This window comes from Brevundimonas intermedia, assembly GCF_004614235.1.
Lineage (GTDB): Bacteria > Pseudomonadota > Alphaproteobacteria > Caulobacterales > Caulobacteraceae > Brevundimonas > Brevundimonas intermedia_A.
In genome coordinates this window covers 395,411-450,139 of sequence record NZ_SPVH01000007.1, presented here as the reverse complement: position 1 = coordinate 450,139, position 54,729 = coordinate 395,411, and the positions used below count along the sequence as shown (strand labels likewise).

Here is a 54,729-nt window from a genome sequence, read left to right as displayed (position 1 = left end):
TGCAGGTGCTGATTGGCCAAGTATGTGGAAGCGCAACCGCCGGGGGCTGCTTAATACTCCTGCAGTGCGCGCTGTCGGTCAAGGTAGTTCATAAAATCTGTAGAGCGGCCAATCCGAGCTGAAGTTATGCTGAGGGCTGTGCGGTCTCGGTTGTTGGGCTACGAGGCGATCTCAGTATCTGACATCGACAGGCTCAGCTGAATGTCCGGAGTCCGGCGGCATGCCAATGTCCGCTCATGGCGCAAGTCGGACCTCGATCAGTAGCCAGGCCGCGGTTGGTCTTGCCGTTTTAGCGATGCACACAGGCGATGCACATGGTCCCACAGGAACCAGAGGGGCATTGGTTTTGTTGGGCGTTTTTACGAAGCCGGGGCTCCTAGTTCCCCAGCCATCTGCCGACAAAGGTCGGCGCAGCCGAACCACTTTACAGCTTCAGCATTATGATCTGCATCAGGGCTTCCGTTCGGATGCCCGTCTGCCTAGCTTGACCGCAGACTGCTGCTGAGGAGAACGATGATGGTCACCGCCCGTGAAAAACGCCTTGCGCCGCTGAGAACGCCGACTGGCCTGTCGGAGGAGGCGACGCGGGATATTTCGGCCGCGCTGACCACGCTGCTGGCCGATACGTTCGCCCTCTACATCAAGACCAAGAACTTCCACTGGCACGTGTCGGGGCCGCATTTCCGCGACTATCACCTGCTGCTGGACGAGCAGTCGGCGGAAATCCTGGCCATGACCGATCCGATGGCCGAGCGCGCGCGCAAGATCGGCGGCACGACGCTGCGCTCCATCGGTCAGATCGCCAAGGAATCGCGCGTGGCGGACAATGACGCCGACTATGTCGATCCGCTGGACATGCTGGCCGAGCTTCGCGACGACAACGGCGAGCTGATCGCTCGGATGCGCGAGGTTCACGACCTCTGCGACGAACATAACGACATCGCCACCGCCAGCCTGCTGGAGAACTGGATCGACGAAAGCGAGAAGCGCGTCTGGTTCCTGTTCGAATCGGGTCGCCGCGGAAACGTCTGATTGAGGAACCGCATCGCTTGCGCCGTCTTATGTATCGTCGATAGTCGATGCAGAGACGGCGCAGGAGAGGCGTGTGAGGCGGGGTTTAGTAGTCTGCGGACTGGCGATGGCGAGCGCCCTGGCGGCCTCGCCAGCGTTTGCTGACATGTCCAAGGCGTTCGGCAATACAATCGTTTCGCATTATCCGAACGGGCAGTGGGTGAAGCATTTCTTCGAGCCGGACGGGCGCTACACGTCACAGTTTTCGGACGGGCGGCGGCTGACTGCGCGCTGGTCGGCCGAGGGGGACAAAATCTGCCTGAGCGGCTTCAGCCCGCGTCAAATCCTGCCACGCTTCTGTAGTCGTGTGGTCGAGGCCGATATCGGCGACACTTGGCAGGCGCGCGATCCGCTGGGGCGGTCCATTCGCAACGAACTGGTCGCCGGGCGCAGCTGAGGCCTTGCCCTGACCGTCGTCACCCTCTAGAGGCGACGGCCTGCCCATGCGGATGTGGCGGAACTGGTAGACGCACTAGATTTAGGTTCTAGCGCCGAGAGGCGTGGAGGTTCGAGTCCTCTCATCCGCACCAAAGCAAAAAAGGCCCCGGATCGCTCCGGGGCCTATCGCACCTGCGCAATAGGCCCCGGAACTTTCGCTTAGCGGATCGGCGGGACGGGTGGCGGCGGCAGGTCGCTGTCGGTCTCGTGGACCTCGATCAGGCCGCGACCCAGGTGGCTCTTGCGATAGCCATACAGGAAGTAGATCACCAGGCCGATGCCGCCCCAGATCGGCAGCACCATCTTGGCGTCGTGCGGCAGGTTCCAGAACAGGAAGGCGCAGCCGAAGGCCGACAGGGGCGCGAAGACCCAGATGAACGGCGTGCGGAACGGACGCTTGCGGTTCGGCTCCTTGACCCGAAGGATCAGCACGGCCAGCGACACCATGAAGAAGGCGAACAGGGTGCCCGAGTTCGAGATGTCCGCCAGTTGGCCGACCGGGAACAGGGCGCCGCCGATGGCCACCGCGATGCCGGTTGCGGCCGTCACGATGTAGGGCGTCTTCCACTTGGGGTGGATCTTGGTCAGGCCTTCCGGCAGCAGGCCGTCGCGCGCCATCACGAAGAAGATGCGGGTCTGGCCGTAGATCATCATCAGGATGACCGAGGGCAGGGCCAACAGGGCGGCGGTGCCCAGGGCGTTGCCGATCTGCGGATGACCGATCACGCGCAGCACGTGGGCCAGGGCCTCGTTGGAGCAGACCAGGGCCTCGGCGTTGGCCGGCAGGGCGCAGGCGGCGATGAAGGCCGGAGAGCCGGGCTGGACCGCCTGGCCTGCGGCGCCGAGCACCGGCTGTGCGCCGATGGCGCCGGCTGCCCCCAGAGCGACCAGCAGATAGAAGACGGTGCAGATGGCCAGGGAGCCGATCAGACCGATCGGCACGTTGCGTTGCGGGTTCTTGGTCTCCTCGGCCGCCGTCGAAACGGCATCGAAGCCGACATAGGCGAAGAAGATCGAGGCGGCGGCGCCGACGATGCCCATGCCCGAGAACTCGCCGAACAGGCCGTTTGGCGCGAAGGGCGACAGGTTCGCCGTCTTGATCGCCGGCAGAGTGATGACGATGAAGACCGCCAGGGCGGCCACCTTGATCAGAACCAGCACTGCGTTGACGCGCGCCGATTCGGTCGTTCCCAGCATCAGCAGGCCGGTGACCAGCAGGGCCACGATGATGGCCGGGATGTTGACGATGCCGACCGAGAAGTCGGGCGTGGGAATGAAGCCGTTCATGGCCCAGGCGGGGCCGGCGGATAGGAGGTCAGGGAAGTCGAACCCTAGCCCCTGTTCTATCAACCCCAGGACATAGCCTGACCAGCCGACCGACACGGCGGACGCTGCGACCGCATATTCCAGGATCAGCGCCCAGCCGACCGTCCAGGCCAGCAGTTCGCCCATCACGGCATAGGTATAGGTGTAGGCTGAGCCCGAGACCGGCGCCATGGCCGCCAGTTCGGAGTAGCAGAGCGCCGCGACGGCGCAGACGGCGCCGGCGATGACGAAGCTGACCATCATGCCCGGCCCGGCTTTTTGCGAAGCCGCAGCCGTCAGGACGAAGATCCCGGTGCCGATAATGGCCCCGATCCCCAGAAGCGTCAGTTGAATAGGACCAAGCGACCGATGAAGAGATTTCTTCTCGGCCGTGGCAAGGATCGCGTCGAGCGACTTAACGCGCCACATAAAATACCCCCACGGTTTTGATACAGCCCCTCGGCTGCTTGAGGCGGACGCTAGCGACGGATGAGGCGGCGCGCAACGCGCATGACGAGGGGGTTAAGGCGTGACGACGCTTTCGTGATCAGGGCGCATCGGGCTAGAGGCGGGGCATGCTGCCCATCCACGCCGTTCTGGAACCGCTGAAAGCCGCCCTTGCGAGCGGCAATACTGCGGTGCTGGCCGCGCCGCCTGGGGCCGGCAAGACGACGGTCGTGCCCCTGGCGCTGCTGGATCAGCCTTGGCTGGAGGGCAAGGTGCTGGTGCTGGAGCCGCGACGCCTGGCCGCACGGGCGGCGGCCGACCGGATGGCCATGACGCTGGGCGAACAGGCGGGCGGGACCGTGGGGTATCGCACCCGGTTGCAAAGCCGCATCGGGCCGAAGACGCGGATCGAGGTGATCACCGAGGGCGTCTTCACGCGGATGATTCTAGACGATCCGGGTCTGGAGGGCGTGGGCGCGGTTCTGTTCGACGAGTTTCACGAACGCAGCCTGGACGCGGATCTGGGACTGGCCCTGGCGCGCGAGACGCAAGGCCTACTGCGCGAGGATCTGCGGCTGCTCGTCATGTCGGCGACGCTGGACGTCGTGGGGGTGTCGCGACTGCTGGACGGTGCGCCGGTGATCGAGGCCGAGGGGCGGGTTTGGCCGGTCGAGACCCGGTATCTGGGCCGCAATCCTTCCGAACGGTTCGAGGAGGCCGTGGCGCGGGCCTGTCTGAACGCTCTGGGCGAAGAGACGGGGTCGGTGCTGGTCTTCCTGCCGGGGCAGGGCGAGATCCACCGGGTCGCACGGCTGGTGAACGACCGGCTGCGACTGCCGAACGTCGATGTCGTGCCGCTTTATGGCGGTCTGGATAGGAGCGAGCAGGATCGGGCGATCGAGCCGGCGGAGCCGGGGCGTCGCAAGCTGGTGCTGGCGACCTCGGTGGCGGAGACCAGCCTGACGATCGAAGGTGTTCGTGTGGTGATCGACGGCGGCCTGTCGCGCGTGCCGCGCTTTGAGCCGTCCAGTGGCCTGACCCGACTGGCGACGGTCAAGGTCAGTCGGTCCTCGGCCGAACAACGACGCGGCCGGGCCGGGCGCACCGAGCCGGGCGTCTGCTATCGCCTGTGGGACGAGGAACAGACGCGCGGTCTGGTCCCGCATCAACGGCCGGAAATCCAGGAGGCGGACCTGACGGGTCTGGCGCTGGACCTAGCGCGATGGGGCGCGCGGTCGGTCGAGGGGCTGGCCCTGCTGGACCCGCCGCCGGCCGGGGCCATGGCCGAGGCGCGCAAGGTGCTGACGCGGCTGGGCGCGCTGGATGCGGACGGGGGGCTTTCGAAACATGGGCTCAGACTGACGCGAATCCCGTTGTCGCCGCGTCTGGCGCATATGGTCGCCGTCGCCTCTGACGCGGGCGACGCGATGACGGGGGCGCGGATCGCGGCGGTGCTGAGCGAGCCGGGGCTGGGCGGATCGGGCGTCGATCTAGCGGATCGCCTGGTCGGGCTGGAGCGCGATCGGTCGTCGCGAGCGCGTGACGCGATGAAGCTGGCGGATCGCTGGGCGCGAGCGGCGGGCGGCGGGGCGGGTCGCATGATCGATCCGGGCCTGCTGCTGGCGGAAGCCTTCCCGGAGCGGATCGCCAAGGCGCGGGGCAAGGCGGGCGAACTGCTGCTGGCCAGCGGGCGCGGGGCGGTACTGGAGGCGACGGATCATCTGGCGCGAGAGCCTTGGCTGGCAGTGGCGGAACTGGGCGGGGGCGATGCACGCGATCGTGTGAGGCTGGCGGCGGTGCTGGATGCGGACCGGATCGAGACCGATCTGGCGCGGCTGATCTCGGTCGAGGACCGGCTGGTGCGCGAGCCGTCGGGACGGTCGGTGATCCGCCGGTCGCGGCGCATCGGGGCCATCGTGCTGGATGAAAAGATCGTCGGCGCGCCGGATGCGAAGACCCTGGCCGCCGCGCTGAGGGCCGAGGTCGAGGCGGACGGACTTGGCGCGCTGAAATGGGGTGAGCAGGCGGCGGGCCTGCGCGCACGCCTGGCCTTCCTGCACGACCGCGACCCGACCTGGCCCAACGTATCGGATGCCGCCCTCCTGGCGGCGCGTGAGGACTGGCTGTGGCCCTTGCTGGAAGGGGCCAAGTCGCTGGAGGGGATAGCTGACGCCCGTCTGGCCGAGGCCCTGCGCGGATCAATCCCTTGGGATCTGCAGAGGCGGCTGGACGACCTCGCGCCCACGCGGTTGGTCACCCCGCTGGGGTCTGCGGCCATCGATTACGGCGCCGAGGGCGGCCCGCGCGTCGACATTCGCGTGCAGGAACTGTTCGGCGTGACGACGCATCCGACCGTCAGCGGCGTGCCGTTGACCCTGGCTCTGCTTTCGCCCGCGCGACGGCCGGTGCAGGTGACCAAGGATCTGCCGCGCTTCTGGGCCGGTTCATGGGCGGCGGTGCGGGCCGAAATGCGCGGGCGGTATCCCCGCCACCCCTGGCCCGAGAACCCGGCCGAGGCGCAACCGACGAACCGGGTAAAGCCGCGCGGAACCTGATCGCCTTGACGCCAAGGCAGGGAAACGGGCATCGCTGAGGGCAACTGGGAGCCCATGATGTCTGATGCCGTCCTGCCGAAGAACTCCACTGGTCGCGTGCTGTTCGCCAGCCTGATCGGCACGACGATCGAGTTCTTCGACTTCTACATCTACGCCACGGCCGCCGTGCTGGTGTTTCCGACGTTGTTCTTCCCCGGCGAGGATCCGGGCACGGCACTGCTGTCGTCGTTCGCCACCTTCTCCATCGCCTTCTTCGCGCGGCCCATCGGCGCCTTGGCCTTCGGGCATTTCGGGGACAGGGTGGGCCGCAAGGCGACGCTGGTCGCGGCCCTGATGACCATGGGACTGTCGACCGTGGCCATCGGCCTGTTGCCGACGCACCAGCAGGTCGGCCTGCTGGCACCCCTGTTGCTGGCCCTGTGCCGGTTCGGCCAAGGGCTGGGCCTTGGCGGCGAATGGGGCGGGGCGGTGCTGTTGGCGACCGAGAATGCGCCGCCCGGAAAGAAGGCCTGGTTCGGCATGTTCCCGCAGCTGGGCGCGCCCATCGGCTTCATCCTGTCGACGACATCCTTCATCATCCTGACCTCGACCATGAGCGAGAGCGCGTTCGAGAGCTGGGGCTGGCGCATCCCCTTCCTGGCCAGCGCCATCCTTGTGTTCGTGGGCCTGTGGGTGCGGTTGAAGATCAGCGAAACGCCCGAGTTCCAGAAGGCCGTGGATCGCGACGAGCGGGTCAAGGCGCCGGCCGTGACCCTGTTCGCCCATCACAAGGCGGCGCTGGTGCTGGGCACGTTCAGCGGGGTGACGACCTTCACCCTGTTCTATCTGATGACGGTTTTCGCCCTGGGTTGGGCGACGACGGGGATGGGATTGGCGCGGGCCGATGTTCTGCCGATCCAGTTGATCGGCGTGCTGTTCTTCGCCGCCTGTATTCCGGTGACGGCGCTGCTGGCGGACCGATACGGGCAGGTGAAGGTGCTGATCTGGTCCTCGGTGGGGATCGGCCTGTTCGGCTTCCTGTTCGCGCCGCTGTTCGGGGGCGGCCTGACGGGCCTGCTGATCTTCTTTGCGCTGGGGTTCGCCCTGATGGGCTGCACCTATGGCCCCATCGGCGCGGCCATGGCGCGGCCGTTCCCGACGGCGGTGCGCTATACCGGCGCGTCGATGGCGTTCAACCTGGCGGGCATTCTGGGGGCGTCGCTGGCGCCCTATATCGCGCTGAAGCTGGCGGAGCGATTCGGACCGGGGGCCGTGGGCGGCTATCTGGTGATTTCGGCCCTGGTCAGCATCATCGCCCTGTGGGGCATGGGGCGTGTAGCGCCGGAAGAGAGGCGTTAGGCCTCGTCGGTCGCGGCATAGACCATGATGCCGGTGGCGATGGCCAGGTTCAGGCTGTCGGCGCGGCCTCGCATCGGGATCTTGACGTTGACGTCGCAGGCGGCGGCGAGATCGTCTGTCAGCCCGGCCTGTTCATTGCCCATCAGGATCAGAGATGGTTTCTGCATCACCGCCGACCGGTGGCTGACCTTGGCGTCCAGGCGGGTGCCGACGACGCTGCCGGGCCAGGTCTTGCGCCAAGCCAGGAAGGCCTCGGGCGTGGTTCTGGTGATCGAGACGGCGAAGACTGAGCCCATGGTCGCGCGCACGGCCTCGACCGAATAGGGGTCGACGCAGTCGCCGATCAGGATCATGCCGCCGCACCCGGCCGCGTCGGCGGTGCGGATGATAGTGCCCAGATTGCCAGGATCGCGCACCTGCTCCAAGGCGACCCAGCAGGGCGCTGACGATGGGGCCAGGCTGTCCAGCGGCGCATAGGCCTGGTCGAACACGCCCAGCACGGTCTGCGGATTGTCGCGACGGCTGATCTTTTCCAGGATGGCGTGGGTGACAATGATGATGTCGCCGCCGGCCTTGGTCGTTTCGGACTTGGCGCGGTCAAGCAGTGGGTGGGGTCGGGCGTCCTCGCCGACCAGCAGCATCTTGGGCGCACGGTCCTGATCCAGCGCCTCGCCGATAAATTTCAGACCCTCGGCCAGGAAGGTCCCGGTCTGATCGCGTTCCTTGCGCATGTGCAGGGCGCGGACGGCCTTGACCGTATCGTTGGTCAGGGAGGTGATGACGCGTTCGGTCATTTGCTCCACCGCGCGAAGAAGGACAGGCCGATGGCGCGGGCGTCCGGGCCGTCTTCAGACAGGGCCAGTTCGCCCCAGTCGATCCGACCGCCGCGATCTTGCGTGGCCTCGACCATCAGGTGCGCCAGCGACAGACCCGAGACCCGGGCGGCATAGGCGTTCAGCAGCAGGAAGTCGGCGTCGTCGGCCAGCAGGGCGGCGCAATCCTTCAACAGGGCCGGCATGTCCTCGAACAGGCGCCAGACCTCGCCGGTGGGGCCGCGACCATATTTGGGCGGGTCGAGAATTATGCCGTCGTATTTCGAGCCGCGTCGGACCTCGCGGGCGACATATTTGCGGGCGTCCTCGACGATCCACCGGATCGGATGCTGGGCCAGGCCCGACTGTTCGGCGTTCTCGCGGGCGTAGGCGACCGACTTCTTGGAGGCGTCGACATGGGTGACCTCGGCGCCGCCGGCGGCGGCGGCCAGACTGGCCACGCCGGTATAGCCGAACAGGTTCAGGATTTTCGGCGCCCGGCCGGCTGTGCCCGCGAAGTCGTGCACGCGATTGTCCAGCCATTCCCAGTTCGCGGCCTGTTCAGGAAAGAAGGCGAGGTGGCGGAAAGGCGTGAATCGGCCGGTGAACTTCACATCGCGCCATTTCAGGGGGAAGGCGTCGATGGTGCCGTGGCGGTCGAACTTCCAGCGGCCGGAATCTTCCTCTTCCTGCTGGGGGTCGAAGGTGGCGGTGGCGTTGTCGAAGGCCGCCGGATCGCGTGGCGACCAGAAACATTGCGGCTCGGGCCGGACGACGGTGTAGCGGCCGTAGCGTTCCAGCTTCTTGCCGTCGCCTGAATCGAGCAGGGCGTAGTCGGACCAGCCGCGGGTCACGAGCGTTTCGGGAGTTTTTGAAAGGACAGGCGCCATCGTCGGGCTGATAGGCGCTCAGGCGGCCTCGCGTCCAGACTCCTGCGCTACGACGGTCAATTCCGGCGCTTGGGCGTCGCCATCGTGCGGGGTCTTGTCCCAGACGTGCGGCTCGACGACCAGACGCCAGGTCGCATGGACGAAGGCGAGGCTGAGCAGCGCCCAATAGGCGGGCGCGGCCAGCATGTCGCCCAACCGATAATCCAGCCCGGCGCGCTTCGCGCCGACGGCGCAGCCCATCCAGGCGGCGATGACGCCCAAGGCCAGCACGCCCAGCGAACCCACAGGCGTCGCCGGCGCGATCCCGGCGTGAAGCCCGACCATCAGCGCCGACGCCAGCCAGGCCAGGGTCGGGGCGTGGGCTGCGGCCGACAGGATGCCGGCGCCCAGCGTCATGACCAGGGACAGCAGTCCCCGCCGCCCCAGGCCGAGCGGTCGTCGGGTGTGAACGCCCCAGGTCTGCATATAGCCCTTCAGCCACCGTGTGCGCTGAGGCAGCCACCGGTCCAGGGCGCCTGGCGGGGTCTCCCAGGTCGGGCAGTCGATGACGTCCAGCTTCCAGCCCAGCGACCACAGTCGAAAGCCGAGGTCGGCGTCCTCGGTCACATTGTGCGCGTCCCATCCGCCGGCGGCGCGCAGGGCGGTCATTCGGATGTGGTTGCTGGTCCCGCCCAGCGGGAAGGGCAGACCCAGCCGCGCCATGCCCGGCAGCGTCACCTCGAACAGGGCGGCATACTCGAAGGCGAACTGGCGATCCAGGAAGGCGGAACCGGCGCGACCCGAGGGGCAGATGCGCAGCGGCGCCTGGAGGCATCCTAGCCGAGGTTGGGCGACGAAGCGCGCCGCCGCCTGACGCAGCTGTTGCGGATGCGGCCGGTCTTCCGCGTCGTAGATTGTGACCAGATCGCCGGTGGCCTGTCTCAGCGCGTGGTTCAGCGCGCGCGGCTTGGTCAGGGGCGATCCAGGCGGAACGACAAAAATCTTGATCCATGAAGGGTGCGGCGTGGCCTGGGCGGCGGCGAGGGTGGCGTGGTCGTGGGTTTCGAGGACGATGAAGGCTTCGAGCCGATCGGGCGGATAGTCGATGTGGGCCAGGTTGGCGATCAGTTGCGGCGTCACCGCCGCCTCGTCGTGCAGCGCCGCCAGTATGGTGTAGCGCGGCCAAACGATGGGACGTGCGCAGGGCCTAGGGCGGCGCAGGCTGGCGATGGCGACGACGGTCTTCCAGATCGCCGAGACGACGAAGGCGGCCTGGAACAGAATGAGCAGCGTCAGGAAGGCGGCCTGAGGCCAACGGACCAGGGCGGCGGCAGCGCCCAGGGCCAGCAAGATCATCGCCGTGATCTGGAAGCCGCTGGGCATGCGTCGCGCGGCGCCGTTCCTGCGAGGCGTGATCCCCGGATGTGTCCAGACCTCCATGTCGCCGCCCTCGCACCTCCACAACCTCTAATCGCTATTTGAAACAACTGCGTTCGGCAAGCTGGTTGGCGTCTGGGACGGATTGTCGCTATTCAGGGCGCCTTACCCGGAGCAGCCGCTTGTCTGACGTTTCGAACTCTTCGCGCACGACCCGAAAGCCCAAGGGCGAAGGCCATTCGCGACGCGGCGAAATCTTGACGGCGGCCGAGCGGATCTTCGTCGAGCACGGCTATGAAGGCGCGACGATTCGCAAGATCGCGGACGAGGTCGGCCTGTCGTCCACGGCGCTCTACATGCATTTCCCCGACAAGGGCGCGATCCTGCAGGAGATCTGCCGCGACGCCTTTTCGCGCCTAATTGCCGCCAATGCGGCGGTGGCGGACGAGGACGCGCCGCCGGTGCGACGGCTGCGGCGGATGATCGACGGCTATGTCGATTTCGGCTTCGCCCATCCCAATGCGTATCGGCTGATTTATCTGACGCGGCCGGTCGAGGCGCGCGAGGGCGCCCAGGACATGGCGCGCGAACTGGGCGGCGGCCTGTTCACGACGCTGGAGGCGACGGTGGCCGATGCGGTGACAGCGGGCGACCTGAAAGGCGATCCCAGCGTGCTGGCCCAGGCCATATGGGCGACGGCGCATGGGGTGGTGTCGTTGATGATCACCAAGCCGTATTTTCCGTGGGCGGATCGTCAGACGCTGGTCGATACGATGTTGGACGCCATGTTCGCGGGCTTGCCCCGACCATGAAGCGGAGCTTGGCGGCGTTCGCGGCCCTGGTTTTGGTTTCTGGCGCAGGCGTGGCCCAGGCCAAGCCGTTGCGGGTCATGGCGCTTGATCAGTGTGCGGATCAATATGTCCTGGCGCTTGCGCGGGATGCGGAGCTGGCGCTGTCGCCCCGCGCCGACGATCCCGACGCATGGTTGCGGCACGAGGCTGCCGGACACAGGCGGTTGCGGCCGACGCTGGAGGCGACGGTCGGTTTCAGGCCGGATGTGGTGGTGCGCTACTGGGGCGGCGAGCCTCGATTGCTGACGGCGCTTGAAGAACGCGGAGTCAAGGTGATCACGATCAATGACGCCGTCGATCTGGAGGGCGTTCGCCAGAACATCCGTACGGCGGCGCGCGATCTGGGCCAGGTCGAGCGAGGGCGCAGGCTGGAGCAGCGGATGGACGCCAAGCTGGCGCGGGCGGCGCCGGTCAGCCAGAGGACGAAGGCGCCGGGGGCGGTCTATCTGACCTCGGGGGGCTTCACCTCCGGGCCGGGCACGCTGATGGATGCGATGATGCGCGCGGCGGGATTTCGCAACCTGACCACGGCCCCCGGTTTCGGCGCTGTCAGCGTGGAGCATATCGCCCTGAACCCGCCGGCGCGGTTCATCCTGGGCTTTTTCGATCAGTTGCGGGCCGACCTGCGCGGACCTGGACGGCATTCGGTCGTTCGCCGGGCGGCCGAGGGACGGACGGCGGCGCGGCTCCCGGCGGCCAGCCTGACCTGTCCCGCTTGGTTCGCGGCCGATGCGGTGGCGATGATGGCTGAGGGCCGGCCATGACCGGGACGGTGCGACTGTGCCTGATCCTGGGACTGTTTATCGTGACGGCCTTGGCGCTGGCGATCCTGGCGGGCGAGACGGCGTTCAGCGGCGCGCAATATGCCGCCGCGTTCGGAGATCCGGCATCTGGGCCCGCGGAGGTGCTGTGGCAGGTGCGGGCGCCGCGCGCGGTCTGCGCCCTGGTCGTCGGCGCGGCTTTGGGTCTCGCTGGCGCTGTCATGCAGGGACTGTTGCGCAATCCGCTGGCCGATCCCGGCGTGCTGGGGGTATCGGCGACGGCGGCCCTGGGCGCAGCCCTGGCCATCGTGCTGGGTGCGGCGGCCGTGCCGGGATTGGTCGAGCTTTCCGCACTGGCGGGCGCGGCGCTGGCTGGTGGGCTGTTGATCGCGGCGTCCAGGGCCATGCGGGCGCCCGAGGCGCTGATCCTGTTCGGCGTGGCGCTATCCAGTTTTGCAGGCGCGGCGACCGCATTGATCTTCAACCTGTCGCCGTCGCCGATCGCCTCGGCAGAGGTGATGTCGTGGCTCTTGGGATCGGTGCAGAACAGAAGCTGGATCGACGTGGCCTGGGTGACGCCCGCAGTGATCGTCGCGGCGGTGTTCGCCGGTCTGTCTGGATCGGGCTTGCGGATGCTGACCCTGGGCGACGAGGGGGCGGCGACGTCAGGATTGAACATGGGGCGAATTCGATTGTTCGCTCTGATCGCGGCGGCGGTGGCGACCGGGGCGGCGGTCGCGGTGGCGGGTGTCATCGGTTTCGTGGGTCTGGCCGCGCCGCATCTGGTGCGAGCGGCGGTTAGGGGCGATGCGAAACGGATATTGGCGCCGTCGGCGCTGGCTGGCGGGCTGATGCTGATCGTCGCGGACCTGCTGGCGCGGCTGACGCCGACGGATCAGGAGTTGAAGCTGGGCGTGTTCACCGCCCTGATCGGCGCGCCGCTGTTCGCCTTGATCGCCTGGCGCGCGGCGCGGGAGTGGCGGCTGTGATCGCGCCTCTGACGATGTGGGACGCCTATGCGAGCCTGGGCGGCCGCAAGGTGCTGGACGGCGCGGATGTACAGGTCGAGTATTGCCAGCTTGTCGCCTTGGTCGGTCCCAATGGCGCGGGAAAATCTTGTCTGATCAAGGCGTTCGCAGGTGTGCTTGACCTGGATGGTGGTGTCGCTCGCCTGAACGGCGACGATGTCAGAACGCTCTCGTCGCGAGAACGCGCCAGACGCGTCGCCTATCTGCCGCAGGAGCGGCGGATCGCCTGGAACCTGCCGGCGGTCGAGGTGGCAGCCTTGGGCGCGCCTTTCCTTTCGGGAGCCGACGCCCTTACGCGGGCCCATGCGGCCCTTGCCGAGGTCGGCATCGCTCATCTGGCGGGCCGTGGCGTGGCCGAGATGTCGGGGGGAGAGAGGGCGCGCGTCCTGCTGGCCAGAGCCCTGGTGGTCGATGCGCCGCTGCTGCTGGCCGACGAACCGATTGCGGGGCTGGACCCGGACGCGCAGCGGTTGGTGCTGGAGCGGCTCAGGGCGCGGGCTGATGGAGGGGCGGGGGTGCTGGTCAGCCTGCACGATCTGACGCTGGCCGCGACGATGGCGGACCGTGTCGTGGTGCTGGATCAGGGCAGGGTGGTCGCCGACGCCGCACCGATCCAGGCCCTGTCGCCCGCCGTCCTGCGCGAAGTGTTCGGGCTGGACGGCGGCTGGATCGAAGGGCCGAACGGGCCGCTGTTGGCGGCCCGCCGAGCTCAGTAGGCGGCGTAGGGGCGAGGACCGGCCGCCGAACCGCGTGAAATGTCGGCCGACGGCGTCAGCGGCGCTGTGCCACCGTTCAGCCGTGCCTTGTAGACGGCCATGTTTTCCATCACCCGCATCATGTAGTTGCGCGTCTCGGTGAAGGGCGCGCATTCGATGAAGTCGATGGCGGCCGTGGCGTCGCCGCGCGGATCGCCGCATCGCGATACCCACTGGCCAGACCGCGCCGGGCCGGCGTTATAGCCGACGGTCGCCAACAGCATGGAGCCGCTGTTCGACGCCATCAGCTCGCCCAGGTGATAGCTGCCCAGGGTCATGTTGTAGTCGGGATCCCACAACTGTTCGGCCGAATAGCCCATGCCCAGACGCCGCGCGACGCCCGAGGCGGTGGACGGCAGGAATTGCATCATGCCGCGTGCATCGGCGCCCGAACGGGCGCGGGGGTCGAAGCTGGATTCCTGGCGGGTGATGGCCTGGGTGAACTCCAGCGGCGCGGCGCCGCCGACCTGGGGCGGGATGCGGATGGGGTACATCCGCTCGGGCATGACGAAGCCGCGCTGGCTGGCGGCGCGACCGACCATCATGGCGGTGAAGCCTTCGCCATAGCCGCGCGACAGGTCCATCAACAGGGCCAGGTCGTTGATCGTCGGCAGGTCGTTGTCGAGCTGATAGGCGAAGACGCGCAACAGGCTGGTCTCGCCGGTTTCGCCCAGGATGCGAGTGGCGCGGACGATCTCGTTGCCCTCGAAGCGGGCGATGTCCGATTGCGACGGGACGGGTTCGCCCGGAAGCTGAAGCGTCGTCATGCCGGCCTTCTCGGCCGCCAGCTGGCCGTAGAAGGTCTGCCAGTGCTGGGCGCCGTTGCGGTAATAGGCGAGGGCGGCGTCGCGCTCGCCGCGCGCCTCTGCGGCCCGGCCCAGCCAGTAGAAGGCGCGGCCTTGCGTGATCGGGGTGGATGAGGCGGTGCGCAGGGCCTCGAAGTGCCGGGCGGCGACCTCGGGCTGGTTAAGCTTGGTCAGGGCGACCCAGCCGGCGAAGAACTCGGCATCCACCATTCGGTCGCCCGAGGTGAAGCCGTGCCCGTTCATGGCGTCATAGGCGGCGCGCCAGTTGCCCTGTTGCAGGGCGTCGAGGAAATAGTTGCGACGCTCGCTCCACAGGGTGTTGTCGCCGGCCGTGTGGGCCGGTGCGGGCGGCAGATTGGCCAGCAGGGCGAAACCCTCGGACTGGCGGTTCTGCGACCGCAGGAGGCGCACGCGTTCAAGAACGACGGCCGGATCGGCGGCTTGGGCGGGCGTCAGATTGGCGATGACGGCGTCGGGGCTGTAGGCCGAGCGCAGGGTCATGACCGTGTTGGCGATGGCGGCGCGGTCGGGCGAAACCAGATTGACCATGCTGCGCGTCGCCGGACCGTGCGGGCCGAGCAACAGCATGTTCAGCCGCGCCTCGTGATCGGAGGGCGTCAGCCAGGATCCCCACTGGCCGAGGATGCGCGACTGGGGCGCATCGTCGAACGAGCGGGTGCGCCACCAGTCGCGGACCAGGGCGCGGGCCTCGTCCTGGCGACCGCGTTGCTCCAGGGCCGAGGCATAGGCGATGGCGCCTTCCACCGTCGTGGGCTTGCCGTCAGACATCAGAGCCAGGGCCGCATCGGCGCCCATGCCGGAACGATCCAGAACCTTCTCGGCGGCGGCGCGGCGTGATTCGTTGCGGGGCCAGCCGGCGAGATCGCTCTGGCCGCGCGCGAGGTCCGCATAGGACAGTTGCTCACCCGAGGTGTCGATCAGCGCCCATTCGACCAGTTTGCGCGCCGAGGCGTCGCGGATCTGGGACATGGAGGACTGGGCGCCGAAGACATCGCGTGCGCGGGCGGCGGCGAGGCCCTGGCGAAACAGCGCCGTGTCCTGATCGTTCAGCACGCGGCCCTGATAGGTGGCGGAATAGCCGGGCACGGACGATGACGCCGACGCGTAGGGAACAGGCTGGGTCGGCAGGACGTCCTGCGGGTTCGGCGCAAGGACGGCGAGGGCCGCCGCCAGACTGGTCGCTATCATGATCTGTCCTGTTCTCATTCAATCCGGTTGCGGCGGAGCCGCTGGCGACCTAACGTCCCGCGCTCATTGCAAAGGCGATGAACATCCGTCCATCGTCCCTCCCCACGCAGGCCAAGTTTAGTCCCATGACCGCCCCCTTGTTCAAGGGCGTGATCACCGCCCTGATCACACCACTTCGTGACGGAAACGTGGACGAAGCCGCATTCGCCAGATTGCTGGAGCGCCAGATCGCCGCAGGGGTCCACGGCGTCGTGCCGATGGGCACGACGGGCGAGGGCGCCAGCATGGATCTGGACGAGCACAAGCATGTGATCGAGCTGTGCGTGCGGCTGGCGGCCGGGCGCGTCAGCGTCATCGCCGGCACGGGCTCGCCCTATACCAAGGAAGCCATCGACCTGACCCGCCACGCCAAGACGGTGGGCGCGGACGGGGCGCTGATCGTGACGCCCTATTACATCCGCCCGTCGCAGGCGGGCATGGCGGCGCATTTCGAGGCCGTGGCCGACGCCGTTCAGTTGCCGATCCTGCTCTACAACGTGCCGGGGCGCACCGGGGCCGATCTGGCCAATGAGACAGTGGCGCGGCTGGCGGGCCATCCGAACATCGTCGGCATCAAGGACGCCACCGGCGACATGAGCCGGGTCAGCTGGATGCGGACCAACATCGGCGGCCAGTTCGACCTGATCTCGGGCGATGATCCCAGCTATCTGGGCTATCACGCCCATGGCGGGGTCGGGCTGATCTCGGTGGCGTCGAACGTCGCGCCGGAAGCCATGGTCGCGCTGCACAATGCGATGACGGCCGGCGACTACGCCACCGCTCGCGACTGGCAGGACCGGCTGATCGGCCTGTGCAAGGCGCTGTTCCTCGACAACTCGCCGGCCCCGACCAAATACGCCCTCGCCAGGCTGGGCCTGTGCAGCGAAGAGGCGCGACTGCCGCTGTCGCCGACGTCGGATGCGGTCAAGCCGATCATCGACCGCGCCATGGCGGATGCGGGCGTCGGCTGATGGCGCCGCAACCCCAGTCCAAATCCAAGGTCATCGCCGAGAACCGCCGCGCAAGGTTCGACTATTTCCTGGAAGAGAATATCGAGGCCGGAATCCAGTTGCTGGGCACCGAGATCAAGGCGCTGCGCGACGGCCGGGCCAATATCGCCGAAAGCTATGCGGCGGTGGAGGGGCGCGAGATCGTGCTGATCAATGCCGACATCCCGCCTTATAAACAGGCCAACCGCTTCAACCACGAACCGCGCCGGCCCCGTAAGCTGCTGCTGCACAGAAAGCAGATCGACCGCCTGATCGGGGCTGTCCAGCGCGACGGCCAGACGATCATTCCGCTCAAGCTTTATCTGAACGATGCGGGCAAGGCGAAGCTGGAGATCGCCTTGGCCAAGGGCAAGAAGCTGCACGACAAGCGCGAAGCCTCGGCCGACCGGGACTGGCAGCGCGACAAGGCCCGGCTGATGCGGGACAAGGGCTGAAGCTCAGGCGTCGATCAGGGTGCGGACGCGGTCGAAGATGTCCTCGAACATCTGGGGCGTCAGACGGCCGGTGTTCGTGTTCAACCGTGAGCAGTGATAGCTGTTCAGGATGACATAGCCGCCGGCCTCGCCTTGGGCGCCGTGGCCTGCGGGCATGGCGGACGCGGGACGGCCGAACGCCTTGAGGATATTGCGGCGTGACACGTCGCCCAGGGTCACGATCACCTTCAGATTGGGCAGCAGCGCCAGCCGGTCGATTAGGAACGGCCGGCAAGTGGTTTCCTCGATCGGCAACGGCTTGTTGCCGGGCGGAGCGCAACGGACGGCGTTGGTGATCATGCAGTCCGTCAGCGTCAGGTCGTCGTCGCCGTTCGGATCATAGTGACCGTGCGCGAAGCCCGTTTTCTTCAGGGTGTCGTAGAGCAGCCAGCCGGCATGGTCGCCGGTGAAGGGGCGGCCGGTGCGGTTCGCGCCTGTGCGGCCGGGGGCCAGGCCGGCGATCAGCAGGCGCGCATTCGGATCGCCGAACGAGGCGGCCGGACCGTTCCACCAATCGGGATTCTGGCGGGCGTTCTCCTGGCGATAGGCGACCAGGCGCGGGCACAGCGGACAGTCGCGGGGTGGTTCGGGCGTCAACATCACTGGGCGCCCTTGGGACGGCCGAACTCGGCCATCATGTCGTTCAGATCGATGAAGGCATCGGCTTGGCGACGCAGTTCGTCGGCGATGTGCGGCGGCTGGGTCTTCTGGGTCGAGACGACGGTGACGCGCACGCCGCGCGCCTGAACCGCCTGAACCGCCCGCCGAAAATCTCCGTCCCCGGAAAACAGCACGGCGTGGTCGATGTGTGGAGCCAACTCCAGCATGTCCACCGCGATCTCGATGTCCATATTGCCCTTGATCCGGCTGTGGCCCTGGCCGTCGGTGAAACGCTTCACCGGCTTGGTCACGACCGAAAAGCCATTGTAGTCCAGCCAGTCCACCAGCGGTTTCACAGGCGAGAATTCTTCGCCCTCGACCACGGCCGTATAGTAATAGGCGCGGGTCAGGATGGATTTCTCGCGGAACCAGTCCAGCATCCGCCGGAAGTCCATGTCGTGCTGCAAGGCGCGCGCGGCGGAATAAAGGTTCGAGCCGTCGATGAAGATCGCCAGCCGGTCGGTGGGATGAAACATGGTCGATGCCGTCGAAAGAGATGAAAAATCGGACTGCGCGGCCGCGCTAGCCGTCGATGTCGGAATCGACGACGGGTTCGACCTGAATGATGCAGTCATCGTGGCGCTGGGCTGCAATGACAAGGGGGTATGGTCCTCGTGCCGAGAAGCGCTGGAGGCGGCGCTGGCGCGATTTCGATGCGAGGGAATCGATGTCGTGGCGCGGTCGTCGTGGTGGTCGTCCCTGGCGTGGCCGGATCCACAGGACCCGCCCTTCCTGAATGGCGTCGTGATGGTGCGCACCGCCCATGACCCGCACAAACTGATGGCTGCGCTGGGCCGGATCGAGGACGCGTTCGGTCGCGAGCGGTCGGTTCGGAATGCGCCGCGAACGCTGGACTTGGACCTGATCGCCTACGGGCGACTGAGCGGCGATCTGGACGGGCTGATCCTGCCCCATCCCCGCGCGGCCGAGCGACGGTTCGTCATGGGGCCGATCGTCGAGATCGCGCCGCTCTGGCTGCATCCCACGCAGGGCGGAACGGCGAGCGAACTGGTCGAGACCGCGTCGGTCGGTCGCGACGCCCATCCCTTGAAGTAGATGGCGGTTCGTGAGCTGATCTCGGCCCTGACACCGGGAGACATTTCATGCTCGTCCTTTCTCTGGCCGTCCTGCTCGCTGCCGGAGCGGTGCAGGAATCGCATCCTGCGCCTGTCTCGCCGCCGGCGGGCGTCGGTCTGGTGATTCATGAGGCGGATACGATGGTCCGCCAGCCGCCGCCCCATAACGGAACGGGGATGAGCACCGCCTATCGAATCTCGGGCGTGGCGCCGAACCGATCGATGGAGTTCAGGAAGCGCATCATGCATCCGGGATCGTCCATCGGCCTGCACGTCATCGCCCACGACGAGGTCTATCATGTCATAAGCGGGGAGGGTGACGTGACCACGGACGGCGTCACCACCCGGATGAAGGCCGGTGACACGGCCTATCTGTATGACGGCGGCAATGTCGGCATCCAGCAGGTCGGCGCAGACGATCTGGTGCTGATCATCGCCTATCCTCTGGCGCGTCGAACCGACTGACGCCGCACTTTCGCCCCTGTGGCGTTGCAAAAGGCAGTCCCCATCTGTATTTGACGCGGTTCTCCCCCGCGTTCGAGGAATTTCATGGCCCGCGTCACCGTCGAAGACTGCATCGAGAAGGTTCCGAACCGCTTTGGTCTGGTGCTGATTGCCGGCCACCGCGCCCGCAGCATCGCCAACGGCTCCGCCCTGACGATCGACCGCGACAACGACAAGAACCCGGTCGTCGCCCTGCGTGAGATCGCCGACGACACCGTCGTTCCGGACGAACTGCTTGAGACCATCATCACCACGCTGCAACGCGTCGATGAGCGTACGGAAGCCGAAGACGAGGCGGAGACGGTCGCCCTGCTGGCCGCGCCGCAACACATGAACATGGCCGAGGCGGAACTGATCCGCGCCCTGCAAAGCGACCGCGACGGCGGTCAGGAGGAGCGGTACTGACGCCCGAGGGAGCCCCTGGCGTCACTATCCTGCCGGCGCGGACCGAAACGGTTCCGCCGGCGCCCCAAGCTGCAAACAAAAACGACCCTAAATCGGTCGCCGCCGATTCGGGGCGGCCGATCAAGCGCGCGCCGATCCTGCGCCAGTTCGAGCTGATCGAGGCCGTAAAGGCCTATGACCCCACTGCCGACGAAGCGCTTCTAAACCGCGCCTACGTCTATGCGATGAAGATGCACGGCTCGCAGTTGCGAGCCTCGGGCGATCCCTATTTCGCCCACCCGATCCAGGTCGCGGGCATTCTGACCGACTACAAGCTCGACACCGCCACAATCGTCACCGCCCTGCTGCACGACGTGGTCGAGGACACCTCGGCGACGCGCGACGACATCGCCGGCATGTTCGGCGAGGAGGTCGCGGTCCTGGTCGAGGGCGTGACCAAGCTGAGCCGGCTTGAGCTTCAGGCCGAGCACACGCGCCAGGCCGAGAACCTGCGCAAGTTCATCCTGGCCATCAGCCGGGACGTGCGGGTGCTGCTGGTCAAGCTGGCCGACCGCCTGCACAACATGCGCACGCTTCAGTATGTGAAGCCCGAGAAGCGCGAGCGGATCAGCCGCGAGACGCTGGAAGTCTATGCGCCGCTGGGACGGTCCATCGGCATCCATTCGATCGCCTCAGAGCTGGAAGAGCTGGCCTTCACCCACCTGAACCCGACCGCCAAGACCGCCATCGAGCGGCGGCTGGAGGCGCTGAAGCTGGAACACGGGCGCGCCATCGAAGGCGTCGCAGGCGAGGTCGAGCGCGTGCTGTCGGAGGCAGGCCTGACGGCCAATGTCTATGGTCGCCAGAAGACGCCCTATTCGATCTGGCGTAAGCTGCAGCGCAAATCGGTCGGGTTCTCGTCTCTGTCCGACATCTATGGCTTCCGCGTCATCGTCGAGGCGGAAGACGACTGCTATCGCGCGCTGGGCGTCATCCACCGCGAATGGCCGATGGTGCCCGAGCGGTTCAAGGATTTCATCTCGACGCCCAAGTCGAACAACTATCGCTCGCTGCACACGACCGTCGTCGGGCCGCGCGGCCTGCGCATCGAGATGCAGATCCGCACCGAGGAGATGGACCGGATCGCCGAGGACGGCGTCGCCGCCCACTGGCGCTACAAGAACAAGTCCTATGGCTTCGACCGCGAGGCGATGGAGCAGGGCGGGGGCCGCGATCCCCTGCAGAACCTGCGCCATCTGGTGCAGGTGATCGAGCACGGCGAGGGCGGCGAGGACTGGGTCGAGCACGCCAAGCTCGAAATGTACCTGGATCAGGTGTTCGTCTTCACGCCCAAGGGTCAGCTGGTGACCCTGCCGCGCGGCGGCATGCCTCTGGACTTCGCCTATGCCGTCCACACCGAGGTCGGGGACACGGCGGTCGGGGTCAAGGTCAACGGCGAGCTGAAGCCGATGCGGACGCCGCTTCAGAACGGCGACGTGATCGAGATCATTCGGGGTTCTAAGCGCGAAGTGCCCGCCGACTGGCGCAGCCTGACGGTGACGGGCCGCGCGCGCTCGGCGATCCGCCGCCACATCCGCACGTCAGAGCGGGAGGAGTTCATCAAGCTGGGCCGGGTGGCGCTGGATCAGACGTTGGGACGCGTGGAGAAATCCCTGGCCGACGTGTCGCTGAAGCCGGTGCTGGAACTGCTGGCGGTCGCCAATGACGAAGATCTGTTCGAGGGATTGGGCCGGGGCCGGCTGTCGCCGACGACCGCCGCTGAAATCCTGTTCCCTGCGCTGAAAGGGCGGCTGAAGGCCGGGCCGGAGAAACAGCGGATCGAGGGCGACAAGGCGCGGCTGTTCGTGCGCGGCGGCGGACTGACGCCCGGCGTCACGGTGCATTTCGGCCAGTGCTGCACGCCGGTGCCGGGCGATCGGATCGTGGGCATTCTGGAGCCTGAATCCGGCCTGACGGTGCACACCATAGACTGCCAGACCCTGGCTGCCTTCGCGGACGATGATTCGGTCTGGCACGACCTGCAATGGACGCCGCAGGCCGAGACGGACGCTGTCGCCGCCGCCCGCATCCGCGCGACGATCCGCAATGCGCCGGGCGTGCTGGGCCAGGTCACGACCCTGATCGGCGAGGCCGGCGGCAACATCATCAACCTGTCGATGGCGCACCGGCAGCAGGACTTCTTCGACGTCGACGTGGACGTCGAGGTCGAGGACGCCAAGCACGCGACCATGATCATGGCGGCGTTGCGGGCCAATCCGTCGGTCGACTCGGTCGAACGCGCGCGGGGCGAATGAGCGAGCCGGTCAAGCCGAACGCGGCCCAGATGGCGTCGGCGTCCTATCGCATGGCGGCGATGGATCAGGATTTCCTGCTGGGCGACTCCATGCGCGGCGTGCGGTTTCTGATGGAATACGCCAAGCCGGAGGAGGCGCTGCGGGCCTGGGGCGTGCGCTCCACCATCGTCGTCTTCGGCAGTGCGCGCATCCGTGAGGGCCATCGCTGGTATGAAGAGGCGCGCGCCTTCGGTCGGCTGGCGTCCGAGCGGGGCGGGGCGTTTCGGGGTTACGTGGGCGAGCCGCGCGACAACGTCATCGCCACCGGCGGCGGTCCGGGCATCATGGAGGCGGCCAATCGCGGCGCCGTGGACGCCGGGGCGCCCTCCGTCGGGTTCAATATCATCCTGCCGCACGAGCAGGAGCCGAACGCCTATTCGACGCCGGAACTGACCTTCCTGTTCCACTATTTCGCGATGCGGAAGATGCACCTGGCGATGCGGGCCAATGCGCTGGTGGTCTTCCCCGGCGGGTTCGGCACTTTCGACGAGATGTTCGAGATGCTGACCCTGCGCCAGACGAAGAAGGCGCCGCCTGTGCCGGTTGTCCTGGTGGACAAGGCCTACTGGACTTCGGTCATCGGTTTCGACGCCCTGGTCGAACACGGGATGATCGCGCCGTCGGATCTGGATCTGATCGGTTTCGCCGAGGACGCCGAGGGCGTCTGGGCCGAACTGCTGGCGCGCGGACTGCGGCCGAACGAAAACATCGAATGAAGCGTCGCCGGAGGGTTCATCCGCGCTCGATCAGGGTCTAGAACCTCTTCATGAACACCCAAGACGTCCTCAACGAGTTTCGCGACGCCGGCGCCCTGCGCGAAGGCCATTTCGTCCTGTCGTCGGGCCTGCATAGCCCGGTCTTCCTGCAGAAGAACCTGGTCTTCATGGACGGGGCGCGCTGCGAGCTGCTGTGCAAGGCGTTGGCCGACAAGATCGTCGCCACGGTCGGCCCTGTCGATGTCGCCATCTCGCCTGCCGTGGGCGGCATCATCCCCGGCTATGAGACCGCCAAACATCTGAAGGTCCGCTCAATGTACGTCGAGCGCGAAGGCGGGCAGTTCAAGCTGCGTCGCGGCTTCTCGGTCGAGCCGGGCGAGAAGGTCGTCATGGTCGAGGACATCGTCACGACCGGCCTGTCGTCGCGTGAATGCATCGCCGCCATCCAGGCGGCCGGGGGCGAGGTGGTCGCCGCCGCCTGTATCGTTGATCGGTCTGGCGGCAAGGTGGACGTGGGCGTGCCGCTGATCGCCCTGGCCTCGCTGGAGGTGCCGGCCTATGCGGCCGACGCCCTGCCGCCGGAACTGGCCGCGCTTCCGGTGGAAGATCCCGGCAGCCGCAGATTGTCGAAGTAGAGCCATGCGCGAACGGGTCAGGCTGGGCGTCAACATCGATCACGTCGCCACCGTGCGAAATGCGCGCGGCGGGACGCATCCCGATCCGGCTCGCGCGGCCGAGGCGGCCCTCGCGGCCGGGGCTGACGGGATCACCGCGCACCTTCGCGAAGACCGCCGCCACATCACCGACGCCGACATCGACGTTCTGAGCGCCCTGTGCGCGCGGGCGGGCAAGCCGTTGAACTTCGAGATGGCGGTGACTGAGGAAATGCTGGCCATCGCCATGCGCCACCGGCCCCATGCAGCCTGTTTGGTGCCCGAGCGGCGCGAGGAGGTCACGACCGAGGGCGGTCTGGCGGTCGTGGGTCACGAGGCGCGCATCGCTCCTGTGGTGAAGGCGCTGACGGATGCCGGTATCCGCGTCTCTCTGTTCATCGAACCTAGCGAGGCGCAGGTCGAGGCCGCGGCCGCCGTGGGCGCTCAGGTGGTGGAGTTCCACACCGGACGCTATTGCCATCTGACCGATCCTGGCGAGCGCGAGGTCGAGTTCAAACGCCTGGCCGCCGCCGCCGCCCAGGCCGACATCCTGGGGATGGAGGTTCATGCGGGTCACGGGCTGGATTACGACACGGCGCCGCGCATGCTGGCGATCCCCGAAATCCGCGAACTGAATATCGGCCATTTCCTGATCGGCGATTCGATCTTCATCGGTCTGGACGGCGCGATCCGCCGGATGCGGACCGCGATGGATGCGGCGAAATGATCATCGGTGTCGGCGCGGATCTGTCGGACATCCGCCGCATCCAGACCTCGCTGGATCGGTTCGGGGATCGCTTCAAGACCCGCTGCTTCACCGAACTGGAACGCACACGGTCCGACCGCAAGCCTGATCCGGCCTGGAGCTACGCCAAGCGTTTCGCGGCCAAGGAGGCCTGCGCCAAGGCGCTGGGCACGGGAATGCGGGCTGATGTCTATTGGCGCGACATGGGGGTGGTGAACCTGCGTTCCGGCCAGCCGACCATGGCGCTGACCGGGCATGCGGCCGAACATCTGGCGCGCCTGACGCCAGCCGGACATGAGGCCAAAATCCACCTGACGCTGAGCGACGAACATCCTTATGCGCTCGCCTTCGTGGTGATCGAAGCCTTGCCGCAGTCGTAATCAGGTTATAGGCGTGCGCGATGACCGCGCAGACGCGGCGAGGATGCCTGATCGCATGAGCGAAGACCAAAAGCCCGACGACGCCAAACGCGACGCCACTCCCGAAGAGCGATTTGCGGCTTCGGAGGCGGACGCTCCGGTCAAGTCGGTGCAAGAGCCGACCACGTCGAACCACAAGGTCTACGCGCAAAAGCCCGGCGGTCGCGACAAGACGCCGTCCGCCGCCAGCGAGACAGGCGAAATCTTCAAGACCATCGTCTTCGCCCTGCTGATCGCGATGGTGCTGCGGATCTTCCTGTTCCAGCCCTTCACCATTCCGTCGGCCTCGATGGAGCCCAACCTCTACGAAGGCGACTATATCGTCGTGTCGAAGTGGTCGTACGGCTTCTCGAAACATTCGATCCCGTTTAGCCCGCCGCTGTTCGACGGCCGGATCATGGGCTCGGCGCCCAAGCGCGGCGACATCGTCGTTTTCAAACTGCCGCGTGACGACAAGACGGACTTCATTAAGCGCGTGATCGGCCTGCCCGGCGACCGCATCCAGATGATCGCCAACAAGCTGTATATCAACGACAAGCCGGTTCAGGACGTCGTGGTCAGCGAGCAGGAGATCAACGACATCTTCGGCCCGCGCCCGGTGACCGAGGTGCGCGAGACCCTGCCGGAAGGCAGAAGCTTCATGACCCAGGACTTCGGTCCCGGAAACGATCTGGACGACACCCCGGTCTATGAAGTCCCGGCCGGCCATTACTTCATGATGGGCGACAACCGCGACAACTCGATCGACAGCCGTGTCGAACAGTCCAGCGGCGTGGGCATGGTCCCGGCCGAGAACCTGGTCGGCAAGGCGCAGATCATCCTGTTCTCCTGGAAGCCCGGTTCGTCGCTGTGGAACCCCGTCAGCTGGTTCAACGTGCGGCTCGACCGGTTCTTCAACGTCTTGAAGTAATGGCGAATACGCGAGCCGAAGCCGTCGCGGCGCTGGAAACGCGCCTGGGACACACGTTCAAGGAAAAGGCCCTGCTGGAGCGCGCCCTGACGCACGCCAGCGTGGGCGAGGGGGCGCCGGTCGGGATTCACGGTCCGCGCGATAACGAGCGCCTGGAGTTCCTGGGCGACCGGGTGCTGGGACTGCTGGTCGCCGAGCGGTTGTCGGCAGAGTTTCCGACGGCCGACGAGGGTCAGCTTTCGTCCAGTCTGCATGCCCTGGTCGACAAGACCGCCTGCGCCCGCGTCGGCGAGGCGTTGGGCGTCGGCCCAGCTCTACGGTTGTCGCCGGGCGAGACCAAGACCGGCGGCCGTCGCAAGGCGGGCGTCATCGCAGATGCGGTCGAGGCCATACTGGCGGCGGTCTATCTGGATGGCGGTCTTGATGCGGCGCGGACCTTCTTTGACGCCGCCTGGGCCGACGAACTGTCGGCCCCGCCGTCGCGGACCGTGACCAATCCCAAGTCAGCGCTGCAGGAGTGGGCGCAAGGCAAGGGCAGGCCGCTGCCGACCTATCGCGTGTCGGATCGGACGGGTTCGGATCATGCACCCACATTCACCGTCGAAGTTTCCGTGCAAGACGTGCAGCCCTTGACCGCGCAAGGGCGTTCGCGTCAGGAGGCGGAGAAGGCGGCCGCAACGGCTCTCCTCAAACGTGAAGGCGTCATTTGACCGATTTCGAAAACCAGCGCGCGGGCTTCGCCGCCATAATCGGCGCGCCGAACGCCGGTAAGTCCACGCTGGTCAACCGGCTGACCGGGTCCAAGGTCTCGATCGTCACGCAAAAGGTGCAGACGACGCGCTTTCCCGTGCGCGGCATCGCCATGGAGGGCGACGCCCAGATCGTGTTGGTGGACACGCCCGGCATCTTCACCCCGCGTCGTCGTCTTGACCGGGCCATGGTCGCCTCGGCCTGGGGCGGCGCGCAGGATGCGGACATCGTCGTCCACCTGATCGACGCCCAGTCGCACATCAACTCGGAAGGCCGTGAAGGCACGGCGGCGGATCGTCGCTCGGCCGAGGACACCGAGACCATCATCGCCAACCTGCAGTCCACCGGCACCAAGGTGGTGCTGGCGCTGAACAAGATCGACGGCATGCGCCGCGACACCCTTTTGGCCCTGTCGCAGAAGATGTTCGAGAGCGGCGTCTATTCCGAGGTCTATATGATCTCGGCCGCCAACGGCGACGGCGTCGAGGACCTGAAACAGCGTCTGGCCCTGTCCATGCCAAAGGGGCCGTGGCTCTATCCCGAGGATCAGGCGGCGGATGTGCCGGTTCGGGTTCTGGCGGCGGAGATCACGCGCGAGAAGGTCTATCTGCGCGTCCATGAAGAGCTGCCCTATTCGGCGGCGGTGGAGACCACCAGTTTCGAGGAGCGCGCCGACGGCTCGGCCCGGATCGAACAGACCATCTATGTCGAGCGCGAGAGCCAGCGGCCCATCGTCCTGGGCAAGGGCGGCCAGACCCTGAAATGGATCGGCCAGAAGTCGCGCGAGGAGCTGAACGAGCTGCTCGGTCGTCAGGTCCACCTGTTCCTGACCGTCAAGGTCGATCCGAAATGGCAGGACTCGCGGGCGCTCTACGCCCAGTTCGGTCTGGATTTCGACGTCTGAGTTCCTGTGTTTGAAGTACCGCGTACCGCCGGGGGCCATCCCCGGCTCGTTCTGGGCGTTCTTGGGGCGCTGATCCTCGGCGGCGCGGTCTGGGGCGGCATCGCCACGGCCGTCCCACCCAAGACCGATGCAGCCTTGGTGACGGAGCGGGCCGATGCTCCGCCGCGTCCGCCCCTGGTCGTGGTTCAGGATTTGCCGCAACTGGCTGCGCGGATGGATCGCGAGGCCGCGGCAGGCCGGTTCATGGGGGCGGTTCTGGTGGCCAAGGGCGACCGGGTGTTGTTCCGCCAGGTCTATGGCAAGGCGAATTACGAACAGGACCGGGCGCTGGCGCTGGATTCCCGCTTCCGCCTGGCCTCGATCTCGAAACAGTTCACGGCGACGGCGATTCTGATGCTTCAGGACGAGGGCAAGCTGAACGTCTCCGACCCTGTCTGCAAATGGATCCAGCCCTGTCCGCAGGCCTGGGCGTCGGTGCGGATCAGCCATCTGCTGTCGCATACCTCGGGCATTCCCGACCTGATGGCGCGGCCCGGCTGGGGCATGCGGCGCACGACCCCGGCGACGCTGAACGAACTGACCGAAGACTCGAAGCGGTTCGGCCTGCAGTTCGAGCCGGGAACGAAGGTTCGCTACGACAATGCGGCGTTCAACCTGGCCGCCGCCATCGTCGAAAAGGCCAGCGGTCAGCCCTACGAAGCCTATATGCGTGATGCCTTCTTCAAGCCTCTGGGCATGAAGGACAGCGGGCTGGATCTGGATGGCGGCGACCACGACGTCATCATGGGCTACGCCAACTTCCCCGGCGGCCTGGCGGCCCAGCCGAACGCCAATACCTCCATCGTTGCGGGTGCGGGCGCGGTCTATTCGACGTTAGACGACCTGCTGGTCTGGCAAAGGGCGCTGCACCGCGGCGCGCTGCTGAAGCCGAGCAGTTACCAGCAGATGTTGGCCGACCATGCGCCGGCAGACACGAAGCCGAACGAGCGCAGCCATCCGCGTCGGGATTGGGGCTTCGGCATCTTCTCGAACCGTCTGGGCGATCAGGTCCGGCCCAGTTTCCAGGACCGCCAGATCTATCACACCGGCAGTTGGGGCGGGTTCCGTAACCTGATGCTCTATCAGCCCGAGGCCGACGTGACGGTGATCGTGCTGTCGAACAACTATCATCTGCGCGACCAGGTGTTTCTGATCAGCCAGCAGGCGATGGCCGAGGCGCTGGGGCGCGAGTTTCCGACCACGCTGGCGCGCTGAGACATCCGCCTGGTTTCCCAACGAGGAGAACAGGACTAGAACGGGCGCATGATCGCCCTTTTCGCCGCTCTCGCCCTGTCCGCGTCTCCGATGCAGGATTCGGATGACCCCGCTGTCGCCGCGGGCGTTGTTCTGGACCGGATGCACGAGGCTGCGTCGCGCGCTGATGGCGACGCCTATTTCGACCTGTTCACCCCCGACGCCCGGTTCATCGGCACGGATGCGACCGAGCGCTGGTCGCTGGCCGAGTTTCGCGCCTATGCGACGCCGTTTTTCTCGCGCGGCAAGGGCTGGACCTATCGCCCGCATGACCGGGTGGCGACCCTGGCGCCGGGCGACTGCCGCTGCATCGTCTGGTTCGACGAACTGCTCGACAACGACGCCTATGGGCTGACGCGGGGATCGGGCGTGCTGCGTCTGACCGACGAGGGCTGGAAGATCGAGCAATATGTCCTCAGCTTCACGGTGCCGAACGACAAGGCCAAGGGCGTGGTCGGGCTGATCGCCGAAGGTTCGGCCGACTGATGGACTTTCACGAAGAGGCGTTCGTCCTGTCGGCGCGCAGCCATGGCGACACCGGGTCTGTGGTGGACCTGTTGACCGAGAACCATGGCCGCCGGTCCGCCTATGTGGCGGGCGGGGCGTCGCGCAAGATGAAGCCGTTCCTGCAAGCCGGGGCGCGGGTCGTGGCGGATTATCGCGCGCGAACCTCGGATCATCTGGGCGCCGCGCGGCTGGAGCCGATGGGCGAAGGGCCCAGCGCCCTGTTCGACGACGCCTTGGCGCTGACCGGGTTGGCGGCGGCGGCCGGTGTGGCGCAAGGGGCCTTGCCCGAGCGCGAACCGCATCCCGGCGTCTTTCTGGCCTTCGAGGCGCTGATGGCGGCCTTCGCCGTGCCGGATGTCTGGCCCGCCATCTTCGTGCGGTTCGAGGCGGGGCTGCTGGAAGACCTGGGCTTTGGCCTGGATCTGTCGAAATGCGCAGCGACGGGCACGGCCGACGACCTGATCTATGTCAGCCCCCGCACCGGCCGGGCGGTCAGCCGCGACGCCGGCGCGCCCTATGCCGACAAGATGCTGACCCTGCCGCCCTTCATGCTGGGCGCCCAGGCGGGGTTGATCGAGGGCGACGTGAAGGCCGGGTTCGACCTGACCGGGCATTTCCTCGAACAGTTCGTGTTCCACCCGCAGAACAAGCCCCTGCCGCCCGCGCGCGTCTGGATGCTGGACAAGCTGGCCGACGCGGGCCGCCTCTAGACGCCGGGCTCCTAGCCGAAAGTGAAGGCGAAGACCTGGACGCCGGGATCCAGGAACTCGATCTCGAACGTCCGCTCGCGCACCGCGCCGGTCTGGCGAACCAGTTGATAAAGCCGCTCGCCGTCGATGCGGCCCATGCCTTGGGCGTCGATGTCGCTGCCCGCGTTCGGGCCTGGCGCCGCGCCATCGACAAGGACGCGGAAACGCGGCTGTTCGCCGGTCTTGCTCGGGCCCATCACCAGATGCAGGTCGCGCGCCTTGAAGCGGAAGGCGACGCGACCTCCGGCAGTCTGAAGGTCGGCGTGTTCGCGGGTGACCCTCCAGCGGCCGGACAGGCTCCACCCGTTCAGTTGCAGCGGGGCGGCGACGTAGTCCTTGATGACATCATTGGCCAGGCCGCCCGGCGAACGGAAATTCTCGGCGCGCGCATAGCCGACATAGGTTTCCGGTGATTCGACCTGGGCCATGTCGGCGGCGGCCTCTGCGCCCTTGGCCTGAACGTCGACAACGTCGCGGGCGACGTTGGCCGCGCCGGCCTCTTTCAAGAGCTGCTGAATGACGCGTTCGGAGCCGTCGTAGTCGCCCTCGCCGAAGTGGTGGTGACGAATCTGGCCCTTGGCGTCGATGAAGTAGTGGGCGGGCCAGTACTGGTTCTTGAACGCGCGCCAGATGGCGAACTCATTGTCCATGGCGACCGGATAGGTGATGCCCAGCCGCTGAATGTTCTGGCGGACGTTGGCCTCGGATTTTTCGAAAGCGAACTCTGGCGTGTGGACGCCGATCACTACCAGACCTTGATCCTTGTACTTCTCGGCCCAGGCGCGGACGTAGGGGATGGAGCGGATGCAGTTGATGCAGGAGTAGGTCCAGAAATCGACCACCACCACCTTGCCGCGCAGTTGCTCCGTCGTCAGGGGCGGGGTGTTGATCCAGGTCGTCGCGCCGGTCAGCGGGGGCATCATGCCCTCGACCGGCAAGTTGGCCAGGTCGGTCGGGGCTTCGTTCGTCGGCATGCCGCGCCCGATACTGCCCAGCAGCGCCTGTTCGATCCGGCCCGTGCTGGCGGCCGAGATGCGGGTCAGCAAGCCCGTGTCGGCGCCTAGGCCGATGATGACAACGCCGATCAGCACCAGCACGCCCAGCCCGCGACGGACCCATTCGCCGACGCCCAGCGCACCCTTCATGGCCTTGAACACACGACCGCCGACCAGCAGGGCCAGACCCAGGGAGGTCGCGGCGCCCGCCGCATAGGCCAGCAGCAACACCGTCGTGCCGACGCCTGCGCCCTGAAGCGCGGCGCCCGTCAGAATCACGCCCAGGATCGGCCCGGCGCACGGCGCCCACAGCAGACCCGTCGCGACGCCGAGCAGCAGAGAGGCCCGCACCTCGCCCTGATCCCCACTGTGACGCTCTGCACGGTCCGTCAGCCAGGAACCGGCGGCGACGAACGGCCGCATCAGGCGGTCGCCCAAGGCGGGGAACAACAGGCTGAGGCCCAGCACGGCCATGACCGCCAGAGCGATCCACCGTCCGACCTCGTTGGCGCGAACCGCCCAGCCCCCACCCAGCGCCGCCAGGGTCGCCACGCCCGCGAATGTCACCGCCATGCCGACTAGCAGAGGAAAGCCGTTGCGCAGGAAGGGGCGACCGGCGCGGGCGAAGACGAACGGTAGGACGGGTAATATGCAGGGGCTGACGATGGTCAGGACGCCGGCGAGATAGGAGAGCAGAAACAGGATCATGGCGCGGCCTGACGAGGAGGGTGGTTCTTCCCTACGTTCGAACCGACGGCCCGGTTGGTTTCATCGCTGCGGAAAATACTCGCAGCGCGGTCAATTTCATCAGCCAGGGTCCGCACGAGTTGATCCGCAGGCATGATACGAGACAGCGGCGCACCCTGTCCGGCCCATTGGGCGGCGTAGCCGTCGTCGCCGGCGGCTTTGGCCGCTGTGTTCAGCGCCTTGCCGATGTCGTAGGCGCGGGGATAGGCGGCGATAGCGTCGGGTTCGGCCTGGCGCATGAAGGCGTTCTCCATCCCTCTGGCGGGCCGACCGGACAGCACGGCGGATACGCGGGTCCGCTGGGCCTCCTGACCTTCCAGGGCCCGTCGATAGGCCGCGTCGGCCGCGGATTCGGGACAGGGGACGAAGGCCGTGCCCATCTGGGCCCCGGCCGCGCCCAGCGTCATTGCCGCCACAATGCCTGCGCCGTCCATGATCCCGCCCGCCGCAATCACGGGAATGGTCAGCCGGCTGGTCAGCAGTCGGGTCAACGGCAGGGTTGCGAACATCAGGTCGTCGGCGGGGTCGAACACGCCGCGATGGCCTCCGGCCTCCCAGCCCTGGGCCACGACCATGTCGATCCCGGCGCCCTGAACGGCTTGCCCCTCGGCCGGCGAGGTGGCGGTCGCAAGCAGGAGAATGCCAGCGGCCTTCAGTGCGGCGATCTGCTTCGGCCTCGGCAGGCCGAAATGAAAGCTGACCACGGCCGGGCGTTCGTCCAGCAGGACCGCCAACTGAGCGTCGTCGTCGAGGAAGCTGGGATAGATGTCGCGCAACTGCTCCGGCGGCTGGGCGTCGAACGGCGCGAACAGGGGGCGCAGGCGATTAATCCACGCCTGGTCCCCAGCCGGATCCGGCGCGGCGGTGGCATGGCAGAAGACGTTGACGTTGAATGGTCGGGCGGTGAGGGCGCGGGTCGCCTGAATCTGACGCCGGGCTTCCTCGGCGTCCACGGCGCCGATAGCGATTGAGCCGAGCGCCCCCGCGTTTGAGACGGCGGCGGCCAGCGCGGACGTCGAGGTCCCCGCCATCGGCGCCTGGATGATCGGATAGTCCAGGCCGATGGTTTGCGTCAGTCGGCTGTTCACGATGCGCTCCTTGGTCGCCTTTGCAGTTAAGCGCCGTCGGCTTGTCACGAAAGGGGCGCGCCCATAACCTGACGACATGCTTTTGGCCGACATCATCGCCGTTCTCGCCTGGTGCGCCATCCTGGCGCTTGCCTTGAGCTACCGGAAACGGAGCGCAGCGGATGTGCGCTGGCCGATGCAATGGGGCTTCGACGGCAAGCTCGCTTGGTATGCGAAGCGGGATTTGGCGGTTTTCTTCCACCCGGTGTTTTTCGGCTTCATGCTGGCGTGCTTTGCGGCCCGTGTCGGAACCGCAGAGGCGCCGCAGGACTGGATTGCGATCCGTATCATGACCGCCGGCGTCTTTGTGCTGAGCTGCTGGCTGCACCTTCGCTTCGCCTCACGCCAACTATCCCCGACTTAGGCGCAGCTTCGGGCTAGACTTCCGGCTTCCCATCCCCGATTCGCTGGCCCATGACGATCCACGCTCCGCCGCCGGAAGGCGGCCGTATCATCGACGAGCCGATGGAGACGGCGCTCAGCCGCCGCTATCTGGCCTACGCCCTGTCGACCATCACCAACCGCGCCCTGCCGGACGTGCGCGATGGGTTCAAGCCCGTGCACCGCCGCATCCTGTACGCCATGCACCAGATGCGGCTGAACCCGCAGGCGGCCGCGCGCAAATGCGCCAAGGTCGTCGGCGAGGTCATGGGCGGCTATCACCCGCACGGCGACGCCTCGATCTATGAGGCCCTGGTGCGCCTGGCCCAGGATTTCGCCCAACGCTATCCGCTGGTCGACGGTCAGGGCAACTTCGGCAATATCGACGGCGATAGCGCCGCCGCCATGCGCTACACCGAGTGCAAGCTGACGCCCGCCGCCGTGCTGCTGCTGGATGGGATCGATCAGGATTCGGTGGATTTCCGCGCCACCTATGACGATCAGGACGAAGAGCCGATCGTCCTGCCGGCCGGGTTCCCGAACCTGCTGGCCAACGGATCGTCCGGCATCGCCGTTGGCATGGCCACCTCGATCCCGCCGCACAATGTCGGCGAACTGATCGACGCCTGTCAGATGCTGCTGGAGCGGCCCGAGACGACGACGGCCGAACTGGTGCAACTGGTGCCTGGACCGGACTTCCCGACCGGCGGCGTGGCCGTCGAAGGCCATGCCTCCATCCTGGACGCCTATGAGACGGGCCGGGGCGGGGTGCGTCTGCGGGCGCGTTGGGAGACCGAGGACCTGGGCCGCGGCGTGTGGCGGATCATCGTCACCGAGATGCCGTATCAGGTGCAGAAGTCGCGCCTTATCGAGGCGTTGGCGGACCTGATCGAGCACAAGAAGGCGCCGCTGCTAGGCGATGTGCGCGACGAGTCGGCCGAAGACATCCGCCTGATCCTGGAGCCCAAGAACCGCACCATCGAGCCTGAAATGCTGATGGAAAGTCTGTTCAAACTGTCTGATCTGGAAGTCCGCTTCCCGATCAACATGAACGTCCTGGACGCCACCGGCACGCCGCGCGTCATGGGGCTGAAGGAGTGTCTGCGCGCCTTCCTGGATCACCGCCGCGTGGTGCTGAACCGGCGTTCGCAATGGCGGATCGAGCGGGTCGAGAAGCGGCTTCACCTGCTGGAAGGCCTGCGCATCGTCTTCCTCAACCTGGACGAGGTGATCCGCATCGTCCGTGAGGAGGAGCAGCCCAAGGCGGTGCTGATCGCCCGCTTCGGTCTGACGGAAGCCCAGTCCGACTATATTCTCGACACCCGTCTGCGTCAGTTGGCGCGGATCGAGGAAATGGCGATCGAGAAGGAATTCAATGCGCTGTCGGAAGAACTTGCGAATCTGCAGGCACTGACGTCGTCGGAAGGCAAGCAGTGGAAGGCCGTATCCAAGGAACTGGAGGCGGTGCGCAAGGCGCTGATCTCGCCGCGCCGGACGACCATCGCCGAGGCCGTCGATAGCTCGGCCTTTGTCGCGCCCGAAGCCTTCATCCCGCGCGAGGCCATCACCGTCATCCTGTCGGAACGCGGCTGGATCCGCGCCGCCAAGGGCAAGGTTGAGGACCCGTCGGAACTAAAGTTCAAGGAAGGCGACCAACTGGCCTACCTCGTGCCGGCCTATACGACCGACAAGCTGCTGGTGGCGGCGTCCGACGGGCGCATTTTCACGATCGGGGCGGACAAGCTGGCGTCGGGTCGCGGGCATGGCGAGCCCTTGCGCCTGATGATCGACCTAGACGAGAAGGCCGAGATCATCAACGTCCTGGCGCATCAGCCGGGCGGCAAACTGCTGATCGCGTCCAGGGCCGGTTACGGCTTCATCGCGCCGGAAGACGACACCTTGGCCCAGAAGCGGGGCGGCAAACAGGTGCTGAACGGTGACCTGCTGGCCATGTTGCGTATCCCGCAAACTCCGGCCGCCGACCACGTGGCGACAATCGGCGAGAACATCAAGACGCTGATCTTCCCGCTGGCCGAACTGCCCGAGATGGGACGCGGCAAGGGCGTGCGCCTGCAGAACTTCAAACAGGGGGGGCTGGCCGACGTGACCGTGTTCAACGCCGAACAGGGGCCGGAGTGGGCCGATGGCGGCGGGCGTCGTCGCAACTGGCCCGACTGGAAGGACTGGCTGGGCAAACGCGCCGGCGCGGGTCGCCAGGGACCGCGTGGCTTGAGGAAATTTCGCTGAGGAGGACGGCGGACAGGTCACGTCCGCCGTCAACCCCGATCAACAGTCGAAATAGACGTATTCTATGTAGGCCCCAAGTTGCAGGGGATCATGATAGGTGCTGCCGTCGCAGTTTTGGCCCGAGACCGCCACCAACTGACGCGGCTCGAATTCCTGATTGTAGTGATAAGCAATATGTCCCTGTTCGACAGGGCCTCGGCCGGGCCAGTTTTGTGACGAAGCGACGCCGCTGCCTGCGGCGAGGATCAATGCCGTGAAAGTCGCCAATCTTGAGATTTTCATCGCCGTCTCCACATCGTGCGCATGATTGCGCTAGATGAAAGAGAGCTTTCTTCCGGCTTGAGTCAACTACAAGTAGATTTATGACAACCGAAAAGGTTGGTGTCGGTCGCGCCCTTCAGGTAGTCAGCCGCGACCAGCCGAGCTTTCCTAGCACTTCCATCGGGCGGAAGTCGGCCTTGTAGTCCATCTTGGCCGAGCCCTGGACCCAATAGCCCAGATAGACGAAGGGCAGGCCGACGAGAGCGGCCTGGCGGACGTGGTCGAGAATGGCGAACCGGCCCAGGCTGCGGCGCTCCATCGTCGGGTGGTAGAAGCTGTAGACCATCGACAGCCCGTCTTTGAGCAGGTCGGTCAGGGTGACGGCGACCAGATCGCCGGGGCCGCCGTCGGAAGAGGGCAGGCGATATTCGATCAGATGGGTGCGGACGGCCGTGTCCTCGACCATGGCGACATAGTCGAGCCAACCCATGTCGCTCATGCCGCCGGTCGGATGGCGGGTGGTTAGATAGCGGCGCAAAAGCTGGAACTGCTCGGTCGTGGCTTCGGCCTCGACCAGGCTGCGCGACAGGTCTTCGTTGCGGGTCAGCACCTTGCGTTGTGAACGGCTGAAGGCGAACTCCGGCACGGGCAGACGCACGGATACGCAGGCGTCGCAGGCCTCGCAGGCCGGGCGATAGGCGATGTTCTGACTGCGGCGGAAGCCGGCGATGGTCAGTTCGTCGTTGACGTGGGCGCCGTCGGAGAAGGGTAGGTTGGCGAAGACTTTCCGCTCGGTTTTGCCCGGCAGATAGGGGCAGGGCGCGACCGATGTCATGAAGAACCGGAGTTGTCGTGTCGGTACGTGCTGGGTCACGGCCTCAGGTCCGCATCCGATCTTGCCAATATTGCGACAGTTGAACGCTCATGGCGCGATTTGGCGTCATTCGTGGCCGGGCTGCAAGTGTGTTCGCGTCGCAGCCGAGCGGGGGTCACAGAGAGGTGTCCATCGGCAGGACCGGCGCCTCGCGCAGCAGGACGATGGCGATGCGGCGGTTGCCGGCCAGGGTGGGATCGTCGGGATAGAGAGGATCGGACCCCGCCTTGCCCGCCACCGAATAGACCCGGTCGGGATCGACGCCGGCCGATTGCAGCACCAGGCGCGAGCCGTTGGCGCGCTCGGACGACAGGCTCCAATCCGCAGGGGCGCTGGCGCGGTTGGAGCCGGGCGCGGCGCTGGTATGGCCGGTGATGGAGATCCGGTTGGGCAGTTGGTTGATGACCTTGGACACCGCGCGCAGCAGCACCTGGGCCCGCGCGTTCGGTCTTGACGAGTTGTTGTCGAACATCGACCGGCCTTCCTGATCGACCAACTGGATGCGCAGGCCCTCGGGCGTCTGGTCGACGATCAGCTGTTTCGACAGCTCGGCCAGTTCCGGCATCGACTGCATGGCCTGACGCAGGGATTCGGCGGCGCTGGCGAATTCGGCGGCTTCGCGTTTCTGGATTTCGGCCTGAAGGGCGGCGTCGCTGGCGGACGACAGGCTGGAGCCAGTCTGGTCAGTGGCTGGAGCCTCGGGCGCGAGTTCTTCCAACACCGATTGCGAGCCCGAACTCTTGGGACCGTCGTCGCCCAGAGAAGTGCCGCCCAGGATGCCGCCAGAACCCGATGTCGTCTCGGACACGCTGGCTGGCGCGAAATATTCGGCGATGCCGCGCTTCTGCTCGGGGTCGGTCGTGTTGATCAGCCACATCAGCAGGAAGAAGGCCATCATCGCGGTCACGAAGTCCGCATAGGCCACCTTCCACGCGCCGCCGTGGTGGCCTCCGCCGGAGACCTTCTTGACCTTTTTGATGAGGATCGGACGATCGCTCACGGACATGGAATCTGATCCCCAGGAATGGTGCCCCATTGTGGGCTCGCCAAGGTTAACCGGGCGTTGACCTTGAACGCCGGTGCGACCCGGCCTAGTCCGGCTGCGAGATCAAGGAGCCAGTCATGAAGATCGCATTCGCCGGCCTGGGCGTCATGGGCGCCCCGATGGCGCGTCATCTGGTCGAGGCGGGCCACGATGTGACCGGCTTCAATCGCACCACGGCGAAGGCCCAGGCCTGGGCGGCGGCGACGGGCGGGAAGGCGGCCGCAACGGTGGCGGAGGCGGCGCAGGGCGTCGAGCTGTTCATCCTGTGCGTCGGCAACGACGACGACGTCCGCGCGGTTGTGACGGAGGCCTTGCCGCATCTTGCCCAAGGCGCAGTGATCGTCGATCACACGACGACCTCGGCCAAGGTAGCGCGCGAAATGGCCGAACTGGCTCAGGGACAAGGGCGATCTTTCGTCGATGCACCGGTGTCGGGCGGTCAGGCCGGGGCCGAAAACGGGCAACTTAGCGTCATGGCCGGCGGAGACGCAGCCGCCCTGGCTACGGCGGAACCGGCGCTGAAAGCCTATTCTAAGGCGATCAAGCACATGGGGCCGGCCGGATCGGGCCAACTGACCAAGATGGTCAATCAGATCGCCATCGCGGGCGTGGTCCAGGGCTTGGCCGAGGCCGTGCATTTCGCCCAGGTCGCAGGCCTGGACACTGACGCCGCCTATGAGGCCGTGTCGAAAGGCGCGGCGCAAAGCTGGCAGATGGACAATCGCTGGAAGACGGCGGCCAAGGGCGAGTTCGAGTTCGGCTTCGCCGTCGATTGGATGCGCAAGGATCTGGGGCTTGTTCTTGACGAGGCGCGGTCGAACGGTGCGCGCCTCAGCCTGACGGCCTTGGTCGATCAGTTCTACGCCGAGGTTCAGGCCATGGGTGGAAACCGTTGGGATACGTCCAGCCTGGCCGCGCGCCTGCAATCGCGGGACTGACGCCTAAAGAGTGCGGTGCATGACGTGCAGGCCGACCAGGCCGTGGGCCGGGTGATCGAAGGCCTGGGGCACGGTGCCGAGGATTTCGAAGCCCAGCTTCTTCCACAGGCCGACGGCGACAGTATTGGTCTCCACGACGGCATTGAACTGCATCGACTTGAAACTGGCGTCGCGGGCGAAGGCCAGCGCGGCCTCGCCCAGGCTGCGGGCCACGCCTCGACCGCGTGCGCCAGCGGCGACCATGAAGCTGCCGTTGGCGACATGGGCGCCATTTCCCTGCTGATTCGCGATGATCTTGGCGGCGCCCAGCACCTGGCCGTCCTCGACCGCGACCAGGGTTCCGCCAGGCGCAGATGGCATCCACATCGTGCGGGCCTGCGCCTCGGTCATGTTCAGCGGATAGGTATAGGTCTCGCCTGCGCGCGTGACGGCCTCGATGATCGGCCAAAGCCCAGGCCAGTCGGCGTCGGTGATCGGCCGGATCTCGACGGTCATCGGCTCAGCAGCCGCGCAGCCTGAGGCGCGAAATAGGTCAGCACGCCTGCGCAGCCGGCGCGTTTGAACCCGTGCAGGGTCTCAAGGATCGCGCGGTCCTGATCCAGCCAGCCGTTGGCGATGGAGGCCTGCATCATCGCGTATTCGCCCGACACCTGATAGGCGAAGGTGGGAACGCGGAAGGTCTCGGACACGCGGCGGACGATGTCGAGATAGGGCATGCCCGGCTTGACCATCACCGCGTCGGCGCCTTCCGACAGGTCCATGGCGACCTCCTTCAGGGCCTCGTCGGAGTTGGCGTAGTCCATCTGATAGGTCTTCTTGTCGCCCTTCAGCGCGGTCGAGGAGCCGACGGCGTCGCGATAGGGGCCGTAGAAGGCCGAGGCGAACTTGGCCGCATAGGACAGGATCAGGGTGTCGGAAAAGCCGTTGGCCTCCAGCGCCTCGCGCACCGCCTGGATGCGGCCGTCCATCATGTCGGACGGGGCGACCACGTCGGCGCCGGCGTGGGCGTGGATGAAGGCCTGTTCAGCCAGACGGTCCAGGCTGGCGTCATTGGCTATCCGGTCGCCCTCCATGACCCCGTCGTGGCCGTGGTCGGTGTAGCAGTCCAGAGCCACGTCAGTCATGACGCCGATCTCGGGCGCCGCGTCCTTGATGGCCTTTATGCATTCGGGGATCAGGCCGTCGGGATCGGTCGCGCCCGTGCCGACCGCGTCCTTGATCGCGCCGTCCACATTGGGGAAGAGGGCGATCATCGGAATGCCCAGGTCGCGCGCCTCGACCGCCGCTGCGGCGGCCGCCTTGGGCGACAGGCGGAAGACGCCGGGCATGGAGGCGACGGGGACACGGTCCTCGGCGCCGTCGTGTACGATCAGCGGCCAGATCAGATCGGCCGGCGTCAGCGTCGTTTCCGCCACCAGGCGCCGCACCCACGGGCTGGACCGCAGGCGACGCGGACGGGCGAGCGGGAAGGGGGCGGGCTGATAGGGAAGCATGACGAAACCTTCGAAACTTGGCGTCGGACTAGCGCCGCAGCGACCGGGGCGCAAATCGCGTGATGCGTCGGATCGTTTCGCGCGTGATGACAGCTTGCGCGGATCGGCGAAATGCGAGCCTATCGCCGAAAATCCTGGGAGATGACGATGATCAAGCGATTGGCGGCCGGCGCGGCGGTTCTGGCTCTGGCGACGGGCCTGTCGGCTTGCATTATCGTGTCGTCCGATGGGGGTTCGCGGACCGTGGTGAAGTCCGCTGAGGACTACGCCCTAATGGTTGATCAGGCGGCCGCCGATGCAGAGCCGGCAGGGTTCGGTGATCTTTACCGCGAGGCGATCTCCGATCCGAAGCGTCCGGCCGAGGAAGTAGCGCGTGATCCGCTGCGTCATCCGGCCGAGATCCTGGCCTTCGCCCAGGTCGCGCCAGGCGACAAGGTCGCCGACATTCGTCCCGGCGCCGGCTATTTCACCCGTCTGTTCTCGGACGTGGTCGGGCCGACCGGCCGGGTCTACGCCTTCGTGCCCGAGCGGACGATGGCGCGCGAGAACGCCGGCGCAGACGCTCTGGTCGCCGCCTATTCCAATGTCACGCGCGTCAACGGCCTGCTGGACTCGATGACCTACGCCGAGCCGCTGGACATGATCTTCATGAGCCAGGAATACCACGACTTCCACATCCCCGGCTTCAACACCGACGTGGCGAAGATGAATGCGGCCGTGTTCGCGGCGCTGAAGCCCGGCGGTCGTTACATCCTGATCGACCATGAGGCGGCGCCCGGCACGGGCATCTCGGCCGTCCAGACCCTGCACCGCATTGAAGGCGACTATCTGAAGCGCGAGGTCGAGGCGGCGGGCTTCATCTATGAGGACGAGAGCACGGCCGTGGCCAACCCGGCCGACGACCACAGCCTGAACGTCTTCGACGAGAAGATTCGCGGCAAGACCGATCAGTTCGTCTATCGCTTCCGCAAGCCCGGCTGACGCCGAGCGATACTGAGAACCGTTATCAATTAAGGGTTTGGGTCGTTTTGTCCATGTGGGGCGCATGGACAAGCCCGCGCCGGGGGAGCAAATAACGCAAAGACATCGCCATAAGCGAAAGAACGCGTAGTTTGTTCGACTATAAGGCCGCCTTTAAAAGCTCCGTGGAGCAGGTTCGCAGCGAGGGACGTTACCGCGTCTTCGCCGATCTGAAACGCGTGCGCGGACAGTTCCCGCTGGCGGTGCGTCGTCGCGACGACGGAACCCAGCAGGACGTCGTGATCTGGTGCTCCAACGACTATCTTGGCATGGGTCAGCATCCTGTCGTGCTGGACGCGATGCATGATGAGATCGATGCGGTCGGCGCCGGCGCCGGCGGCACGCGTAACATTTCCGGCACGACCCGTTCCGCCGTCGATCTGGAAGCCGAACTGGCCGACTGGCACCAGAAGGAAGCGGCGCTTCTCTTCACCTCGGGCTATGTCGGCAACGAGGCGACGCTGTCGACGCTGCAGAAGATCCTGCCCGGCCTGATCACCTTCTCCGATTCGCTGAACCACGCCTCGATGATCGCCGGCATTCGCCACGGCGGCGGTGAGCGGCATGTGTTCATGCACAACGACCTGGCGCATCTGGAGGCCCTGCTGGCGGCAGCGCCGGCCGAAGCGCCCAAGCTGATCGCCTTCGAGAGCGTCTATTCGATGGACGGCGACATCGCCGACCTGGCCGGGACCATCGCCCTGGCCAAGAAATACGGCGCCCTGACCTATCTGGACGAGGTCCATGCGGTCGGTCTGTACGGCGAGACAGGCGCAGGCGTCGCCGAGCGCGACGGCGTGCTGGACCAGATCGACATCATCGAATGCACCCTGGGCAAGGCCATCGGCGTGATGGGCGGCTATATCGCCGCCGACGCCATGATCATCGACGCCGTGCGCAGCTGGGCCTCGGGCTTCATCTTCACCACCTCTCTGCCGCCGGCATTGACGGCGGGAGCGCTGGCCTCCGTGCGGCACCTGAAGGCCCACCCCGAATTGCGCGTCCAGCATCAGGAACGCGCCGCGACGCTGAAGTCGCGTTTCGCGGCGGCCGGCATCCCCGTGATGGAAAGCGAGAGCCACATCGTGCCGGTGCACGTCGGCGATCCGATCCACTGCAAGATGATCTCGGACATGCTGCTGGACGAGTACGGCGTCTATGTTCAGCCGATCAACTATCCGACCGTGCCCAAGGGGACCGAGCGCCTGCGCTTCACCCCCTCGCCGAACCACACCGACGCCATGATGGATCACCTGGTCCAGGCGATGGACAAGCTGTTCGCCCACTGCAACGTGGCGCGCCGGCCGGTCGCAGCCTGAGGCTCGGCGATGGCGGACGACGATCTGGGTGAAGTGATCGTCGAACTGGTGCGCAACGGCCCCTACGTCAAATGTTCCGCCATCCACGTCGCCACCGGCCGCGAGGTCAGCGCCATCGGGCCGGTCAACGAGCCGAAGTCCGTCGAGCGGGTGGCGATCGCCAAGCTGCGGCGGGCTTTGTCGGCCAGGCTCTAAGATCGCGCGGCTGTATCGACTCTGACGTTCAACGATGGTTCCCTTAGCGCGTAGGGGGACGCCATGTTGCAACCGAGCAGCCCGGCCATGCTGGGGCTAGGCGCGTTTTCGATTTTTGCTGTGCTGGGCGGCCTAGTGCTACTGGTTGGCGCTGATCACTCTGCGCCGGGTTGCACCGGTCCAAAGGTTGAACGTTGTGACTATCTCGATACCGCGAAAGCCGCCGTATCGACCCGAAGCTGGCGAAAATTTCAGCCTGGCTACGGTTATGAGATCGTTGATCTGGGATCGTCCGTGCGCGTGCACCAATATCGTTGGCCTTGTTCGAGGGGCCGGCTGTAGTGATCGATAAGGCAAGTTGCAGGGTCTGCTTCTTCCAAGTTCGAGAATCTACAGATTACGACAAGAAGTTGAGGTTCTCGCGTATCCCTGGCCCGACGCCCTAAACGGATGGTTGGCGGCTGACCACAAGATGTTGTGGTCGGGCGCTGTGGGGACTAGATAGGCGGCCTTCTGATTTTCGGGGATTCCAGCGTGACGGCCTTCACTCACGACGCCTATTTCACCAAGACGCTCGCTGACGCCGATCCGGACGTCTTCAAGGCCATTCAGGGCGAGATGGGGCGTCAGAAGGAGCAGATCGAGCTGATCGCGTCCGAGAACATCGTCTCCCAGGCGGTGCTGGACGCGCAGGGTTCGGTCCTGACCAACAAATACGCGGAAGGCTATCCCGGTCGTCGTTATTACGGCGGCTGCGAATTCGTCGATGTGACCGAGGATCTGGCGCGCGAGCGGGCGAAAAAGCTGTTCGGCGCGGCCTTCGCCAACGTCCAGCCGCACTCGGGCGCCCAGGCCAACCAGGCGGTCTTCTTCACCCTCCTGCAGCCCGGCGACACCTTCCTGGGCATGGATCTGGCCTGCGGCGGGCACCTGACGCACGGTTCGCCGGCGAACCAGTCGGGCAAGTGGTTCCGGCCCGTGACCTACAAGGTCCGCGAAGATAATCACCTGATCGATTACGACCACGTCGCCGAAATGGCCGCGCGCGAGAAGCCCAAGCTGATCCTGGCCGGCGCCTCGGCCTACAGCCGCCACATCGATTTCAAGCGGTTCCGCGAGATCGCCGACAGCGTCGGCGCCTATCTGATGGTTGACATGGCCCACTATGCGGGCCTCATCGCCGGCGGCGCCTATCCCGATCCCGTGCCCCACGCCCACGTCGTGACGACCACGACGCACAAGACGCTGCGCGGGCCTCGCGGCGGCATGATCCTGTCCAACGACGTGGACCTGGGCAAGAAGATCAACTCGGCCGTTTTCCCCGGCCTGCAGGGCGGGCCGCTGGAGCATGTGATCGCGGCCAAGGCCGTGGCCTTCGGCGAGGCGCTGCAGCCCGAGTTCAAGCTGTACGCCCAGCAGGTGGTCAAAAACGCCCAGGCCCTGTCCGGCGTGCTGATCGAGCGCGGTCTGGCCATCGTCTCGGGCGGCACCGACAGCCACTTGGCCCTGGTCGATCTGCGGCCCAAGGGCGTGACCGGCAAGGCGACCGAGCACGAGCTCGAAAAGGCGCTGATGACCTGCAACAAGAACGGCGTGCCGTTCGACACTGCGCCCTTCACCGTCACCTCGGGCGTTCGCCTGGGCACCCCGGCGGGCACCACGCGCGGCTTCGGCGAGGACGAGTTCAAGCAGATCGGCCACTGGATCGCCGACGTCGTCTCGTCGATGAACGGCGGCGACGAAGCCGATCCGGCCGTGGTCGCGGGCGTGGCGGCCCAGGTTCGCGAGTTGACGAACCGCTTCTCGATCTACGGATAAGTCTCTGATGAAGTGCCCTTTTTGCGGTCATCAGGATACTCAGGTTAAGGACAGCCGGCCGTCGGATGACGGCTCGGCCATCCGACGCCGTCGGTCCTGCCCCAACTGCAATGGGCGCTTCACCACCTTCGAGCGGGTGCAGCTGCGCGAACTGGTCATCCTGAAGCGCAACGGGCGGCGCACGCCGTTCGAGCGTGACAAGCTGGAACGCTCGCTGGGCGTGGCCCTGCGCAAACGTCCTGTCCAAGCCGATCAGGTCGAGCAGATGGTCAACCGGATTGTCCGTCAGCTGGAAAGCCTGGGCGAGACCGAAATCCCGTCCAGCACGGTCGGCGACTTCATCATGAAGGCGTTGAAGGGGGTCGATGAGGTCGCCTATGTCCGCTACGCCTCGGTCTACAAGGACTTCCGCCACACGGGCGACTTCGCCAAATTCCTGGGCGACGAAGGGTTCGACGAACCGTCCGGCAAGGCCTGATGCGGGTCACCCTGAAACTGGCGACCTCGCTGGATGGGCGCATCGCCACGGCCTCGGGCGAAAGCCAGTGGATCACCGGCGAGGCGGCGCGGCTGGAAGGCCACCGCCTGCGCGCCGCGCATGACGCCATTCTGGTCGGCGTCGAGACGGTTTTGCACGACGATCCTGAACTGACGGCTCGCCTGCCGGGCCGCAGCGTGGATCAGCCGCTTCGAGTCGTGCTGGACAGCCGCTTGCGGACGCCGCAGACGGCGAAGCTGGCGAGTGAGAACACCCTGATCCTGACCGTCGCCGCCCCACGCCCGATCGGTGCGGCCGAGGTAAAGCGGGTCGAGGCAGACGAGGGGCGGCCGGCAATCCCTTCGGTTCTGCAGGCGTTGAAGGCGGCGGGCGTCAAGTCGGTCCTGATCGAGGGTGGGGGACAGGTCGCCGCGTCTTTCCTGCGCGCCGGCTTGGTGGACGCGCTGGAATGGTTCAGAGCCCCCATCCTGCTGGGCGGTGAGGGCAGGCCCTGCGTGGCGTCCCTGGCTCTTGCAAAGCTGGCCGACGCCCCCAAGTTCCGTCGCCTGGGCGTCGAGCCTGTCGGGGACGACCTGTGGGAGCGCTACGCGCGTCTCTGACGCGGTCGATTTCAGACGATTGAGACTATTCAGACTGTGTTTTTCGGGTCCGAAAGGGGCCAGCGTCCAATGTTCACCGGCATCGTCACCGACATCGGCCGTGTCCGCGAGGTCCGCGAGACGGATCGCGACCGCCGTTATGAGATCGAAACCGTCTGGGACACCGACGGCATCGACCTGGGCGCCTCGATCAGCCATGCGGGCTGCTGCCTGACGGTGACGGAAAAGGGCCACGATGCACGGGGGGGCTGGTTCGCCGTCGAGGTGTCGAACGAGACCCTGTCCAAGACCACCCTCGGCGCCTGGAACGCCGGTGACGGCGTCAATCTGGAGCGCGCCGCAAAGCTGGGCGACGATATGGGCGGCCATGTGGTCTCTGGCCATGTTGACGGCCTGGGCCGCGTCGTCTCGATCACGCCCGAGGGCGGCTCGCACCGGGTCGAGGTCGAGGCCCCGGCGCCTCTGCACCGCTATATCGCCGCCAAGGGATCGATCACGGTGGATGGGGTGTCCCTGACGGTGAACTCGGTCGAGGGGCAGATATTCTCGCTGAATATCATCCCGCATACGTGGGAGGTGACGACTCTGGGTCGTCTGAAGGTCGGTGATCCGGTCAATCTGGAGATCGACATGCTGGCGCGTTACCTCGCGCGGTGGCAGGAGACGGCGTGATGCAATTGGCCGCGAACATGAACGACAGCCCGATCAGTCCCATCGAGGACATTCTGGAGGACGCCCGCAACGGCCGTCCCTACATCCTGGTGGACGCCGAGGATCGCGAGAACGAGGGGGACATCATCATCCCCGCCCAGTTCGCCACCCCCGACCAGATCAATTTCATGATCCGCCAGGCGCGCGGCCTGGTCTGCTTGGCCATCACGGCGGACCGAGCGAACCAGTTGCGCCTGCCGCCGATGGCCGCCGACAATCGCGAGAGCATGAAGACCGCCTTCACCGTCTCGATCGAGGCCAAGGACGGCGTGACGACAGGTATTTCCGCCGCCGACCGTTCGCGCACCATCCATGTGGCGACCGACGCCTCGAAGGGCATGGACGACATCGTCTCGCCCGGCCACATCTTCCCGCTGGTCGCGCGCGACGGCGGGGTTCTGGTCCGCGCCGGTCATACCGAGGCGGCGGTGGACATCAGCCGCATGGCGGGCCTGACGCCCGCCGGGGTGATCTGCGAGATCATCAAGGACGACGGCGAGATGGCGCGGATGCCTGATCTGGTCGCCTTCGCCCAGTTGCATGGGTTGAAGATCGGCACCATCGCCGACCTGATCGCCTATCGCCGCCGCACCGAGCGGTTCGTCGAGCGGATCATGGATACGCCGTTCGAGAGCGTCCACGGCGGCCCGTTCCGGCTGATGCTCTACAAGAACACAATCGAGGGCGCCGAGCACGTCGCCCTGGTCAAGGGGCGGATCGACCCGACCAAGCCGACGCTTGTGCGGATGCACCAGGTGGACTTCGCCTGCGACCTGCTGGGCCATGTCGAGGCGCGTCAGGACTATGTGCCCAGCGCTCTGAAACAGATCACCGATCATGATGGACCCGGCGTGGTCGTGTTCCTGCGCGACCCTTCGCTGACCTCGCTGGCCGAGCGGCTGGCAGGTGCGGACAAGCCGGCGGCACTGGACCGCTCTTTCCGCGCTTACGGCGTCGGGGCTCAGATCCTGCTGGACCTGGGCGTCAAGGACATGATCGTGATGAGTTCGACGCGACCCGAACCGACGGCGCTTGAGGGCTATGGCCTGCGCATCGTCGGCTGGCGCGACATGGATGGAGAAGACAAGGCGTGACTGACGCACCCCGTATTCTGATCGTCGAGGCGCGATTCTACGACGACCTGGCCGACGCCCTGCTTGAAGGCGCCAAGGAGACGCTGAAGGCGCGCGGCGCCGATTTCGACGTCATCACCGTGCCAGGCGCGCTGGAAGTGCCGCCGGCCATCGCCCTGGCCGAGGAAGCCGGTCGTTTTCCGACCGCGCCCCGCTATGACGGCTATGTGGCGCTCGGCACTGTCATCCGTGGCGAAACCTATCATTTCGAGATCGTTTCCGACCAATCGGCGGCCGGAATCATGGCCCTGGGCGTCAAGGGCGTGATCATCGGCAACGGCATCCTGACGACCGAAGACGAGGACCAGGCCTGGTATCGGGCCCGTCTTTCGGAAGGGGATAAGGGGGGCGGCGCGGCCAAGGCCTGCCTCGACCTCATTGCATTGAAGAAGCGGTTGCGTCATGGCGTCGGCGCATGACTGAACCGAACAGCGTCAAAGCCGTCCTCGAACAACTCGCCGAAGCCGAAAGGCAGCGCGCCGAGCCCAATCTGAGCTCGAAACAGCGTCGCGCCCGCACCGTGTCGCGCCTGGCCGCCGTCCAGGCCCTGTATCAGATGGAGCTGGCGGGCGAGGGCGTGGAGACGGTGATCACCGAATTCTCGAACTTCCGCTTCGACACCGATATCGAGGGCGAGGCGCTCGCCGAGGCCGACGAGGCCTATTTCGCTGACATCGTACGCGGCGTGATCGAAAGCCAGCGCGACATCGACGCCGCCATCAAGGCGCGCCTGGCCTCCAACTGGAAGCTGGAGCGGCTCGACGCCACTCTGCGTGCCCTGCTGCGCTCGGGCGCGTGGGAGCTGATCAAACATCCCGAGACACCGCGCGAGGTCGTGATCGACGAATATGTCGAACTGGCCAAGGCCTTCTTCGACGATTCCGAGGCGCGCTTCGTCAATGCGGCGCTGGACGGCGTATCCAGAGACACGCGCAAATAATGCCGGCGCTCGACGTCGCGGGCGAGTTCGAGACGATCGAGAGGCTGTTGCGGCCCTTGGCCCATCCGGAATGGGGTAGGGGGCTGGCCGACGATGTGGCGGTCCTGCCGTCGCGGCCCGGCTACGATCTGGTCCTGACCAAGGACGCCATCGTCGAGGGCGTGCATTTCCTGCCCGACGATCCGCTCGACACGGTGGCGAAGAAGCTGCTGCGGGTGAACCTGTCGGACCTCGCGGCCAAGGGGGCGGAGCCGTTCGGCTATTTGCTAGCCTGCTTCTGGTCCGAACGCTGCGGCTGGCCCGAACGCGAGGCCTTCGCAGCCGGTCTGGCCGAAGATCAGGCGAAGTTTGGGGTCCATCTGCTGGGCGGCGATACAGTCAGGACGTCCGGGCCCGCGTCTTTCTCGCTGACGGCCATGGGATGGGCGCCGACAGGCGCGACCGTGTCGCGGGCGGGCGCACAGGTCGGAGATCTGGTCTTCGTCACCGGGGTCATTGGCGACGGCCTGCTGGGGTTGAAGGCCGCGCGAGGCGAGCTGTCGCTAGAGCCAGAACGTCTTCAGGCTTTAATGGACCACTACCGCACGCCGACGCCGCGCGTGGATTTCGCCGATGTCATTCGGAACTTCGCCACGGCGTCCGTCGATGTGTCGGACGGCCTGCCGGCCGATTTGGGCCACGTGGTGCGTGCGAGCAATGTCGGGCTGGCGTTGAACCTGAATGTCCTGCCTCTATCGGCGGCCGCCCAGGCCTGGTTCGACGACCGGGTCGATCCTCAGTTGTCGCTGGAAGACCTCGCGAGCGGCGGCGATGATTATGAGATCGCCTTCACCGCCCATCCGCGCCACGAAGAAACTCTGCGTCGCGAGGCCGAGCGTCGGCTGCTGCGCCTGACCAAGGTCGGCGAGGTGACTTCCGGGTCTGGTCTGACTGTCGTCTACGATGGCCAACCCATTCAAATGGCGCGCAGCGGCTGGACCCACGGCTAGGGCGGCAAGGGAATCCTAACGTCCCTCGGTCAAGGTGATCACATGGACCGTAGAACCCTGATCGCCACCGGAACTGTTGCTTTGACCAACGCGGTGGCAAAGGCATCAAGCGCGTCAGCGTCCAGTAGCGACGCCCCGGCTGCACCCGCGGCGCTCAGCATCGCGGGGCTGGGCCTGCCGGTGATCGAAGGCGGACGGCTGCGCAACTATGTTTTCGTATCGCTGCGGCTGGAACTGGGCGTCGGCAAGACCGTCGAGCAGATGAGGCCCAAGGAAGCTTTCTTCCGCGACGCCATCGTGCGCGCTGCGCACAAAACGCCATTCACCGTCGCGGGTGACTGGACCCGGCTGGACGAACGGGCTTTGTCGGCTGCGTTGATATCGGCTTCGACCGCCATCGCCGGCCGTGGCTCCGTGCTACGTGTTGAAGTCGTCGCTCAAAACCCCCGCCGCCGTACGGGAATGCCGACGACGCGTTAACCGCCAGCGGCTTTGGCGTCGTTCTGGATGTTGCCGCCTGCCTGCAGCTCCTCTGCTTCTTTTCGCTTGGCCTCAACCATGGCGGCGTACTGTTCCGGCGTATAGCAGACGCGTTGCTCCAACCGACGGCCGGTCGGCGCACGAGATTCACAGATGCGGCGCGGACGCTGAGGGGCAGCTTGCGTGGGAGGTGCGGCTTGCGGCGATGTGGGTGCTGACGGCGCTGGGGCCTGTTGCATCGCCAGCATGCCAGTAAGAATTATCATGCCGAACGTCATTGAACCCTCCATTTGAAAGACCAAGGGTCTCATAATCAAGGCCGATCCACAATGGCGAGCTATGCCTATGGGGGTTGTGCCGCGTCATGCTTGCCGTTCAGACGCCCGAAAACCAGCGGCGTTGCATCGACGCTTCCGCCGTGACACCGTCGGTCTGCAAATCCCAAAGGACGCACTGACGCGTCCGCCGCGTGCGGGGGGACCGGAAGGCGGACAGAGGCGATAACGCCCGACCGCGCCAAGGCCTGCGCGCCTGTTTGCAAGGGCATGGAAACGCCAATGATGAACTCACTTACGCTGGTCTTCGCGGCCGGTGTGCTGGCGGTGCTGTATGGCGCCGCACAGACCGCTGTGCTGATGAAGGCGAGCACCGGCAACGACAAGATGCGAGAGATCGCCGCTGCGATCCAGGAAGGCGCCTCCGCCTATCTGAAGCGGCAATATCTGACCATCGGCATCGTCGGGATCGTGATCCTGATCGCCGCCTATTTCCTGATCGGCATTTACGCCGCGATCGGCTTCCTGATCGGGTCCGTCCTGTCCGGCGCGGCCGGCTATGCCGGGATGCTGATCTCGGTGCGGGCCAATGTGCGCACGGCCCAGGCGGCGTCCGAAAGCCTGTCGAAGGGGCTGAACCTGGCGTTCCGCTCGGGCGCCATCACCGGGATGTTCGTGGCGGGCGGGGCCCTGATCGGTGTGTCCGGCTATTATATCGTGATGACCCAACATCTGGGCCTGGCGTCGACCGGACGTGAGGTGATCGACGGTCTGGTGGCGCTGGGCTTCGGCGCTTCGCTGATCTCGATCTTCGCCCGTCTGGGCGGCGGCATCTTCACCAAGGGCGCTGACGTGGGCGGCGACATGGTGGGCAAAGTCGAGGCAGGCATTCCCGAGGACGATCCTCGCAACGCCGCGACCATCGCTGACAATGTTGGCGACAATGTCGGCGACTGCGCCGGCATGGCGGCCGATCTGTTCGAGACCTATGCGGTGACGACCGTCGCGACCATGGTGCTGGCCGCGATCTTCTTCCGGGGACAGCCTTATGTCGACGTGATGATGGTCCTGCCGCTGGCGATCTGTGCGGTGTGCATCGTCACCTCGATCATCGGCAGTTTCTTCGTGCGACTGGGCAAGAGCCAGAACATCATGGGGGCGCTGTATCAGGGCCTGATCGTGACCGGCGCCTTGTCCATCTTCGCGGTCTGGTGGGTGATCAACCAGATGGTGACGGGGCCGATCGTGACGGCCAGCGGTCTGGAAATCCAGCCGATGGCGCTGTTCTGGTCCGGCATGGTCGGTCTGGCGGTGACGGCGGCGATTGTCGTGGTGACCGAGTACTATACGGGCTCGAACTTCCGGCCCGTGCGCTCGGTGGCCAACGCCTCGGTGTCCGGGCACGGCACCAATGTCATCCAGGGGCTGGCAGTGTCGCTGGAATCCACCGCGCTTCCGGCGCTGACGATCATCGTCGGCATCGTGGCCAGCTTCCAGCTGGCGGGCCTGTTCGGCATCGCCATCGCCACCACCACCATGCTGGGCGTGGCGGGGATGATCGTAGCGCTGGACGCCTTCGGCCCTGTGACGGACAACGCTGGGGGCATTGCCGAAATGGCGGGCCTGCCCAGCGACGTGCGTCATTCGACGGATGCGCTGGACGCTGTCGGCAACACCACCAAGGCGGTGACCAAGGGATACGCCATCGGCTCGGCCGGGCTCGGCGCGCTGGTGCTGTTCGCGGCCTATACGTCGGACCTGCAGTATTTCTCGGCCAATCCGGCGGACTATCCCTTCTTCGCCGACATGGGGCCGATCGCCTTCGACCTGACCAACCCCTATGTCGTCGTCGGCCTGCTGTTCGGAGGGCTGCTGCCCTTCCTGTTCGGCGGGATGTCGATGATGGCGGTCGGGCGGGCGGCCGAGGCTGTGGTCGCCGAGGTGCGGCGTCAGTTCCGCGAGAATCCCGGCATCATGACCTATGAGGTCAAGCCGGAATACGGCCGGGCCGTCGACATCCTGACCAAGGCGGCGATTCGCGAGATGATCGTGCCGTCGCTGTTGCCGGTGCTGTCGCCCATCGTCCTGTTCGTCGCCATCCTGGGCATCTCGGACAAGGCCAACGCGTTTGCCGCGCTGGGCGCCATGCTGATGGGGGTGATCGTGACCGGCCTGTTCGTCGCCATCTCCATGACCTCGGGCGGCGGCGCCTGGGACAACGCCAAAAAGGTGATCGAAGAGGGCTTCACCGACAAGAACGGCGTGGTCCACGGCAAGGGCTCCGAAGCCCACAAGGCGGCCGTGACCGGAGATACGGTCGGCGATCCCTACAAGGACACGTCCGGTCCGGCGGTGAACCCGATGATCAAGATCACCAACATCGTCGCCCTGCTTCTGCTGGCGGTGCTGGCGAGCGGAAATATCGGCTAGGTCGAACCGTCACCGATACGAAAACGCCCCGGAGAGCGATCTCCGGGGCGTCTTTGTTTGGGAGGGGAGGGCTGCCTTAGTCGGGGCGGCGCTGACCGGGCGTATCATCCTCGGTGCGGGGCAGTTGGCCGCGACCGACGTTGCCCAGCAGTTGCTCCAGCACTGTCAGCTCGCGACCGCGCGTCGGGGTCTCGTTACGGTTCATGGCGATCTGCTCGCCGTCCGTCAGACCCAATGTGCGCACCGAAGCGACCTGGTCGCCTTGAGGAACGAAGGTGATCTCCGTCACCGTGCGGGTGGAGACCTTGGGCAGGTTGTAGGTGTATTTCTCGGTCGTCTGGCTGATGTAGTACCAGACCTGATCAGGCTCGAAGGTCGAAGTGGTCGAGGGCGAGCCCAGCTTGGCCAGCACCGTTTCCTTGGTGTCGGTGCCGGCGACCACGTCCTGGGGCTTGGCGTCGATGGCCTGGAAGCCGTTGGAGCCGATGGTCGGAGCACAGGCGGCGGACAGGCCGGCCAGCGAAACGGCGACGAAAAGCGGGACGAAACGGGACATGGTCGGGCGCCTGCGAGAGAACAAGGTCTTTGACCTAGACGGACCTGCGTCCTAGTTCAACGGCGCGGCGGAAAAGGGGCCGTTGAAACCCATGCTCAAAAACCTGTTCAAGCCGCGACCCGGCGTCCGTATCGGCGACGATCTGTATGCCAAGGCCGTCGGCCAGGCGCGCAATCCCGCCTTTTACACGCGGTTGGGGGTCGCCGACCGCATCGACGCCCGATTCGAACTTTATACGTTGCACGTGCTGCTGCTGGTGCTGCGGCTGCGCGACGAGAATACGGCCCAGGGCCAGGATGCGGCCCAGGCTGTGTTCGACGTCTATGTCTCCGCGCTGGATCATGCCCTGCGTGAGGAAGGCGTGGGCGACGTCGCGGTGGGCAAGAAGATGCGCAAGCTGGGCGAGGCTCTGTATGGGCGGATGAACGCCTATGAGCAGCCGCTGCGCGCCGGTGACGCGGGCGGCCTGGCCGAGGCGATGGCGAAGAACGTCTATGCGGAGCCGGATGCGATGCACGCAGAGGCGCTGGCGCGCTATGCACTGACCACACGCGCAGCCTTGGCGGCGCAGGATTTCAACAAGGTGCTGGCGACGCCGGCCTGGGCGGAAGTTTAAGACAGATGAGCGTGACGCTCCCCTACAGCGAGACGGTGCGGGTCAATCAGATCGGGGCCGGACTGAACCGGAAGCTCGAACCGGATGCGGATACGCGTAAGCGAATCGCCCGCGCCCTGGATCTGCAGGGCCTTGAAGACTTCGTGGTGGATTTCGACGTGAAGCCGACCCCCTCCACCAGCGAGTGGACCCTGAAAGGGCGTATCACGGCCCATGCCATTCAGGCCTGCGGCCTGACGCTGGAGCCCTTGCCCGTCGATGTGGATCGCCGCTTTTCGATCCAGCTGGTCCAGGCCAAGCCTCAGGAGACTGAGGAGATCGAGGTCACGCTGGAAGAGGAAGACGCCGACGTGATCGAGGACGGTAAGATCGACCTGGGTCATTACGCCGTCGAACAACTGCTGCTGTCGCTGGATCCTTTCCCGCGCAAGCCCGGCGCGGAATTCGTGCAACCGGAGGAGCCGGGCGAGATTTCACCCTTCGCCGCCTTGAAGGCGCTTAAATCTCAGGACGATAAAGGCTGAGGTTGACGCAGGGGCCGGGTGGTTGCATCCCCCGGCTTCGGCGCTATCGTTCAGCGCATACTGCCAAGCGTCGCGCGACAAGACGACGCGGCCAAACGAGGTCCATTTGCCAGCCCCAGTTACGATCTCGCTTGACGCCATGGGCGGCGATCACGGGCCATCCGTCGTCGTTCCCGGCATCCGCAGCTATATCCGCGCCCATGACGGCGAAGGTGTTCGATTCCTGCTGCACGGCGACGAGGCCAAGATCGCCCCTGAACTGGCGCGCTGCGGCTTGGCGACGGACATCTGCGAAATCCGTCACACCGACAAGGTCGTGGCCATGGACGAGAAGCCGGCCCAAGCCATGCGGCGCGGCAAGGGCTCCAGTCTGTGGAACGCCATTGAGGCGGTGAAGACGGGCCAGGCAGGCGGCGTCGTCTCGGCCGGCAACACCGGCGCCCTGATGGCGATCTCGAAACTGATTCTGCGCATGTCCGCGCCTGGGCTGGAGCGGCCGGCCATCGTCGCCAGCTGGCCGACCTTCAAAGGCCATACCGCGGTTCTGGACGTCGGCGCCAATATCGGCAGCGACGCCGAACAACTGATCGAATTCGCCATCATGGGCGAGGCCTTCCAGTCGGCGGTGCGCGGCATCGCGCGCCCGACAATCGGCCTGCTGAACGTCGGTTCGGAGGACATGAAGGGCAACGAACAGGTCAAGGAGGCGCACGCCATCCTGCGCGACGGCCCGTTCGACCTGAACTATC

Annotated in this window: 59 protein-coding genes and 1 tRNA gene (1 of these 60 running past the window's edge); 44 read left to right on the top strand and 16 right to left on the bottom strand. The window is 66.2% G+C overall.

All coding sequences use genetic code 11. The annotated features are described in order from the left end of the window. Positions 1-516: 516 nt before the first annotated feature. The 3 genes from EGY25_RS16225 (at position 517) to EGY25_RS16215 (ending at position 1,601) form a co-directional block, all read left to right on the top strand. Complete coding sequence (locus tag EGY25_RS16225) at positions 517-1,032, top strand: Dps family protein (RefSeq protein ID WP_245159505.1); 516 nt, start codon at positions 517-519, stop codon at positions 1,030-1,032. 106 nt (positions 1,033-1,138) lie between these two features. Continuing rightward, positions 1,139-1,468, top strand: a complete 330-nt coding sequence (locus tag EGY25_RS16220) for a hypothetical protein (RefSeq protein ID WP_135196032.1) — start codon at positions 1,139-1,141, stop codon at positions 1,466-1,468. Between the two features lie 48 nt (positions 1,469-1,516). Further along, positions 1,517-1,601, top strand: a tRNA-Leu gene (locus EGY25_RS16215). 67 nt (positions 1,602-1,668) lie between these two features. Here the strand turns inward: EGY25_RS16215 and EGY25_RS16210 are convergent. Next, positions 1,669-3,243: an amino acid permease gene (locus EGY25_RS16210; RefSeq protein ID WP_135196031.1), complete on the bottom strand. Its 1,575-nt coding sequence runs from the start codon at positions 3,241-3,243 to the stop codon at positions 1,669-1,671. Positions 3,244-3,389: 146 nt separating this feature from the next. Here EGY25_RS16210 and hrpB point away from each other — a divergent pair, with 146 nt between their 5' ends. Continuing rightward, positions 3,390-5,816 carry an ATP-dependent helicase HrpB gene (gene hrpB / locus EGY25_RS16205; RefSeq protein ID WP_135196030.1) on the top strand — a complete coding sequence of 809 codons (2,427 nt, stop codon included), beginning with the start codon at positions 3,390-3,392 and terminating at the stop codon, positions 5,814-5,816. A 57-nt stretch (positions 5,817-5,873) separates the two neighbouring features. Continuing rightward, positions 5,874-7,154, top strand: coding sequence for an MFS transporter (locus tag EGY25_RS16200; RefSeq protein ID WP_135196029.1), 1,281 nt, complete (start codon positions 5,874-5,876; stop codon positions 7,152-7,154). On the opposite strand, the gene EGY25_RS16195 is transcribed toward EGY25_RS16200, so the two are convergent. Genes EGY25_RS16195 through EGY25_RS16185 form a run of 3 tightly spaced genes read right to left on the bottom strand, consistent with a single transcriptional unit; the run spans position 7,151 to position 10,275 of the window. After that, positions 7,151-7,948 carry a TrmH family RNA methyltransferase gene (locus tag EGY25_RS16195; protein ID WP_135196028.1) on the bottom strand — a complete coding sequence of 266 codons (798 nt, stop codon included), beginning with the start codon at positions 7,946-7,948 and terminating at the stop codon, positions 7,151-7,153. The two genes, EGY25_RS16200 and EGY25_RS16195, sit on opposite strands and share 4 nt — an antisense overlap. Continuing rightward, entirely contained in the window at positions 7,945-8,856 is a 912-nt protein-coding gene (locus EGY25_RS16190; RefSeq protein ID WP_135196027.1) for a class I SAM-dependent methyltransferase, read from the bottom strand. Before EGY25_RS16190 ends, EGY25_RS16195 begins: the two co-directional genes overlap by 4 nt. 18 nt (positions 8,857-8,874) lie before the next feature. After that, positions 8,875-10,275 (bottom strand): glycosyltransferase family 2 protein, encoded by a 1,401-nt coding sequence (locus EGY25_RS16185; protein ID WP_245159504.1) that lies wholly within the window; start codon positions 10,273-10,275, stop codon positions 8,875-8,877. 119 nt (positions 10,276-10,394) lie between these two features. Between EGY25_RS16185 and EGY25_RS16180 the strand changes: the two genes are divergently transcribed. From EGY25_RS16180 to EGY25_RS16165, 4 genes are read left to right on the top strand one after another with little or no spacing between them, the layout of a single operon-like run. After that, on the top strand, positions 10,395-11,024 hold the full coding sequence (locus EGY25_RS16180) for a TetR/AcrR family transcriptional regulator (protein ID WP_135196026.1): 630 nt from the start codon (positions 10,395-10,397) through the stop codon (positions 11,022-11,024). 8 nt (positions 11,025-11,032) lie between these two features. After that, positions 11,033-11,827, top strand: a complete 795-nt coding sequence (locus tag EGY25_RS16175; protein ID WP_348521875.1) for an ABC transporter substrate-binding protein — start codon at positions 11,033-11,035, stop codon at positions 11,825-11,827. Beyond that, on the top strand, positions 11,824-12,813 hold the full coding sequence (locus tag EGY25_RS16170; protein WP_135196024.1) for a FecCD family ABC transporter permease: 990 nt from the start codon (positions 11,824-11,826) through the stop codon (positions 12,811-12,813). Before EGY25_RS16175 ends, EGY25_RS16170 begins: the two co-directional genes overlap by 4 nt. A 14-nt stretch (positions 12,814-12,827) precedes the next feature. Next, the gene (locus EGY25_RS16165; protein WP_135196093.1) at positions 12,828-13,568 is read left to right on the top strand and encodes an ABC transporter ATP-binding protein; all 741 of its coding nucleotides are present in this window, start codon (positions 12,828-12,830) and stop codon (positions 13,566-13,568) included. Here the strand turns inward: EGY25_RS16165 and EGY25_RS16160 are convergent. After that, a complete protein-coding gene (locus EGY25_RS16160; RefSeq protein ID WP_245159503.1) occupies positions 13,562-15,622 on the bottom strand; it encodes a lytic transglycosylase domain-containing protein in 2,061 nt (686 codons plus the stop codon). The two genes, EGY25_RS16165 and EGY25_RS16160, sit on opposite strands and share 7 nt — an antisense overlap. A 125-nt stretch (positions 15,623-15,747) precedes the next feature. Between EGY25_RS16160 and dapA the strand changes: the two genes are divergently transcribed. Then, positions 15,748-16,632 carry a 4-hydroxy-tetrahydrodipicolinate synthase gene (gene dapA / locus EGY25_RS16155; RefSeq protein WP_135196022.1) on the top strand — a complete coding sequence of 295 codons (885 nt, stop codon included), beginning with the start codon at positions 15,748-15,750 and terminating at the stop codon, positions 16,630-16,632. After that, on the top strand, positions 16,632-17,105 hold the full coding sequence (smpB, locus tag EGY25_RS16150; RefSeq protein ID WP_135196021.1) for an SsrA-binding protein SmpB: 474 nt from the start codon (positions 16,632-16,634) through the stop codon (positions 17,103-17,105). Before dapA ends, smpB begins: the two co-directional genes overlap by 1 nt. A gap of 3 nt (positions 17,106-17,108) precedes the next feature. Here the strand turns inward: smpB and EGY25_RS16145 are convergent, their stop codons facing one another. Beyond that, a complete protein-coding gene (locus EGY25_RS16145; RefSeq protein WP_135196020.1) occupies positions 17,109-17,744 on the bottom strand; it encodes a uracil-DNA glycosylase in 636 nt (211 codons plus the stop codon). Beyond that, positions 17,744-18,280, bottom strand: a complete 537-nt coding sequence (locus tag EGY25_RS16140) for an NYN domain-containing protein (RefSeq protein WP_135196019.1) — start codon at positions 18,278-18,280, stop codon at positions 17,744-17,746. The genes EGY25_RS16145 and EGY25_RS16140 overlap by 1 nt, the downstream gene beginning before the upstream one ends. Here EGY25_RS16140 and folK point away from each other — a divergent pair. The 14 genes from folK to recO all read left to right on the top strand — a co-directional run bounded on the left by folK (position 18,279) and on the right by recO (position 29,729). Further along, positions 18,279-18,860 carry a 2-amino-4-hydroxy-6-hydroxymethyldihydropteridine diphosphokinase gene (gene folK, locus EGY25_RS16135; protein WP_135196018.1) on the top strand — a complete coding sequence of 194 codons (582 nt, stop codon included), beginning with the start codon at positions 18,279-18,281 and terminating at the stop codon, positions 18,858-18,860. The two genes, EGY25_RS16140 and folK, sit on opposite strands and share 2 nt — an antisense overlap. A 47-nt stretch (positions 18,861-18,907) precedes the next feature. Continuing rightward, entirely contained in the window at positions 18,908-19,345 is a 438-nt protein-coding gene (locus EGY25_RS16130) for a cupin domain-containing protein (RefSeq protein WP_135196017.1), read from the top strand. An 84-nt stretch (positions 19,346-19,429) separates the two neighbouring features. Then, positions 19,430-19,789 carry a DNA-directed RNA polymerase subunit omega gene (gene rpoZ, locus EGY25_RS16125; protein WP_135196016.1) on the top strand — a complete coding sequence of 120 codons (360 nt, stop codon included), beginning with the start codon at positions 19,430-19,432 and terminating at the stop codon, positions 19,787-19,789. A 224-nt stretch (positions 19,790-20,013) separates the two neighbouring features. Further along, on the top strand, positions 20,014-22,083 hold the full coding sequence (locus tag EGY25_RS16120; protein ID WP_135196015.1) for a RelA/SpoT family protein: 2,070 nt from the start codon (positions 20,014-20,016) through the stop codon (positions 22,081-22,083). Next, positions 22,080-22,838 (top strand): TIGR00730 family Rossman fold protein, encoded by a 759-nt coding sequence (locus EGY25_RS16115; RefSeq protein WP_135196014.1) that lies wholly within the window; start codon positions 22,080-22,082, stop codon positions 22,836-22,838. The genes EGY25_RS16120 and EGY25_RS16115 overlap by 4 nt, the downstream gene beginning before the upstream one ends. Positions 22,839-22,888: 50 nt before the next feature. Next, complete coding sequence (gene pyrE / locus EGY25_RS16110; RefSeq protein WP_135196013.1) at positions 22,889-23,473, top strand: orotate phosphoribosyltransferase; 585 nt, start codon at positions 22,889-22,891, stop codon at positions 23,471-23,473. Between the two features lie 4 nt (positions 23,474-23,477). Continuing rightward, positions 23,478-24,218 carry a pyridoxine 5'-phosphate synthase gene (locus tag EGY25_RS16105; protein ID WP_135196012.1) on the top strand — a complete coding sequence of 247 codons (741 nt, stop codon included), beginning with the start codon at positions 23,478-23,480 and terminating at the stop codon, positions 24,216-24,218. Beyond that, positions 24,215-24,616 carry a holo-ACP synthase gene (gene acpS, locus EGY25_RS16100; RefSeq protein WP_135196011.1) on the top strand — a complete coding sequence of 134 codons (402 nt, stop codon included), beginning with the start codon at positions 24,215-24,217 and terminating at the stop codon, positions 24,614-24,616. Before EGY25_RS16105 ends, acpS begins: the two co-directional genes overlap by 4 nt. Positions 24,617-24,671: 55 nt before the next feature. Continuing rightward, positions 24,672-25,565, top strand: coding sequence for a signal peptidase I (gene lepB, locus EGY25_RS16095; RefSeq protein ID WP_135196010.1), 894 nt, complete (start codon positions 24,672-24,674; stop codon positions 25,563-25,565). Beyond that, a complete protein-coding gene (rnc, locus tag EGY25_RS16090) occupies positions 25,565-26,275 on the top strand; it encodes a ribonuclease III (RefSeq protein ID WP_135196009.1) in 711 nt (236 codons plus the stop codon). The genes lepB and rnc overlap by 1 nt, the downstream gene beginning before the upstream one ends. Further along, complete coding sequence (gene era, locus EGY25_RS16085) at positions 26,272-27,219, top strand: GTPase Era (protein ID WP_135196008.1); 948 nt, start codon at positions 26,272-26,274, stop codon at positions 27,217-27,219. Before rnc ends, era begins: the two co-directional genes overlap by 4 nt. Before the next feature lie 6 nt (positions 27,220-27,225). Then, on the top strand, positions 27,226-28,473 hold the full coding sequence (locus tag EGY25_RS16080; protein WP_135196007.1) for a serine hydrolase domain-containing protein: 1,248 nt from the start codon (positions 27,226-27,228) through the stop codon (positions 28,471-28,473). A gap of 48 nt (positions 28,474-28,521) precedes the next feature. Beyond that, the gene (locus EGY25_RS16075; RefSeq protein ID WP_135196006.1) at positions 28,522-28,998 is read left to right on the top strand and encodes a nuclear transport factor 2 family protein; all 477 of its coding nucleotides are present in this window, start codon (positions 28,522-28,524) and stop codon (positions 28,996-28,998) included. Next, complete coding sequence (gene recO, locus EGY25_RS16070; RefSeq protein ID WP_135196005.1) at positions 28,998-29,729, top strand: DNA repair protein RecO; 732 nt, start codon at positions 28,998-29,000, stop codon at positions 29,727-29,729. The genes EGY25_RS16075 and recO overlap by 1 nt, the downstream gene beginning before the upstream one ends. Positions 29,730-29,740: 11 nt before the next feature. Here recO and EGY25_RS16065 read toward each other — a convergent pair whose 3' ends face one another. Both EGY25_RS16065 and EGY25_RS16060 read right to left on the bottom strand, forming a co-directional pair. Beyond that, on the bottom strand, positions 29,741-31,471 hold the full coding sequence (locus tag EGY25_RS16065) for a cytochrome c biogenesis protein DipZ (RefSeq protein ID WP_135196004.1): 1,731 nt from the start codon (positions 31,469-31,471) through the stop codon (positions 29,741-29,743). Further along, positions 31,468-32,598 (bottom strand): NAD(P)H-dependent flavin oxidoreductase, encoded by a 1,131-nt coding sequence (locus EGY25_RS16060; protein WP_209308112.1) that lies wholly within the window; start codon positions 32,596-32,598, stop codon positions 31,468-31,470. The genes EGY25_RS16065 and EGY25_RS16060 overlap by 4 nt, the downstream gene beginning before the upstream one ends. Positions 32,599-32,680: 82 nt before the next feature. Here EGY25_RS16060 and EGY25_RS16055 point away from each other — a divergent pair, with 82 nt between their 5' ends. Then, a complete protein-coding gene (locus EGY25_RS16055; protein ID WP_135196003.1) occupies positions 32,681-33,001 on the top strand; it encodes a hypothetical protein in 321 nt (106 codons plus the stop codon). 50 nt (positions 33,002-33,051) lie between these two features. Further along, a complete protein-coding gene (gene parC, locus EGY25_RS16050) occupies positions 33,052-35,265 on the top strand; it encodes a DNA topoisomerase IV subunit A (protein ID WP_135196002.1) in 2,214 nt (737 codons plus the stop codon). Between the two features lie 39 nt (positions 35,266-35,304). Here the strand turns inward: parC and EGY25_RS16045 are convergent, their stop codons facing one another. The 3 genes from EGY25_RS16045 to EGY25_RS16035 all read right to left on the bottom strand — a co-directional run bounded on the left by EGY25_RS16045 (position 35,305) and on the right by EGY25_RS16035 (position 37,406). Continuing rightward, on the bottom strand, positions 35,305-35,547 hold the full coding sequence (locus tag EGY25_RS16045; RefSeq protein ID WP_135196001.1) for a hypothetical protein: 243 nt from the start codon (positions 35,545-35,547) through the stop codon (positions 35,305-35,307). A 115-nt stretch (positions 35,548-35,662) separates the two neighbouring features. Further along, positions 35,663-36,400: an arginyltransferase gene (locus tag EGY25_RS16040; RefSeq protein WP_135196000.1), complete on the bottom strand. Its 738-nt coding sequence runs from the start codon at positions 36,398-36,400 to the stop codon at positions 35,663-35,665. A gap of 115 nt (positions 36,401-36,515) precedes the next feature. After that, positions 36,516-37,406 carry a flagellar motor protein MotB gene (locus tag EGY25_RS16035; RefSeq protein ID WP_135195999.1) on the bottom strand — a complete coding sequence of 297 codons (891 nt, stop codon included), beginning with the start codon at positions 37,404-37,406 and terminating at the stop codon, positions 36,516-36,518. Positions 37,407-37,522: 116 nt separating this feature from the next. On the opposite strand from EGY25_RS16035, the gene EGY25_RS16030 reads away from it, so the two are divergent. Beyond that, positions 37,523-38,383 carry an NAD(P)-dependent oxidoreductase gene (locus tag EGY25_RS16030; RefSeq protein ID WP_135195998.1) on the top strand — a complete coding sequence of 287 codons (861 nt, stop codon included), beginning with the start codon at positions 37,523-37,525 and terminating at the stop codon, positions 38,381-38,383. 3 nt (positions 38,384-38,386) lie between these two features. Here the strand turns inward: EGY25_RS16030 and EGY25_RS16025 are convergent, their stop codons facing one another. Beyond that, the gene (locus EGY25_RS16025) at positions 38,387-38,878 is read right to left on the bottom strand and encodes a GNAT family N-acetyltransferase (protein WP_135195997.1); all 492 of its coding nucleotides are present in this window, start codon (positions 38,876-38,878) and stop codon (positions 38,387-38,389) included. Next, a complete protein-coding gene (hemB, locus tag EGY25_RS16020; protein ID WP_135195996.1) occupies positions 38,875-39,876 on the bottom strand; it encodes a porphobilinogen synthase in 1,002 nt (333 codons plus the stop codon). The genes EGY25_RS16025 and hemB overlap by 4 nt, the downstream gene beginning before the upstream one ends. A 147-nt stretch (positions 39,877-40,023) precedes the next feature. Here hemB and EGY25_RS16015 point away from each other — a divergent pair, with 147 nt between their 5' ends. The 12 genes from EGY25_RS16015 to EGY25_RS15960 all read left to right on the top strand — a co-directional run bounded on the left by EGY25_RS16015 (position 40,024) and on the right by EGY25_RS15960 (position 49,579). After that, entirely contained in the window at positions 40,024-40,857 is an 834-nt protein-coding gene (locus EGY25_RS16015; RefSeq protein WP_245159502.1) for a class I SAM-dependent methyltransferase, read from the top strand. A gap of 131 nt (positions 40,858-40,988) precedes the next feature. Further along, positions 40,989-42,215, top strand: coding sequence for a 5-aminolevulinate synthase (gene hemA, locus EGY25_RS16010; protein ID WP_135195994.1), 1,227 nt, complete (start codon positions 40,989-40,991; stop codon positions 42,213-42,215). A 9-nt stretch (positions 42,216-42,224) separates the two neighbouring features. Beyond that, on the top strand, positions 42,225-42,410 hold the full coding sequence (locus EGY25_RS16005; RefSeq protein WP_135195993.1) for a DUF6898 family protein: 186 nt from the start codon (positions 42,225-42,227) through the stop codon (positions 42,408-42,410). Positions 42,411-42,944: 534 nt separating this feature from the next. Then, the gene (gene glyA / locus EGY25_RS16000) at positions 42,945-44,228 is read left to right on the top strand and encodes a serine hydroxymethyltransferase (protein WP_135195992.1); all 1,284 of its coding nucleotides are present in this window, start codon (positions 42,945-42,947) and stop codon (positions 44,226-44,228) included. Positions 44,229-44,235: 7 nt separating this feature from the next. Continuing rightward, positions 44,236-44,706, top strand: a complete 471-nt coding sequence (gene nrdR, locus EGY25_RS15995) for a transcriptional regulator NrdR (protein WP_135195991.1) — start codon at positions 44,236-44,238, stop codon at positions 44,704-44,706. Further along, positions 44,706-45,326 (top strand): RibD family protein, encoded by a 621-nt coding sequence (locus EGY25_RS15990; protein WP_135195990.1) that lies wholly within the window; start codon positions 44,706-44,708, stop codon positions 45,324-45,326. The genes nrdR and EGY25_RS15990 overlap by 1 nt, the downstream gene beginning before the upstream one ends. Positions 45,327-45,395: 69 nt before the next feature. Next, the gene (locus tag EGY25_RS15985) at positions 45,396-45,998 is read left to right on the top strand and encodes a riboflavin synthase (protein ID WP_135195989.1); all 603 of its coding nucleotides are present in this window, start codon (positions 45,396-45,398) and stop codon (positions 45,996-45,998) included. Continuing rightward, complete coding sequence (gene ribB, locus EGY25_RS15980; protein WP_209308111.1) at positions 45,998-47,131, top strand: 3,4-dihydroxy-2-butanone-4-phosphate synthase; 1,134 nt, start codon at positions 45,998-46,000, stop codon at positions 47,129-47,131. The genes EGY25_RS15985 and ribB overlap by 1 nt, the downstream gene beginning before the upstream one ends. Next, a complete protein-coding gene (gene ribH / locus EGY25_RS15975) occupies positions 47,128-47,589 on the top strand; it encodes a 6,7-dimethyl-8-ribityllumazine synthase (RefSeq protein WP_135195987.1) in 462 nt (153 codons plus the stop codon). Before ribB ends, ribH begins: the two co-directional genes overlap by 4 nt. Next, positions 47,586-48,110 carry a transcription antitermination factor NusB gene (gene nusB / locus EGY25_RS15970; RefSeq protein WP_135195986.1) on the top strand — a complete coding sequence of 175 codons (525 nt, stop codon included), beginning with the start codon at positions 47,586-47,588 and terminating at the stop codon, positions 48,108-48,110. Before ribH ends, nusB begins: the two co-directional genes overlap by 4 nt. Beyond that, positions 48,110-49,099 carry a thiamine-phosphate kinase gene (gene thiL / locus EGY25_RS15965; protein ID WP_135195985.1) on the top strand — a complete coding sequence of 330 codons (990 nt, stop codon included), beginning with the start codon at positions 48,110-48,112 and terminating at the stop codon, positions 49,097-49,099. Before nusB ends, thiL begins: the two co-directional genes overlap by 1 nt. An 81-nt stretch (positions 49,100-49,180) precedes the next feature. After that, positions 49,181-49,579, top strand: coding sequence for a hypothetical protein (locus EGY25_RS15960; protein WP_245159501.1), 399 nt, complete (start codon positions 49,181-49,183; stop codon positions 49,577-49,579). Here the strand turns inward: EGY25_RS15960 and EGY25_RS15955 are convergent. Then, on the bottom strand, positions 49,576-49,857 hold the full coding sequence (locus EGY25_RS15955; RefSeq protein WP_135195983.1) for a hypothetical protein: 282 nt from the start codon (positions 49,855-49,857) through the stop codon (positions 49,576-49,578). The genes EGY25_RS15960 and EGY25_RS15955 overlap by 4 nt on opposite strands. A 279-nt stretch (positions 49,858-50,136) precedes the next feature. Here EGY25_RS15955 and EGY25_RS15950 point away from each other — a divergent pair, with 279 nt between their 5' ends. Further along, positions 50,137-52,284 (top strand): sodium-translocating pyrophosphatase, encoded by a 2,148-nt coding sequence (locus EGY25_RS15950; RefSeq protein WP_135195982.1) that lies wholly within the window; start codon positions 50,137-50,139, stop codon positions 52,282-52,284. Positions 52,285-52,360: 76 nt separating this feature from the next. On the opposite strand, the gene EGY25_RS15945 is transcribed toward EGY25_RS15950, so the two are convergent. Beyond that, complete coding sequence (locus EGY25_RS15945) at positions 52,361-52,840, bottom strand: outer membrane protein assembly factor BamE (protein ID WP_017503908.1); 480 nt, start codon at positions 52,838-52,840, stop codon at positions 52,361-52,363. Between the two features lie 91 nt (positions 52,841-52,931). On the opposite strand from EGY25_RS15945, the gene EGY25_RS15940 reads away from it, so the two are divergent. From EGY25_RS15940 to plsX, 3 genes are all read left to right on the top strand, one after another. Continuing rightward, complete coding sequence (locus EGY25_RS15940) at positions 52,932-53,456, top strand: ubiquinol-cytochrome C chaperone family protein (RefSeq protein ID WP_135196091.1); 525 nt, start codon at positions 52,932-52,934, stop codon at positions 53,454-53,456. Positions 53,457-53,461: 5 nt separating this feature from the next. Beyond that, positions 53,462-53,980 carry a YceD family protein gene (locus EGY25_RS15935; protein WP_135195981.1) on the top strand — a complete coding sequence of 173 codons (519 nt, stop codon included), beginning with the start codon at positions 53,462-53,464 and terminating at the stop codon, positions 53,978-53,980. Positions 53,981-54,086: 106 nt separating this feature from the next. Further along, positions 54,087-54,729, top strand: the 5' portion of a protein-coding gene (gene plsX, locus EGY25_RS15930; RefSeq protein ID WP_135195980.1) for a phosphate acyltransferase PlsX. The gene runs 434 nt beyond the window's last position; the window shows 643 of its 1,077 coding nt (coding positions 1-643); the start codon lies at positions 54,087-54,089; the stop codon falls past the right edge of the window.

What these genes read in the sequence shown, in the direction of transcription:
- EGY25_RS16065 (WP_135196004.1), bottom strand. Translation starts at nt 31,471, where the DNA reads ATGATCCTGTTTCTGCTCTCCTATCTCGCCGGCGTCCTGACCATCGTC.
- EGY25_RS16115 (WP_135196014.1), top strand. Translation starts at nt 22,080, where the DNA reads ATGAGCGAGCCGGTCAAGCCGAACGCGGCCCAGATGGCGTCGGCGTCC.
- EGY25_RS16220 (WP_135196032.1), top strand. Translation starts at nt 1,139, where the DNA reads ATGGCGAGCGCCCTGGCGGCCTCGCCAGCGTTTGCTGACATGTCCAAG.
- recO (WP_135196005.1), top strand. Translation starts at nt 28,998, where the DNA reads ATGGACTTTCACGAAGAGGCGTTCGTCCTGTCGGCGCGCAGCCATGGC.
- dapA (WP_135196022.1), top strand. Translation starts at nt 15,748, where the DNA reads ATGACCGCCCCCTTGTTCAAGGGCGTGATCACCGCCCTGATCACACCA.
- EGY25_RS16120 (WP_135196015.1), top strand. Translation starts at nt 20,014, where the DNA reads ATGAAGATGCACGGCTCGCAGTTGCGAGCCTCGGGCGATCCCTATTTC.
- acpS (WP_135196011.1), top strand. Translation starts at nt 24,215, where the DNA reads ATGATCATCGGTGTCGGCGCGGATCTGTCGGACATCCGCCGCATCCAG.
- EGY25_RS16005 (WP_135195993.1), top strand. Translation starts at nt 42,225, where the DNA reads ATGGCGGACGACGATCTGGGTGAAGTGATCGTCGAACTGGTGCGCAAC.
- EGY25_RS15985 (WP_135195989.1), top strand. Translation starts at nt 45,396, where the DNA reads ATGTTCACCGGCATCGTCACCGACATCGGCCGTGTCCGCGAGGTCCGC.
- EGY25_RS15955 (WP_135195983.1), bottom strand. Translation starts at nt 49,857, where the DNA reads ATGACGTTCGGCATGATAATTCTTACTGGCATGCTGGCGATGCAACAG.
- hrpB (WP_135196030.1), top strand. Translation starts at nt 3,390, where the DNA reads ATGCTGCCCATCCACGCCGTTCTGGAACCGCTGAAAGCCGCCCTTGCG.
- rnc (WP_135196009.1), top strand. Translation starts at nt 25,565, where the DNA reads ATGGCGAATACGCGAGCCGAAGCCGTCGCGGCGCTGGAAACGCGCCTG.
- EGY25_RS16210 (WP_135196031.1), bottom strand. Translation starts at nt 3,243, where the DNA reads ATGTGGCGCGTTAAGTCGCTCGACGCGATCCTTGCCACGGCCGAGAAG.
- nusB (WP_135195986.1), top strand. Translation starts at nt 47,586, where the DNA reads ATGACTGAACCGAACAGCGTCAAAGCCGTCCTCGAACAACTCGCCGAA.
- EGY25_RS16190 (WP_135196027.1), bottom strand. Translation starts at nt 8,856, where the DNA reads ATGGCGCCTGTCCTTTCAAAAACTCCCGAAACGCTCGTGACCCGCGGC.
- EGY25_RS16130 (WP_135196017.1), top strand. Translation starts at nt 18,908, where the DNA reads ATGCTCGTCCTTTCTCTGGCCGTCCTGCTCGCTGCCGGAGCGGTGCAG.
- thiL (WP_135195985.1), top strand. Translation starts at nt 48,110, where the DNA reads ATGCCGGCGCTCGACGTCGCGGGCGAGTTCGAGACGATCGAGAGGCTG.
- EGY25_RS16025 (WP_135195997.1), bottom strand. Translation starts at nt 38,878, where the DNA reads ATGACCGTCGAGATCCGGCCGATCACCGACGCCGACTGGCCTGGGCTT.
- hemB (WP_135195996.1), bottom strand. Translation starts at nt 39,876, where the DNA reads ATGCTTCCCTATCAGCCCGCCCCCTTCCCGCTCGCCCGTCCGCGTCGC.
- EGY25_RS16035 (WP_135195999.1), bottom strand. Translation starts at nt 37,406, where the DNA reads ATGTCCGTGAGCGATCGTCCGATCCTCATCAAAAAGGTCAAGAAGGTC.
- EGY25_RS16105 (WP_135196012.1), top strand. Translation starts at nt 23,478, where the DNA reads ATGCGCGAACGGGTCAGGCTGGGCGTCAACATCGATCACGTCGCCACC.
- pyrE (WP_135196013.1), top strand. Translation starts at nt 22,889, where the DNA reads ATGAACACCCAAGACGTCCTCAACGAGTTTCGCGACGCCGGCGCCCTG.
- EGY25_RS16170 (WP_135196024.1), top strand. Translation starts at nt 11,824, where the DNA reads ATGACCGGGACGGTGCGACTGTGCCTGATCCTGGGACTGTTTATCGTG.
- EGY25_RS16195 (WP_135196028.1), bottom strand. Translation starts at nt 7,948, where the DNA reads ATGACCGAACGCGTCATCACCTCCCTGACCAACGATACGGTCAAGGCC.
- EGY25_RS15935 (WP_135195981.1), top strand. Translation starts at nt 53,462, where the DNA reads ATGAGCGTGACGCTCCCCTACAGCGAGACGGTGCGGGTCAATCAGATC.
- EGY25_RS16075 (WP_135196006.1), top strand. Translation starts at nt 28,522, where the DNA reads ATGATCGCCCTTTTCGCCGCTCTCGCCCTGTCCGCGTCTCCGATGCAG.
- EGY25_RS16200 (WP_135196029.1), top strand. Translation starts at nt 5,874, where the DNA reads ATGTCTGATGCCGTCCTGCCGAAGAACTCCACTGGTCGCGTGCTGTTC.
- parC (WP_135196002.1), top strand. Translation starts at nt 33,052, where the DNA reads ATGACGATCCACGCTCCGCCGCCGGAAGGCGGCCGTATCATCGACGAG.
- EGY25_RS16145 (WP_135196020.1), bottom strand. Translation starts at nt 17,744, where the DNA reads ATGTTGACGCCCGAACCACCCCGCGACTGTCCGCTGTGCCCGCGCCTG.
- EGY25_RS15940 (WP_135196091.1), top strand. Translation starts at nt 52,932, where the DNA reads ATGCTCAAAAACCTGTTCAAGCCGCGACCCGGCGTCCGTATCGGCGAC.
- EGY25_RS16160 (WP_245159503.1), bottom strand. Translation starts at nt 15,622, where the DNA reads ATGATAGCGACCAGTCTGGCGGCGGCCCTCGCCGTCCTTGCGCCGAAC.
- EGY25_RS15945 (WP_017503908.1), bottom strand. Translation starts at nt 52,840, where the DNA reads ATGTCCCGTTTCGTCCCGCTTTTCGTCGCCGTTTCGCTGGCCGGCCTG.
- EGY25_RS16165 (WP_135196093.1), top strand. Translation starts at nt 12,828, where the DNA reads ATGTGGGACGCCTATGCGAGCCTGGGCGGCCGCAAGGTGCTGGACGGC.
- EGY25_RS16045 (WP_135196001.1), bottom strand. Translation starts at nt 35,547, where the DNA reads ATGAAAATCTCAAGATTGGCGACTTTCACGGCATTGATCCTCGCCGCA.
- EGY25_RS15950 (WP_135195982.1), top strand. Translation starts at nt 50,137, where the DNA reads ATGATGAACTCACTTACGCTGGTCTTCGCGGCCGGTGTGCTGGCGGTG.
- EGY25_RS16225 (WP_245159505.1), top strand. Translation starts at nt 517, where the DNA reads ATGGTCACCGCCCGTGAAAAACGCCTTGCGCCGCTGAGAACGCCGACT.
- EGY25_RS15990 (WP_135195990.1), top strand. Translation starts at nt 44,706, where the DNA reads ATGCGGGTCACCCTGAAACTGGCGACCTCGCTGGATGGGCGCATCGCC.
- folK (WP_135196018.1), top strand. Translation starts at nt 18,279, where the DNA reads ATGGTCGATGCCGTCGAAAGAGATGAAAAATCGGACTGCGCGGCCGCG.
- nrdR (WP_135195991.1), top strand. Translation starts at nt 44,236, where the DNA reads ATGAAGTGCCCTTTTTGCGGTCATCAGGATACTCAGGTTAAGGACAGC.
- EGY25_RS16140 (WP_135196019.1), bottom strand. Translation starts at nt 18,280, where the DNA reads ATGTTTCATCCCACCGACCGGCTGGCGATCTTCATCGACGGCTCGAAC.
- rpoZ (WP_135196016.1), top strand. Translation starts at nt 19,430, where the DNA reads ATGGCCCGCGTCACCGTCGAAGACTGCATCGAGAAGGTTCCGAACCGC.
- EGY25_RS16030 (WP_135195998.1), top strand. Translation starts at nt 37,523, where the DNA reads ATGAAGATCGCATTCGCCGGCCTGGGCGTCATGGGCGCCCCGATGGCG.
- EGY25_RS16015 (WP_245159502.1), top strand. Translation starts at nt 40,024, where the DNA reads ATGATCAAGCGATTGGCGGCCGGCGCGGCGGTTCTGGCTCTGGCGACG.
- smpB (WP_135196021.1), top strand. Translation starts at nt 16,632, where the DNA reads ATGGCGCCGCAACCCCAGTCCAAATCCAAGGTCATCGCCGAGAACCGC.
- EGY25_RS16185 (WP_245159504.1), bottom strand. Translation starts at nt 10,275, where the DNA reads ATGGAGGTCTGGACACATCCGGGGATCACGCCTCGCAGGAACGGCGCC.
- lepB (WP_135196010.1), top strand. Translation starts at nt 24,672, where the DNA reads ATGAGCGAAGACCAAAAGCCCGACGACGCCAAACGCGACGCCACTCCC.
- ribB (WP_209308111.1), top strand. Translation starts at nt 45,998, where the DNA reads ATGCAATTGGCCGCGAACATGAACGACAGCCCGATCAGTCCCATCGAG.